The organism is Pseudodesulfovibrio thermohalotolerans, assembly GCF_021353295.2.
Lineage (GTDB): Bacteria > Desulfobacterota > Desulfovibrionia > Desulfovibrionales > Desulfovibrionaceae > Pseudodesulfovibrio > Pseudodesulfovibrio thermohalotolerans.
Genome location: NZ_CP120635.1, coordinates 3,377,501 through 3,435,171 on the forward strand (window position 1 = coordinate 3,377,501; position 57,671 = coordinate 3,435,171).

General features: G+C 62.0%; 47 protein-coding genes, 1 tRNA gene and 1 other RNA gene (2 of these 49 running past the window's edge). 42 read left to right on the forward strand and 7 right to left on the reverse strand.

The features are described 5' to 3' along the window. Both LF599_RS15850 and LF599_RS15855 read right to left on the reverse strand, forming a co-directional pair. A protein-coding gene (locus tag LF599_RS15850) for an SLC13 family permease (RefSeq protein WP_279521463.1) crosses the window boundary here: on the reverse strand, positions 1-416 show its 5' end (the start). It extends 832 nt beyond the left edge of the window; only the first 416 of its 1,248 coding nucleotides appear in the window; its start codon is at positions 414-416; its stop codon lies beyond the left edge, outside the window. Positions 417-471: 55 nt separating this feature from the next. After that, positions 472-1,701: an EAL domain-containing protein gene (locus LF599_RS15855; protein ID WP_279521464.1), complete on the reverse strand. Its 1,230-nt coding sequence runs from the start codon at positions 1,699-1,701 to the stop codon at positions 472-474. A 187-nt stretch (positions 1,702-1,888) separates the two neighbouring features. On the opposite strand from LF599_RS15855, the gene dnaE reads away from it, so the two are divergent. From dnaE to LF599_RS15920, 13 genes are all read left to right on the forward strand, one after another. Then, positions 1,889-5,443, forward strand: a complete 3,555-nt coding sequence (dnaE, locus tag LF599_RS15860; RefSeq protein ID WP_279521465.1) for a DNA polymerase III subunit alpha — start codon at positions 1,889-1,891, stop codon at positions 5,441-5,443. A 394-nt stretch (positions 5,444-5,837) separates the two neighbouring features. Further along, complete coding sequence (locus tag LF599_RS15865; RefSeq protein WP_279521466.1) at positions 5,838-6,863, forward strand: PEP-CTERM sorting domain-containing protein; 1,026 nt, start codon at positions 5,838-5,840, stop codon at positions 6,861-6,863. A gap of 95 nt (positions 6,864-6,958) precedes the next feature. Next, entirely contained in the window at positions 6,959-7,321 is a 363-nt protein-coding gene (locus LF599_RS15870) for a nucleotide pyrophosphohydrolase (RefSeq protein WP_279521467.1), read from the forward strand. Then, the gene (gene queD, locus LF599_RS15875) at positions 7,321-7,701 is read left to right on the forward strand and encodes a 6-carboxytetrahydropterin synthase QueD (RefSeq protein WP_269940172.1); all 381 of its coding nucleotides are present in this window, start codon (positions 7,321-7,323) and stop codon (positions 7,699-7,701) included. Before LF599_RS15870 ends, queD begins: the two co-directional genes overlap by 1 nt. After that, positions 7,701-7,979 carry a hypothetical protein gene (locus LF599_RS15880; RefSeq protein WP_279521468.1) on the forward strand — a complete coding sequence of 93 codons (279 nt, stop codon included), beginning with the start codon at positions 7,701-7,703 and terminating at the stop codon, positions 7,977-7,979. The genes queD and LF599_RS15880 overlap by 1 nt, the downstream gene beginning before the upstream one ends. A 2-nt stretch (positions 7,980-7,981) precedes the next feature. Continuing rightward, on the forward strand, positions 7,982-8,446 hold the full coding sequence (gene dtd / locus LF599_RS15885) for a D-aminoacyl-tRNA deacylase (RefSeq protein WP_279521469.1): 465 nt from the start codon (positions 7,982-7,984) through the stop codon (positions 8,444-8,446). Between the two features lie 43 nt (positions 8,447-8,489). Continuing rightward, a complete protein-coding gene (locus LF599_RS15890; RefSeq protein WP_279521470.1) occupies positions 8,490-9,911 on the forward strand; it encodes a sensor domain-containing diguanylate cyclase in 1,422 nt (473 codons plus the stop codon). A 34-nt stretch (positions 9,912-9,945) separates the two neighbouring features. After that, a complete protein-coding gene (locus tag LF599_RS15895) occupies positions 9,946-11,160 on the forward strand; it encodes a CgeB family protein (RefSeq protein ID WP_279521471.1) in 1,215 nt (404 codons plus the stop codon). Between the two features lie 3 nt (positions 11,161-11,163). Then, positions 11,164-12,570, forward strand: coding sequence for a glycosyltransferase family 9 protein (locus LF599_RS15900; protein ID WP_279521472.1), 1,407 nt, complete (start codon positions 11,164-11,166; stop codon positions 12,568-12,570). A gap of 125 nt (positions 12,571-12,695) precedes the next feature. Then, positions 12,696-14,459 carry a flagellar hook-length control protein FliK gene (locus LF599_RS15905; RefSeq protein ID WP_279521473.1) on the forward strand — a complete coding sequence of 588 codons (1,764 nt, stop codon included), beginning with the start codon at positions 12,696-12,698 and terminating at the stop codon, positions 14,457-14,459. 12 nt (positions 14,460-14,471) lie between these two features. Continuing rightward, entirely contained in the window at positions 14,472-15,221 is a 750-nt protein-coding gene (locus LF599_RS15910; protein WP_279521475.1) for a flagellar hook assembly protein FlgD, read from the forward strand. Positions 15,222-15,294: 73 nt separating this feature from the next. After that, positions 15,295-16,971, forward strand: coding sequence for a flagellar hook protein FlgE (locus LF599_RS15915; protein ID WP_279521476.1), 1,677 nt, complete (start codon positions 15,295-15,297; stop codon positions 16,969-16,971). Between the two features lie 2,276 nt (positions 16,972-19,247). Then, positions 19,248-20,174 carry a flagellin gene (locus LF599_RS15920; protein ID WP_279521477.1) on the forward strand — a complete coding sequence of 309 codons (927 nt, stop codon included), beginning with the start codon at positions 19,248-19,250 and terminating at the stop codon, positions 20,172-20,174. A gap of 102 nt (positions 20,175-20,276) precedes the next feature. Here the strand turns inward: LF599_RS15920 and rnc are convergent, their stop codons facing one another. Continuing rightward, positions 20,277-20,960, reverse strand: a complete 684-nt coding sequence (gene rnc / locus LF599_RS15925) for a ribonuclease III (RefSeq protein WP_269940183.1) — start codon at positions 20,958-20,960, stop codon at positions 20,277-20,279. 15 nt (positions 20,961-20,975) lie between these two features. On the opposite strand from rnc, the gene LF599_RS15930 reads away from it, so the two are divergent. The 12 genes from LF599_RS15930 (at position 20,976) to LF599_RS15985 (ending at position 33,987) form a co-directional block, all read left to right on the forward strand. Further along, the gene (locus LF599_RS15930; RefSeq protein ID WP_279523114.1) at positions 20,976-23,084 is read left to right on the forward strand and encodes an acetate--CoA ligase family protein; all 2,109 of its coding nucleotides are present in this window, start codon (positions 20,976-20,978) and stop codon (positions 23,082-23,084) included. Between the two features lie 88 nt (positions 23,085-23,172). Further along, positions 23,173-24,237, forward strand: a complete 1,065-nt coding sequence (locus tag LF599_RS15935; RefSeq protein WP_279521478.1) for a phosphotransacetylase family protein — start codon at positions 23,173-23,175, stop codon at positions 24,235-24,237. A 398-nt stretch (positions 24,238-24,635) separates the two neighbouring features. Beyond that, the gene (locus LF599_RS15940; protein ID WP_279521479.1) at positions 24,636-26,027 is read left to right on the forward strand and encodes an MATE family efflux transporter; all 1,392 of its coding nucleotides are present in this window, start codon (positions 24,636-24,638) and stop codon (positions 26,025-26,027) included. A gap of 87 nt (positions 26,028-26,114) precedes the next feature. Beyond that, positions 26,115-26,190, forward strand: a tRNA-Ile gene (locus tag LF599_RS15945). A 170-nt stretch (positions 26,191-26,360) separates the two neighbouring features. Further along, a complete protein-coding gene (locus tag LF599_RS15950; RefSeq protein WP_279521480.1) occupies positions 26,361-27,356 on the forward strand; it encodes a Nif3-like dinuclear metal center hexameric protein in 996 nt (331 codons plus the stop codon). A 45-nt stretch (positions 27,357-27,401) separates the two neighbouring features. After that, complete coding sequence (locus tag LF599_RS15955; protein WP_279521481.1) at positions 27,402-28,142, forward strand: zinc ribbon domain-containing protein; 741 nt, start codon at positions 27,402-27,404, stop codon at positions 28,140-28,142. A 12-nt stretch (positions 28,143-28,154) separates the two neighbouring features. After that, positions 28,155-28,514, forward strand: an RNA gene (rnpB, locus tag LF599_RS15960) — RNase P RNA component class A. 73 nt (positions 28,515-28,587) lie between these two features. After that, the gene (gene ispD / locus LF599_RS15965; RefSeq protein WP_279521482.1) at positions 28,588-29,772 is read left to right on the forward strand and encodes a 2-C-methyl-D-erythritol 4-phosphate cytidylyltransferase; all 1,185 of its coding nucleotides are present in this window, start codon (positions 28,588-28,590) and stop codon (positions 29,770-29,772) included. Between the two features lie 2 nt (positions 29,773-29,774). After that, on the forward strand, positions 29,775-30,656 hold the full coding sequence (locus LF599_RS15970) for a hypothetical protein (protein ID WP_269940188.1): 882 nt from the start codon (positions 29,775-29,777) through the stop codon (positions 30,654-30,656). A gap of 43 nt (positions 30,657-30,699) precedes the next feature. Next, complete coding sequence (gene cysS / locus LF599_RS15975; RefSeq protein ID WP_279521483.1) at positions 30,700-32,157, forward strand: cysteine--tRNA ligase; 1,458 nt, start codon at positions 30,700-30,702, stop codon at positions 32,155-32,157. 145 nt (positions 32,158-32,302) lie between these two features. Next, positions 32,303-33,031 (forward strand): DUF1007 family protein, encoded by a 729-nt coding sequence (locus LF599_RS15980; RefSeq protein WP_279521484.1) that lies wholly within the window; start codon positions 32,303-32,305, stop codon positions 33,029-33,031. Then, positions 33,028-33,987 carry a nickel/cobalt transporter gene (locus LF599_RS15985; RefSeq protein WP_279521485.1) on the forward strand — a complete coding sequence of 320 codons (960 nt, stop codon included), beginning with the start codon at positions 33,028-33,030 and terminating at the stop codon, positions 33,985-33,987. The genes LF599_RS15980 and LF599_RS15985 overlap by 4 nt, the downstream gene beginning before the upstream one ends. A gap of 315 nt (positions 33,988-34,302) precedes the next feature. Here LF599_RS15985 and LF599_RS15990 read toward each other — a convergent pair whose 3' ends face one another. After that, the gene (locus LF599_RS15990; RefSeq protein WP_279521486.1) at positions 34,303-34,980 is read right to left on the reverse strand and encodes a 16S rRNA (guanine(527)-N(7))-methyltransferase RsmG; all 678 of its coding nucleotides are present in this window, start codon (positions 34,978-34,980) and stop codon (positions 34,303-34,305) included. Between the two features lie 284 nt (positions 34,981-35,264). Next, positions 35,265-37,676 carry a type I DNA topoisomerase gene (gene topA / locus LF599_RS15995; protein WP_269940194.1) on the reverse strand — a complete coding sequence of 804 codons (2,412 nt, stop codon included), beginning with the start codon at positions 37,674-37,676 and terminating at the stop codon, positions 35,265-35,267. Between the two features lie 370 nt (positions 37,677-38,046). On the opposite strand from topA, the gene LF599_RS16000 reads away from it, so the two are divergent. From LF599_RS16000 to LF599_RS16080, 17 genes are all read left to right on the forward strand, one after another. Further along, positions 38,047-39,177, forward strand: a complete 1,131-nt coding sequence (locus tag LF599_RS16000; RefSeq protein WP_269940195.1) for a twin-arginine translocation signal domain-containing protein — start codon at positions 38,047-38,049, stop codon at positions 39,175-39,177. 476 nt (positions 39,178-39,653) lie between these two features. Then, a complete protein-coding gene (locus LF599_RS16005; protein WP_279521487.1) occupies positions 39,654-40,361 on the forward strand; it encodes a YggS family pyridoxal phosphate-dependent enzyme in 708 nt (235 codons plus the stop codon). An 18-nt stretch (positions 40,362-40,379) separates the two neighbouring features. Next, positions 40,380-41,141 (forward strand): motility protein A, encoded by a 762-nt coding sequence (locus LF599_RS16010; protein WP_269940196.1) that lies wholly within the window; start codon positions 40,380-40,382, stop codon positions 41,139-41,141. A gap of 24 nt (positions 41,142-41,165) precedes the next feature. Then, positions 41,166-41,987, forward strand: a complete 822-nt coding sequence (locus tag LF599_RS16015) for an OmpA/MotB family protein (RefSeq protein WP_279521488.1) — start codon at positions 41,166-41,168, stop codon at positions 41,985-41,987. Between the two features lie 2 nt (positions 41,988-41,989). Continuing rightward, positions 41,990-42,715, forward strand: coding sequence for an OmpA/MotB family protein (locus LF599_RS16020; protein WP_269940199.1), 726 nt, complete (start codon positions 41,990-41,992; stop codon positions 42,713-42,715). A 78-nt stretch (positions 42,716-42,793) separates the two neighbouring features. After that, entirely contained in the window at positions 42,794-43,294 is a 501-nt protein-coding gene (locus LF599_RS16025) for a flagellar basal body-associated FliL family protein (protein WP_279521489.1), read from the forward strand. 84 nt (positions 43,295-43,378) lie between these two features. Beyond that, on the forward strand, positions 43,379-43,903 hold the full coding sequence (fliN, locus tag LF599_RS16030) for a flagellar motor switch protein FliN (RefSeq protein WP_269940200.1): 525 nt from the start codon (positions 43,379-43,381) through the stop codon (positions 43,901-43,903). Next, positions 43,896-44,276 carry a flagellar biosynthetic protein FliO gene (fliO, locus tag LF599_RS16035; protein WP_279521490.1) on the forward strand — a complete coding sequence of 127 codons (381 nt, stop codon included), beginning with the start codon at positions 43,896-43,898 and terminating at the stop codon, positions 44,274-44,276. Before fliN ends, fliO begins: the two co-directional genes overlap by 8 nt. Next, positions 44,269-45,030 carry a flagellar type III secretion system pore protein FliP gene (fliP, locus tag LF599_RS16040; protein ID WP_269940202.1) on the forward strand — a complete coding sequence of 254 codons (762 nt, stop codon included), beginning with the start codon at positions 44,269-44,271 and terminating at the stop codon, positions 45,028-45,030. Before fliO ends, fliP begins: the two co-directional genes overlap by 8 nt. An 82-nt stretch (positions 45,031-45,112) precedes the next feature. After that, positions 45,113-45,382 carry a flagellar biosynthesis protein FliQ gene (gene fliQ / locus LF599_RS16045; RefSeq protein WP_269940203.1) on the forward strand — a complete coding sequence of 90 codons (270 nt, stop codon included), beginning with the start codon at positions 45,113-45,115 and terminating at the stop codon, positions 45,380-45,382. A 546-nt stretch (positions 45,383-45,928) separates the two neighbouring features. Beyond that, positions 45,929-47,548, forward strand: a complete 1,620-nt coding sequence (locus LF599_RS16050) for a TolB family protein (RefSeq protein WP_279521491.1) — start codon at positions 45,929-45,931, stop codon at positions 47,546-47,548. Between the two features lie 31 nt (positions 47,549-47,579). Next, a complete protein-coding gene (locus tag LF599_RS16055) occupies positions 47,580-48,647 on the forward strand; it encodes a hypothetical protein (protein ID WP_279521492.1) in 1,068 nt (355 codons plus the stop codon). Between the two features lie 17 nt (positions 48,648-48,664). Continuing rightward, positions 48,665-49,933: a peptidoglycan-binding domain-containing protein gene (locus tag LF599_RS16060; protein WP_279521493.1), complete on the forward strand. Its 1,269-nt coding sequence runs from the start codon at positions 48,665-48,667 to the stop codon at positions 49,931-49,933. Positions 49,934-50,156: 223 nt separating this feature from the next. Then, on the forward strand, positions 50,157-52,574 hold the full coding sequence (locus tag LF599_RS16065; protein WP_279521494.1) for a Lon protease family protein: 2,418 nt from the start codon (positions 50,157-50,159) through the stop codon (positions 52,572-52,574). Positions 52,575-52,693: 119 nt separating this feature from the next. Further along, on the forward strand, positions 52,694-53,350 hold the full coding sequence (locus LF599_RS16070) for a metallophosphoesterase family protein (RefSeq protein WP_279521495.1): 657 nt from the start codon (positions 52,694-52,696) through the stop codon (positions 53,348-53,350). Next, positions 53,351-53,821 (forward strand): 23S rRNA (pseudouridine(1915)-N(3))-methyltransferase RlmH, encoded by a 471-nt coding sequence (locus LF599_RS16075; protein WP_279521496.1) that lies wholly within the window; start codon positions 53,351-53,353, stop codon positions 53,819-53,821. 11 nt (positions 53,822-53,832) lie between these two features. Continuing rightward, a complete protein-coding gene (locus LF599_RS16080; RefSeq protein ID WP_269940209.1) occupies positions 53,833-54,075 on the forward strand; it encodes a hypothetical protein in 243 nt (80 codons plus the stop codon). A 542-nt stretch (positions 54,076-54,617) separates the two neighbouring features. Here the strand turns inward: LF599_RS16080 and LF599_RS16085 are convergent. Next, positions 54,618-56,867: a vitamin B12-dependent ribonucleotide reductase gene (locus LF599_RS16085; RefSeq protein WP_269940210.1), complete on the reverse strand. Its 2,250-nt coding sequence runs from the start codon at positions 56,865-56,867 to the stop codon at positions 54,618-54,620. Between the two features lie 290 nt (positions 56,868-57,157). Next, positions 57,158-57,671, reverse strand: partial view of a class I SAM-dependent methyltransferase gene (locus LF599_RS16090; RefSeq protein ID WP_279521497.1) — the 3' portion only. The gene runs 326 nt beyond the window's last position; 514 of the gene's 840 nt are visible here — the last part of the coding sequence; its start codon lies off the right edge, out of view — the gene reads right to left on this strand; the stop codon is at positions 57,158-57,160.

A 57,671-nucleotide genomic window follows, 5' to 3' on the forward strand; every position in this document is an offset into this window, starting at 1 on the left:
CGCCCCGCCACCTCGAACAGGTCCAGGGCCGCGAAGAGCACGGCGTTGGCCGGCGAGCCTATCATGGACCCCATGCCCCCGATGGCCGCGCCGTAGATGGCAGAACACATGAGCACCGTGGTCATGCCCGTCACGCCACGGTCAGCGAAACCGCGGTCCAGCCTCTTCAGCATCGGGATCAGTGTCAGAACCGTGATCGTGTTGGGAATAAAGGAGGAAAGCGCCGCAGAAGCCGCAATGATATAGAGCAGGACCCGCGAGGCTTTTCCCTTGCTGCGCCTGAGCGCCCAGGCAACGAATCCGTCCGTGATGCGCGTCGCGGCCATGAGCTGGTACACGAGGTACCCGCACGCGAAGAGCAGAATCAGGGGCAGTCTCCCCCACAAATAAGCGGTCACGTCGGTCAGCGATTCCACGGCATCTCCAGGTCGGAAGTCTGTTCCGGCAATGGACCGCGTCCGCGCCGGGATGTCAACAGCCTGCCTGGCAGGCCATCTCCATGCAGGCCGTGTAGCGCAAACCGCTAAGGCTGAAAAACGGACGGCTCACCATGCAGGCCCGCTCCCCGGTATAAGCCGAGACAAAAGGCTGCGTGACGAACTTGTCGTAGCCCATATCGAGATAGAGCACGTAATCCTCGGCCGAGAGGTCCGCTCCCTTGGGCGTGCCCCGGACCGCGCCAGCTCCCTTGCCGCGATGCGCCCGGTGGGTAACCTGCACTCCCCTGTCGTCCACAACGAACAGGGAAATAACTCCTTTTCGGCCCTGCACCAGAGACCGGCACACGTCGTCGAACCTGTCCTCGGTCATATTCGCGAGCTTGTTGCAGATGGAGGTCGCGGTTCGAAAGATGTCACTGAACAGTTCCTTCTTTGCCCGGACCTGCTGGTGCTTCTTGGCCTTGTACTTTTTGTGAACCGTCGCCATCTTGTCGAAGAACTGCCGGGCCGGATCGTCGCCCGGAGCCCCGTCCTCCTTGGCATAGTAATAGCCCTGCTGCAATTGGACTCCGGCCGACAGAAGGCGAAGGGATTCCTCCTCGCTCTCGACGCACTGGGCCGCGACCACGCTGCCCACCCGGCAGGCCTGATCCATGAACGCCTCCAAGGTCCTGCGGGAATTGCCTTCGTCCCCATCCCCGGCGAAGAATGAGCGGTTGATCTTGACGTAGGCGGGTTTGACCCGGGACAAAATATGGCTGAAGGGATGGTCCACGGCGCAGTTGTCGAGGCAGACCATGAGCCCCACCTCGCGCAGGGACCGCGTATACGCCTCGATTTCGCCGAGATATGGAGCGTTCAAGGGGCATTCCAGGATCACGTTGGACAGGGGAATTCCCGCGGCCTTGATCTGATCCACGACAAACATGCTCTGCCGGCCGACCTCCGGAATGATGAGCGGATTGACGTTCAGGAACAGGAGCAGTTGCCCGTAATGCGCATGGATCGGCTTGAACTGCTCCAAGGCCCGCGCCCTGCACAGCCGATCCACCTCCACGATGACGTCCGGGCTCAGGTCCTCGCTGAAGAGCGCTTCCGAACCGATCCCGTTGTGTTGGCCGCCTCGGGAATAGACTTCAAAGCCAACGATGGATTTGGTGGAGATGGAAACGACGGGCTGGAAAAGAGGGGTCACATCCCGGGAGTTGATTATCTCCCGTATTTTTCGCTCGTCGACCTTGGTTTCGGCTTGTCCTGACATTTCGCTCCCGCCTGCCGGACCAACTCCGGGAAAAGGATTATTTTTCTCAATTGGGTTAACCGGATCACGCACATATGGTCAATAGTCAAAGCGTATCATCCGCTTCCGCACCGGCCCGGGAATCTCCTCTGGCAGTCCCAACGGCTTTACGCTATTATCATTCTTCCACCACAAGGAGTATCATCAAGTGGCCGAATTTGTTCATCTTCACGTCCATACCGAATACAGCCTCCTGGACGGCGCCATCCGAATCAAAGACCTGCTTACCCGGACCAAGGATTTGGGTATGCCGGCCGTGGCCATCACCGATCACGGGTCCATGTACGGAGCCGTGGTCTTCTTCATGGCCGCAAAGGAGTTGGGCATCAAGCCGATCATCGGTTGCGAGGTCTACGTGGCCCCGGGCGATCTGGACGATGAGGATGCGCACACTCGCAAGGATCACGGCGGCGGCTACCACCTGGTCCTGCTGGCCAAGAACCAGCGCGGGTACAAGAACCTCATCAAACTGGTCTCCACCGGCTACCTGGACGGCTTTTACTATAAACCCCGTGTCTGCAAGCACTTGCTGAAGAAACACTCCGAAGGGCTTATAGCCCTGTCCGCCTGTCTGGCGGGCGAGGTGCCCCGCAAGCTCATGAACGAGGGGCTCGCGGCGGGCGTGGAAACGGCACGGGTCTACGAATCCATCTTCCCCGGGAATTTCTATCTGGAGCTTCAGGACAACGGCATATCCAAGCAGACCCGGCTCAACGAGCTGCTCATAAAGTGCGCCGAGGAAACCGGCCTCCCCCTGGTGGCCACCAACGACTGCCACTACCTGACCGCCGAGGACTACGAAGCGCACGACACCCTGCTCTGCATCCAGACCCAGACCACGGTGGACGCGGAGAAGCGGTTCCGCATGGAAACCCGCGAACTCTACTTCAAGACCCCGGAAGAGATGGAGCGCGCGTTCGCCCACGTGCCCGAGGCCATCCAGAACACCCAGCGCATCGCGGAAATGTGCAACCTCGAAATCGAGCTGGGCAACTACTATTTCCCGGAATACGAGCTGCCTGAAGGCGTGTCCATGAACGAGGAGTTCGACCGCCTCTGCCGCGAGGGATTGCAACGCCGCCTGAACACCATCACTTATGAGGTGGACGAGGAAAAATACTGGAAACGGCTGGACTACGAACTCGGCGTCATCAAGGAGATGGGCTTCCCGGCGTACTTCCTCATCGTTCAGGACTTCATCAACTGGGCCAAGGACCACCGCATCCCGGTCGGGCCCGGCCGTGGTTCCGCCGCAGGCTCCATCGTGGCCTGGTCGCTCAAGATCACCAACCTCGACCCGCTCCCCTACGATCTGCTGTTCGAACGCTTCCTCAACGTGGAGCGCGTATCCATGCCGGATATCGACGTGGACTTCTGCGAGCGGCGCCGCCTTGAGGTGGTCAAGTACTGCGCCCAGAAGTACGGCACGGACCGGGTGGCTCAGATCACTACCTTCGGAACCATGAAGACCAAGGCGGTCATCAAGGACGTGGGCCGCGCCATGGGCATGACCTTTGGCGAGACCGACCGCATCGCCAAGCTCATCCCCGACGACCCGGCGGTCATGGCCAAGCTGCTCGGCGTTGACAAGGCCAAGATCACCGTGCCGAACGCGGTCAAGGCCGTGGCCGAGCTGGACGACATGGTCGCCACCGATCCCAAGGTGGCCAAGCTCATAGACATTTCCACCAGGCTGGAGGGACTGTGCCGCCACGCCTCCACGCACGCGGCGGGCGTGGTCATCTCCAACAAGCCCATGACCGAGTACCTTCCTCTCTACAAGGGGAAGAAGGGCGAAATCGTGACCCAGTTCGACATGAAGAAGGTCGAGAAAGTCGGCCTCATCAAGTTCGACTTCCTGGGTCTGCGAACCATGACGGTCATCGAGGACTGCCTGGACATCATCCGCGAACAGGGCAAGACCGCGCCGAACCTGGACACCCTGCACCTGGACGACCCGGACACCTTCGCCATCTTCGCCAAAGGCGACACGGACGGCATTTTCCAGGTGGAATCCTCGGGTATGCGCAAATACCTGCGGATGCTCCGGCCGGACCGCTTTGAAGACCTCGTCGCCATGCTCGCCCTGTACCGGCCGGGCCCCCTGGGCATGATCGGCTCCCACGGGGTCTCCATGGTCGACGAATTCATCATGCGCAAGCACGGCGAGATCGAGGTCACCTACCCCCACCCGTCGCTTGAGGAGACCCTCAAACCCACCTACGGGGTCATGGTCTACCAGGAGCAGGTCATGGCCACGGCCATGGTCATCGCCAACTATTCTCTGGGTGAAGGCGACCTGCTGCGCCGCGCCATGGGTAAGAAGATCACCGAGGAGATGGCAAAGCAGCGTTCCCGCTTCCTCGAAGGCTCGCGGGAAAACGGCATCGACGACGCCGTGGCCAACGACATCTTCGACACCATGGAGAAATTCGCGGCATACGGCTTCAACAAGTCCCACTCCGCGGCCTATGCGCTCATCTCCTACCACACCGCCTATCTCAAGGCCCATTTCCCGGTGGAGTTCATGGCCGCGCTCATGTCCACGGAAATGAACAACACCGAAAAGATCATCATGTACGTCAACGCCTGCCGCGACATGGAGATCACGGTCCGCCAGCCGGACATCAACTCGGGCCATGCGCGATTTTCGGTCAAGGACGGGGAAATTCTGTTCGCCATGGCGGCCATCAAGAACGTGGGCGAAGAAGCCATCAACGAGATCGCGGCCGAGCGCACGGCGAACGGTCCGTTCTCCAACATCTTCGATTTCTGCGAGCGCGTGAACCTGCGCCGCGTGACCAAGCGAGTCCTCGAATCGCTCATCAAGGCGGGCGCGCTGGACTGCTTCTCCTGCTCCCGCGCCGCCCTGCTGGAGGACCTCGACAAGGCCGTCGCCCTGGGCCAGAAAAAGGCCAAGGAAAAAGAATCGGGGATGCTCAACATGTTCGACATGCTCGGCGGCGGGGAAAAGAAGGACGGCTCCGTCACGCCCACCTGCTCCCTGTGCGAGGAGTTCGACGACCGCGAGAAGCTTCAGCTCGAAAAGGAGGTCCTCGGCTTCTTCCTGTCCGGGCACCCGCTGCTGGCCTACCGGCACGACATGCAACGGCTGCGCACCGTGACGTTGGAGGAATGCAAGACCATCCCCAACGGCACTGAAGTCCGCGTGGCCGTAATCATCCCGGACTACAAGCAGTTCATCACCCGCAAGGGCGACCCCATGGCCTTCTGCTCCGCCGAGGATCTGACCACGTACGGCGAGATCACCATGCTGCCCAATGTCTACGCCGAGGCGCGCGAATTGCTCGACGCGGACCGCCCCCTGCTGGTTCTGGGAAAGATCGATGTACGCGAAGAACCCGGCGGCCCCGAGGACGCTCCCAAGTCCGCCAAGATACTGGCCGACAAGGTCCAGCTCCTGGCCGACGCGGCCCAGGGATCGGACCAGCCCGTGTCCCTTTGGATCGGCGAAAAGAACGCCGTGGACGCCCACCTCAACGCGCTCAAGGTGATCCTGAAACGCTATCCCGGCACCACCAGCGTCAACCTCGGCATCATCACCCGCGAATCCGTAATCAACCTTCGGCTGGGCAACGGCTGGAAGGTCTTCCCCGGCCGGGACTTCTGGAAGGAAGTGGAGGCGTGGCAAAACGGCGACGCCAAAGCGTACCGCGCCGAGGCCGAAGCCGAGCTTCTGTAGTCCCCCATCCCCGCTCGGGCGTGTCGGTAATCCTTACACGCGCGCCCGACAAGCAACCTCCCGATTTTCGAAGATATAGCTTTCCGCGCCCAAAGCCGCCCCTTGAGGCGGCTTGAGCGCCGGGACGCCGCGCAACGTCCCGGCGCACTACTCTCTTAAGAATCCACACCGCTTTTTGCCGCATTTGCCTATTCAAGCCATAAAAACAATCTATCCAAACATCAAATGTGTAAATTTTTTTTAAATGTCGGATTTTTTCACACCTTGGGAGGGGGCTATTTGCCTTATACTTTCCATTATCTCGGATAGTTAAAAATGGCCCACATTTTGCTGATCATTCTTAAAAGCGAACCTGCACGTTCCGCTTTAGACTCTTTAGCAAAAGGAAATAATCATGAAGAGATTCGTCATTACCCTTCTTTTCATCGTCGGCATAATCGCCTTCACCCAAGCCGATAGGGCCGAAGCGCTGAACCTGCCCACGGCGGACTCCGGATATGCCGTCACATACGGCAACTTCTATTCATATTCGCTTCCCATCCTCAAGGAATTCCTGGGTGACGAATACGATGTCCAGTCCTCGGTCGGCCAGATCAAGGATACCGTGGTCATCGCCACCGGCGCGGCCGGCACCCCGGTCAACGAAAACTTCCCGGGCATGGACAACGCCTACGAGACCCCGGGCGGCGCGAGCGGCGGCCCCACCTTCGGCACCGGCACCGTGACCGACCCGCCTCCGGCCCTGGAAAACGACCGGGAAGGCACTTGGGACGCGACCATCGCCAGCCTGGTCTCCTATCTGGACGGGCAGGCCCCCATCTTCTTCTTCAACAACAACCAGTCCGACAACGTCGTTGACGGCGTGCCCCAGCAGAACCTCTGGGTTTGGGCCCAGATCGAGATTTGGAGCTCTTCCGACGAGTCGGCCGAGTCCATGTTCTTCGAGCTGACCAGCACCAACGGCGACGGCTCCGGCGTGTACGGCGGCGACCCCTACGCCTATGACGCGCACGGCGCAGGCTACGTTCCGGCCCTGCCTGACAACCTGCCCACCGCGGGTACGGACTATGTCCTTTCCGGCGGCGACATATGCCTCGACGCCGGCCAGTCCCCCGTGTCCTGCGGCTCGGAAGACGTGGTGTACGGTCCGTTCGCCCACAACCTGGGTTCCGACCGGGCGGCCTACGCGGTCATCGCTCCCGGACTGAACGACTTCCTGTTCGCCTGGAACGACGGGAACAGCCCCTACGACATGATCTCCATCGACATCAACATGACCTCGCTCAACAGCGGCTACGAACAGGCGTACATCATGCCCGGCACCGTCTCTCAGACTCCCCCGGTGCCCGAGCCGGCAACCTGGCTGTTCATGGGCCTCGGCCTCACCGGCCTGGCTCTCTTCCGGCGCTTCCGCCGCTAGACCGAACGCCACGATTCCCGAACCATAGCGGCCCCGCATATGCGGGGCCGCTTTTTGTTTGTTGACAAACCCCGCCGCGCTGGCAACCATGCGCCATGAACGATTCACTTGACGAGCTCAACGAACGGCACCGGCGGTTCGTGGAAGAGCGCAATTGGCAGAAACACCAGACGCCCAAGAACCTAGTCATGGCCCTGACCGGAGAGGTCGGGGAACTGAACGAGCTGTTCCAGTGGCTCACCCCCGAGGAAAGCCGCACCGTGGCGGGCGATCGAAAGCGAGCCGTTGCCGAAGAGATGTCGGACGTGCTCATATATCTGGTCAGGCTGGCCGACGAACTGGGCATCGACCTGGTTGCGGCGGCCCACGAAAAATGCGACACCAACGAACGGAAATATCCGGCCGAGGCGTTCCGCGACGGACGCATGAGGCCGCACGAATACAAGGAGTCCAGATAATGCCCGGCAAATGGAAATTGACCATCACCCAGGAGTTTTCGGCCTCGCACCAACTGCGCAACTACTGCGGCAAGTGCGAGAACATGCACGGCCACAACTTCGGCGTGGAAGTGGTGGTCGAGGGCGACACCCTGGACCCCAAGGTCCAGTACCTCGTGGACTTCAAGGAGTTGAAGCAGCGCACCAAGGCCGTGCTGGAAAAGCTCGACCACAAGCACCTCAACGAGGTGGAGTGCTTCACCGAGATCAACCCCTCCTCCGAGAATCTGGCCATGTTCATCTACCGGAACCTCAAGGGCACCCTGCCTGAAAACGTTTCCCTGGTGGAGGTCTCCGTCTCGGAGAAAAACTCGTCCAAGGCCACCTACTGGGAAGAATAATGTCGACGGAGCGAGACGAGAAACGCGGCGAAATCAACGGAATGTCCTACGGGAAGATCATGACTTCCCTGCTCATCCCCAAGGACAGCCGGTCCAACCCCAAACGAATCCTGGGCGGCATCGCCTTTCTGGCCTTTGTCTGCTTCTTCGTGTTCGGCACCATGTATCGCGGCTGCGAACGTGTGGACCAGTCCGGCTGCCCGCTGCCCGCAGTGGAGCGGACCGCTCCGGGCCAAGGCATGGAGCAAACCGCTCCGGCCCCGGGAAAAGAAGGCTAGCCGTGCGCATCGTCATCCAGCGTGTTTCGGACGCCAAGGTCACGGTGCAGGACGCTACGGTCGGAGAGATAGGCACCGGCCTGCTCGCGCTCGTCGGATTCGGCGGCGCGGACAAGGCGGACTTTCCCGACACCCCGACCTGGCGCAAGATGCTCGACAAACTGTTCAACATGCGCGTCTTCCCGGACGAGAGCGGCAAATTCGACCTTTCCCTAAGCGACATCAAGGGCGATCTGATGCTCGTCTCCCAGTTCACGCTCTACGCGGACTGCCGCAAGGGACGCCGCCCGTCCTTCACCGACGCCTGCCATCCCTACGTCGCGGAATCCCTGTTCGACAGGTTCACCGAAGACGCGCGCAAGCTCGCGCCGGGGGGCTTCGCCACGGGCCGATTCGGCGCTGAAATGCTCCTGGACTTCACCAACTGGGGACCCGTAACCATCATTCTCGATTCCGACGAGCTCTAACCGCGCCGCCTCCCCCCGCGTCCACGCTCCACCCCGGCATCCCATGTCCGCAAAAACCAAGCTTATCGCCGCCCTGACCCTGATCCTGCTGGCCACCTTCCTGACCACCAGCCTTATCAACTACGCCTTCACCAGGGCCACGATCCGGGAAGAGCTCCTCAACTCCGCCCTCCCCCTGACCGGCAAGAACATCTATTCGGAAGTCCATTCGGACATGCTCCGGCCCATCCTGGCCGCGACGTCCATGGCCAATGACGCCTTCCTCAAGAGCTGGATAGAAGACGGCGAGGGCGACCTCGAAGCCGTCACCCGCTACCTCTCGGACCTGCGGGACAAGTACGGCTTCCTGACCACGTTCCTCGTCTCCGCCTCGACCGACAACTACTATTACCAGGACGGCATCCTCAAGAAGATCGGTGCCCGGGACCCGCACGACGTGTGGTTCTACGCCTTTCTCCGCCAGAACGTGGAGTTCGACCTGGACGTGGACACCAACGAGTCCGAGGGCGGGAAGCTGACCATCTTCGTCAACTTCCGGGTGCTGGACAACAGCGGCAAACTCCTCGGTGTGGCCGGGGTGGGCGTGAATGTCGACCGGGTCACCGGGCTGCTGGAGAAGGCCCGCCGCGACTACGGCCGCGAGGTCTACCTGGTGGACCAGGACGGACTGGTCCAGGTCCACCGCGACACATCGCGCATCGAGCGCGATTACATCACCGAGACCCCGGGCATCCAGGACGTGGCCCAATCCATTCTCAAGCCGGGAGACAACTCGCGCAGTTTCCAATACGACTTGAACGGCGAACATTTTCTCCTGTCCACCCGGTACATCCCGGAGCTGAAATGGTTCCTCATCGTGGAACAGTGCGAATCCTCGGCCCTGGCGTCGGCGCGCGACAACCTCATCCGCACCGTGAGCATCGGCCTGCTGTCGTCCATCCTCATCATCGTTCTCTGCACCCTCACCATCAATCACTACCAGGGCAGGCTGGAACGGCTGGCCAAGACCGACCCCCTGACCGGGGCGGCCAACCGCCGCGCCCTGGAGGAAGCCTTCGACAGGTTCGCCTACAAGGCGGACCGCTACGGCGCGCCCTTCTCGGCGGTCATCCTGGACCTGGACAAATTCAAGGCCATCAACGACCAGCATGGACATCTGGCCGGGGACAACGTGCTCAAGGACGTGGCCGCCACCACCCGGCGGATCATTCGGCCCTCCGACACCCTGGCCCGCTGGGGCGGCGACGAATTTCTCATTCTTCTGGACGGCGGAATCAAGGAAGCCAGAGTCCTGTCCGAGCGCGTGAGCTGCGCCCTGACCGACGAACAGCGCGAGATTCCGGTCTCCTTCTGCTACGGCATGGCCCGGTTCAAGGAAGGCGATACCCTGGAATCCATGACCCACAGGGCGGATCGAGCCATGTACAAATCCAAGGACGCCGCCTGCCGGGGCCGGGACCTGTAGACAAAAGCCCACCCGGCCGATAGAGATGGGAGCTATGCAAGAATCCCCGACAACCCGGCCGAAATTCCGCAACGCCGCACCGCGCATCCTCCTGCTCACCAGCCGGTATTTTCTTATCGGCGAACTGGAGGCCGCCTGCCGCAGGCTCGGCGTGGAGCACCTCCTCCTGGACTTCGGCACACGGGAAATGGACCTCGACGAATTCGTGGCCGCCATGACCGACGCCTTCGAGACGTTCCGGCCCGACTTCGTGCTCACGGTCAACCACCTGGGCGTGGACCGGGAGGGCGTGCTCGCCTCGCTATTGCGCCGTCACGGTCTGCCCCTGGCCTCCTGGTTCGTGGACAACCCGCACCTCATCCTCGGGGCGTACAAATGCCTGCACGAAGCCCGCACAGCCCTGTTCACCTGGGACCTGGACACCGTGGACTCGCTCCGAACCATGGGCTTCGAACACGTCTTTCACCTGCCGCTGGGCGCCGACCCCACCCGGCTGACGCCCCATCGGGCCGCCCCTGTCGAGGCGTGGCGCGCCCCCATCTCCTTCGTGGGCAACTCCATGCTGACCAAGACCCTGCTGCGGGCCAGGGCGGCGAATCCGTCCGAAGCCCTGTTCCGGGCGGGCATGGAAGTGGCGAAGGCGTTCGCGGGCTCCTCGGCGCAACTGGCCGGACCGTTCATGGCCGAACATTTCCCCGAAGTCCGCGCCGCGTACACCGCCCTCGACGATCCCGCCAGGGAACTCGCGTTCGAAACCTTCGTCACCTGGCAGGCAACACTGCTCTACCGGCTGGACTGCGTGTCGCGCACCCTGCCCTTTCACCCGCTCATCGTCGGCGACACGGGCTGGCAGGAGCTGCTCCGGACGCAAACCGGCTGGCACTACCACCCCGAGCTTTCCTATTACGAGGACCTGCCCGACTTCTATCCCCTGAGCGAAATCAATTTCAACTGCACCAGCCAGCAGATGAAGGGCGCGGTCAACCAACGGGTCTTCGACGTGCCCTGCTGCAACGGCTTCCTGCTCACCGACCACCGCCGCCAGATGGAGGCCCTGTTCGAGCCGGAAACCGAAATTGTCTGCTACCCGACTCCGGACGACATCCCCGGCCTGGTGGAACGCTACCTGGCCGACCCGGCCGCCCGCAAAGCCGTGGCCTCGGCGGCCCGCAAACGGGTCCTGGCCGAGCACACCTACGACCATCGCATGACCTCCCTCATGGAGACCATGCGCCAGACCTTCGGGTAGGCCATGGCGAAAAAGCCCATCCTCATATTACAGATGCAGCGCATGGGAGACCTGATCCTCTCCTATCCGCTCATGCTCTGGCTGGCCCGCCGCCATCCCGGCCACCCCATCTACGTGGCTGCCGAGGAATCCTTCTACGAACCGCTCATGAAGCTCTCCCCGCCCGCGACCTATTTCCCGTGGTCCGGGGCGGCCCACCTGGAACGCAAGGAATTCGAACTGGTCCTGAATCTGTCCATCAGGGAAAAGGCCGCCGTCCTCGCTGGCCGCCTGAAGACCGAGGCCAGACTCGGGTCGGTCCGCGACAAGGACGGCTCCCGGCGCATACACGGCGACTGGCAGCTCTACCGCGCCTCACTGGTCCGCAACAATCTTTACAACCGCTTCCATTGGGGCGAGCTGAACGGTCTGGACGCCGTGCCCTTCGCGGACATCGCCGCCACCAGCTTTTCCGCGCCCCGAACTCTGCCGGGCAGCAACAAGGTCGGCCTCTTTCTCGGAGCGAGCGACGCGGCCAAACGCCCGAACGCCGCGTTCTGGGCCGCGCTGGTGGATGAACTCCACGGACGCGGGCTGCGCCCGGTGCTCTTCGGCGGTCCGGCCGAAAAAGCCCTCGGAGCGGAAACGGCCAGGCTGGCCAAAGGCCCGGCCCTGAACCTCTGCGGCACCCTCGGACTCGACGAGTTCGGGGCCGTGGGCCAGACGCTGGCCCTGTTCATCACCCCCGACACCGGCCCCATGCACCTGGCCGCCTGGACCGGGCTCAAGTGCCTGAACCTGTCCATGGGCAACGTCAACCCATGGGAAACCGGCCCGTTCGTCCCCGGCCACTACGTGCTCCGCGCCGACTTGCCCTGCGCCAAGGGCTGCTGGCAATGCACCGAGGACTCCCTCAAATGCCATGCGCCGCTCACTCCGGGCAGGGTCGCCGCCCTGGCCAGACGGCTGGCCGGACCAGCGGACGCCGCCCGCCTGGACCGCATGGAGCTGCCCGGGCTGGCCCTGTTCGAAACCGGCCGCTCGGACCTCGGCCTCTATTGCCTCAAACGCCTGGACAAGACCCGGCCCGACGCCGAACGGCTCGCCTCCCGATTCTGGCAGACGTGCTTCGGCGCGCTCTTCGGGCTCTGGAGCAACGAAAAGGCCGCCGAAGCATGGTCCCGCCTCGCCCAGGGCGCGCCCGAAGAGGCCGCCGCATTGCTCGGGCACATCCCTGAAATGGGTCGCCGGTTCAAACTCGGCCTGCGCTCGGGAGCCCCCCTCGACCAGTCCTTCTGGACCGCCAGCCCGGCCATGGCCAAGCCGTTCACCGGCTTCGCCGACATGTACCTGAAAAACAACGACTACTCCCGGCCCGCCTGGGGCCGCGTCCTGACCCTGCTCGAACGACTCGTGGCCGTCTGCGCCTAGCTTCTCCCCTCCCGAACGGCCGAAACAGGTCTTTTCTTCCCCCTGCCGAACTCCACAACCTTCCGATATTACAGCTTTTCCATTTGGCACGGCTTTTGATTGAATTCGTGCCGAAGGAGAAAAACATGCAAAATATTCCCGGCATCGCCAAAGAAGCGGCTTCCACCGCATCCGTCCAGTTGGTCAAGATGGCAACCTCGGGCAAAAATACCGCCCAGACCGCCACTGCCGACGCAAAGGACGAGAAGCGCGCCCTCTTCGCCGAGCTGTTCACCGAGCACACCGAGAGAGTCGAGAGCGAACTCTCCCTGGCCCCGGTGACGCACAGGGAAAAGATGCTCGACTCCACGCCCGGCGCGGAGAAAGAGGAAGAAGGGAATACGGCCATCGACGCAGCCGGGGTAGGAACCTCGGAGACCACTCCCGATATAAACGAAACGGCGGACGAGGCAGGACTGGACAGCCGCATGACCATGGACGATCTGGACGCGGTCCGCGACGATCTCAAGGAATACGGCATGTCCGAGGAGGAGATCGCCGCCATCGAGGAGCAGGTCGAATCCGAAGAGGGCATGACCTGGGGGCAATTCGTTTCCACGGTAGCCGAGAAGCTGGCCGAGTCCCGCAAAGGCGAGATGACCGACGAACAGAAGGTGTCCCTTGCCGGATTCTTCAACAAGCTCGGGTTCACCGAAAAGGACTCCTCGAAACTCGTCGACCAGTTGGAAAAGGGACAATTCGACAAGGTCCTGAAGCAGGTGGAGGCGCGGCTCGACGCCATGCCGCAGGACCAGCAGCTCCTGTTCACCAAGGACGAGGTCGAGGCCTTCGTATCGGCCATGGGACTCTCCAGGGAATTCGTTACCCGGTTCCAGGAACTCTTTGCCTCCAACACCCTGCCCAAGGACGTGAAGCAGGCCTTCACCCGCATCCGCCAGGAACTGGCCGGGCTGGACTTGAAGGATCAGAAGCTGGTCAAGGCGGTGGGCAAGGCGTTCGCCGCGGTCATGGGCGACAAGCACAAGGAAAGTTCAGCGGCGGCCCAGGTGAACGAGGCGGTGGACCTCAAGCCCCGCGTGGCCGAAGACAAGGCCGACACCACCGTCCGCGAAGAGCTGGCCCAGGCATTCCGTAACCGCAAGGACGCCCCGTCCGACAACACGGTCCGCAGGCAAGACCACGCTGCCGCCGATGGCAGGGCCGATGTCAAGCCCGATGCCGTCGTGCCCGGAGAAGCCGGTGAACAGGACATGGACCCCGAGGCCGAACACGACCGCAAATGGAACAATTTCTTCGACAGGGTCCGGGAGGACGGCTCCGCCAAGACCGACGCCGCCCGGAACGCCGAGGCCGTGGGCACAGAAGCCAAGGCCGTCACGATTCAGCAGTCCGCAACCGGAACCAATGCCCGGGCCTGGGAAAAAGTTTCCGCCCCCAAAGTCCTCAAACAAGTGGACCAGGCGATCATCAAGACCCTGAAAAACGGCGCCAGACAACTTACCCTGCAACTCACTCCCGAGAACCTCGGCAAGCTGTCCATCGTGCTCTCGGTCCAGGGCAAGGAGGTCAGTGCCACCATCCGCGCCGAGAACTCCGACTCCCACAAGGTCATCACCGACAACCTTAATATTATTAAGAATTCTTTAGAAGCTCAAGGGCTGAAAGTGGAGAAGCTGGATGTCCAGACCGGGCTCGCAGACAACCAGAGCTTCAACGGATGGTTCGGCGAAAGCCAACACAACCTGTCCCGTGAGCGGGAAGTCATGATCGCCATGCGCAGCCACATGCGCACCATGCGGGAACAAAATACGGGCGGTGTGGCCCAGGACGTGCAATCCGTCGGAGAACGGGTAATTCCTTCCGATCAGGGCTTGCACCTTATCGCGTAAACGAGGGCTATCATGGGTTACGTAGACACTACCGGAGTATATCTCGGGCAACAGGAAGAACGGCTTACCGCTTCCAACTCGCCCGACCATAAAACGAGCCTGGACCAGGACGCATTCCTGACCATTCTGGTGGCGCAGCTCACGCATCAGGACCCGCTCAACCCCATGGAGGACACCGAGATGACCTCCCAGTTGGCGGAGTTCTCCAGCCTGGAGCAGTTAACCAACATCAACGACGGCATCGACTCCCTGAACAAGAGCATGTCCCAGAACGACATCCTCACCGCCGTCAGCTTCATCGGCAAGGAAGTCAAGGCCGAGGGCTACAAGGTCAGCCTGACCGAAGGCAATTCCTCGACCATCTACTACGGCTTCGGCGAGGCCGTCACCAGCATCATGATGAACATCTACGATTCCGAAGGAGCCATCGTCCGGACCGTGGAGCTCGGCAGCAAGGAAGCCGGGACCTATCAGTACACCTGGGACGGAAAGAACGAGGACGGCGATCTCCTGCCCGACGGCCAGTACGGCGTGGGCATTCTCGGCCAGGACACCGACGGCGACTACGTCATGGTCCAGACCGAGATTTCCGGCCGGGTGGACGGCGTGGTCACGGAGGACGGCACCCAGTACCTGCGTCTGGAGGACGGCCGATTCGTCAGTATGCTGAACGTCAAGGAAGTCGTCGATCCCGACGCGTCCTCGGTTGTCGACTCCACCGACACCTCGGATGAAGGCAACGGCACGGACACCGACGCGTAGGCGACGGCACGCAATATTTCACTCCGGACCGACGGCGGTCCGGGGCTCTTGGAGAAGAGATTAGGAGGTTAATATGGGTTTAGGAGCATCACTGTTCTCGGGTATTTCCGGCCTGACGGTACACTCGGAACGCATGACGGTCATCGGCAACAACCTGGCCAACGTGAACACCACGGGCTTCAAGGGCGCCATGATGCAGTTCGAGGACCTCGCCAGCGCCGACTTCGCCACGGTCAACGGCGTGGGCCAGGTCGGACGCGGCGTGCGCGTGTCGACCATCTACTCAGATTGGGGCCAGGGTGCCCTGGAATCGTCCACCGAAGCCACCGACATGGCCATTTCCGGCGAAGGACTTTTCGTGGTCTCCCCCATGGGCGAGGACATGAAATACTACACCAGGGCGGGCAACTTCCGCTTCGACAGCGACGGCTTCCTGGTGGACCCCCACGGCTACGTACTCCAGGGATGGGAGATCGAGCGCAACACCACCACGGTGACCACGACCTCGTCGAGCACCACGGAAAGCTCCAACTCCGCCCGGATCATCGGCACGCCCACCAACATCCGCATGGAGAACTTCCAGTCCGAGCCCAACGCGACCACCAACGTGTCCATCGTCACCAACCTGGACCCCTCGGCCGCGGACAGCTCCACCAACCCCGACGATCCCTATTTCGCCATGTTCAACAACTGGGACGGTTCGGCCGAGACGCCGCTGGCGTCCACCCTGTACGCCTACTCGACCACGCTCAAGGTCTATGACGACATCGGCACGGCCCACAACCTGACCGTGTATTTCGACCCCGTCACCACGAGCAACGCGGGCGGCAACACCGTCTGGGAATACATGGTCACCTGCGAGCCCAATGCGGACCGCCGCGTCCTCTCGGGCGCCAACGGCATGATGACCTCCATCGGCGAGGGCCAGACCTCCGCCGCGGGCGTGCTCATGGTCGGCACCCTGACCTTCACCACCGGCCAGCTTTCGGGCATGAGCGCGTACACGCTCAAGTCCAACGGCGGCACGAACATCAAGGACCTGAACAACTGGAGCCTGGCGAACTTCTCCACCAGCGGTTTCCCGGTCTGTACGGCCAACTTCCTGGGCAAATCCAACGCCAGCACGGCCGAAGCCGTCGACGCCACCCCCCTCCAGATCGACTTCGGCATCTCCAACAAGAATCTGTCGAGCAATGGCGACGGAGCCGTGACCATCGGTTGGGGCGGCGGCCTGGGCAACCTGCCCACCACTGCGGCCATGGTCGGCGACGAGATCGGAAACACAGGTTACCTGGCCAACTTCAAGGACCCGGCGGTCAGCGCCCTGGCCACCCAGAGCTTCGACACCGGCGGCTCCTCCACCCTGTACCAGAGCCAGAACGGCTACTCCGCGGGCATCCTGCAAAACATCTCGGTCTCCCGTGAAGGTATCATCTCGGGACACTACTCCAACGGACAGGTTCTGGAACTCTACGCCGTCACCCTTGCCACCTTCACCAACAAGCACGGGCTGCGGCGCGAGGGCGGAAACCTGTTCTCCGAAACGCTGGACTCCGGCCCGGCCCTCACCGGCCAGGCAGGCAGCACCGGCAAGGGAACCATCGACGGCAACTCCCTGGAAATGTCCAACGTGGACATGGCCACGCAGTTTGTCAGCATGATTACCACCCAGCGCGGCTTCCAGGCCAACACCAAGGTCATCACCACCGTGGATTCGATGCTCGGCGAAGTCATCTCCATGAAGCGGTAGGCGAACAATGGTCTCAAGTAACCCATACTGATAGACGTCCTTCTCCAAGGCCCCCTGCTACCCACAGGGGGCAAGGGCACACCCGGCGGCCCCGCAGTGCGATGCACAGCGGGGCCGTTTTTTTAACGCGGCATGGGTGCGCGGTATCCGCACTTTTTTTGGGGAAGGAGGGAGTAGCGCGGTTGGGGATGCCGCGCTTCGCGTTCTACGGTGCACGGCATCGTTACGTTTTGTTTCGCCTTTACGGCGACTTCCTTTTTTGCTGGCGCAGAAAAAAGGAAGCAAAAACTGCGCTTTTTGGCCCTGCGTGCTCCCGAAAGCAGTGGCCAAGAGCCTGTAGCGGCTTTCGCTGGCCGACAGGATGTCTGCCTCCGGCAGACGCAGTCGGCCTACGCTTCGCCGCTTCAAACAGGCTCTAGGCCCCGGCTTTCGAATGGTCTTCCGCGCCAGCGAGGTTCTGTCTTCCAACGCGGAAAGGCTCTATTTCGGGCTCTTCGGCCTCCAATGAACGCCCAAAGGCGACCGCACACCTTCAAAGGCACTACGAACTCCAGCCCTGGATCAGCGGCGTAGAAGCCGACCGCGAAGGGACGGCGGCTCCTGTTACGACCAAGAAAGTGCTACCGATAGTGGGGAACTGTACACCAGAGAAGGCCCTATACTTTTGATCGGGTGGAGCCGACCCGAGCGGATCGGATTCTTGCCGACGATCCTGCGGGCGGCCAAGCTGGCGCAAGGCCCTTTTCTTTCGTCTATTTCTTTTGGGCCAGCAAAAGAAATGGACCCCGCCGGGAGGGCATGGAAGCTGAGGAGGCAAAGCCTCCACACTGGCTCTCACAGCCCTAACAAGCTGGCACATCCTCCAGCAAAAAGCCCCCCTCTCCCGCAACCAAGCTCCTGCGGAGAATCGCCAATCCCAGCCCTGGATCAGCGGCCTAGAAGCCGACCGCGAAGAGGCGGCGGCTCCTGTGACGATCGAGAAAGTGCTATCGATAGTAGGGAGCGGGCCACCAGAGAAGGACTTATACTTTTGATCGGGTGGAGCCGACCCGAGCGGATCGGATTCTTGCCGAAGATCCTGCGGGCGGCCGGGCTGGCGCAAGGCCCTTTTCTTTCGTCTATTTCTTTTGGGCCAGCAAAAGAAATGGACCCCGCCGGGAGGGCATGGAAGCTGAGGAGGCAAAGCCTCCACACTGGCTCTCGCGCCAAAGGCGCGCCTGCCTTATCAAGCTGGCGCACCATCCCGCAAATAAGACCTCTCCCACGACCAAGCTCCTGTGAAGAATAACTCAACTCCAGCCCTGGATCAGCGGCGTAGAAACCGACCGCGAAGGGACGGCGGCTCCTGTGACGATCAAGAAAGTGCTACCGAGAATGGGGAACTGTCCACCGGAGAAGGCCCTATACTTTTGATCGGGTGGAGCCGACCCGAGCGGATCGGATTCTTGCCGAAGATCCTGCGGGCGGCCAAGCTCGTGCAAGGCCCTTTTCTTTCGTCTATTTCTTTTGGGCCAGCAAAAGAAATGGACCCCGCCGGGAGGGCATGGAAGCTGAGGAGGCAAAGCCTCCACACTGGCTCTCGCGCCAAAGGCGCGCCTGCCTTATCAAGCTGGCGCACCATCCCGCAAATAAGCCCTCTCCCGCGACCAAGCTCCTGTGAAGAATAACTCAACTCCAGCCCTGGATCAGCGGCGTAGAAGCCGACCGCGAAGGGACGGCGGCTCCTGTTACGACCAAGAAAGTGCTACCGAGAGTGGGGAGCTGTCCACCAGAGAAGGACCTATACTTTTGATCGGGTGGAGCCGACCCGAGCGGATCGGATTCTTGCCGAAGATCCTGCGGGCGGCCAAGCTCGTGCAAGGCCCTTTTCTTTCGTCTATTTCTTTTGGGCCAGCAAAAGAAATGGACCCCGCCGGGAGGGCATGGAAGCTGAGGAGGCAAAGCCTCCACACTGGCTCTCGCGCCAAAGGCGCGCACGACTTACCGAGCTTGCGCACCGCCTCGTGAAAAAGCCCCTGCCAAAACCTCACCCCAAACAACATAACCCGCCTGCAAGGCAAACAAAACCACCCCGCAAGCCGACGGCGACAGGCGGCAAATATTGACGAACCCTTGACGGACAAGGCTTGCCGCCCCGTCCGACAAGGGGAAAAAATGGCCCTTCTAGACTTTATTTAGATAGTCAGAACCTTAATATTACTTAACAAAGTTAAGTTGGCACACATGATGCTTAATGTTCGCCAAATGGATTTGAGAATCGAACAAGGAGGGTTCTGATGTCTTTAGTCATTAACCACAACCTCATGGCGATGAACGCCCAGAGAAACCTGTCCGAGCATTATGGACGGCTCGGCGTTTCCACCCGGCGTTTGTCTTCCGGTCTGCGAGTCGGCACCGCCGCTGACGACGCGGCCGGGTTGGCCATCCGCGAGCTCATGCGTTCGGAGATCAGTTCCCTTCATCAGGGCATCCGCAACGCATCCGACGCGATCTCGCTGATCCAGACCGCCGACGGCGCGCTCCAGGTCATCGATGAAAAGCTCATTCGCATGAAAGAGCTGGCCATGCAGGCGTCCACAGGTACCTACAACTCCGACCAGCGGTTGATTATCGACTCCGAGTACCAGGCCATGTCCTCGGAAATCACCCGTATCGCCAACGCGACGGACTTCAACGGAATTTATCTGCTCAACGGCAACCTGTCCGGTGATCCGGGCGTGGACCACGACGGCACCGGCCTCCAGTCCACCGGCCCGCTGAAGATTCACTTCGGCACCGGCAACGACTCGGCGGAAGATTACTACTACGTGGCCATCCAGGGTTCCACTTCATCCGCCTTCGGCCTCGGCCATACCGCCGCGCTGCGAAACGGCGACACCTGGGAAGCCCAGAACGCCGGCAAGGCCATCTCTACCCAGGCCCTGGCGCAGGCCGCCATGGAGGCCATCAACCAGGCGATCATCTCCAAGGACAAGATTCGCGCGAACCTCGGTTCCATGCAGAACCGCCTGGAAAACACCATCACCAACCTGGAAATCCAGGCCGAGAACCTGCAGGCGGCCGAATCCCGCATTTCCGACGTCGACGTGGCGCAGGAAATGACGGAGTTCGTGCGCAACCAGATTCTCACCCAGTCCGCCGTCGCCATGCTCGCACAGGCCAACTCCCTGCCGAGAATGGCCATGCAGCTCATCGGCGGCTAGTCGCAACTGGACGGACGCGACTGAAGACGATCGGAAACCGGCCCCGCGGTTCATCCCGCGGGGCATGGTTTCCGGTCGTTTGCCGTATCTTTTGGCGGGAGACTATTCTTCTTCCAGGAATTCGAGGGCGATGCGGGCGGATTCCTGCTCGGCCCGCTTGACGCTGGTACCCGCGCCTCGGAATTTCTCTCCGCGCGGCAGGGCCACCTCAACCTCGAACAGCTTCTCGTGTTCGGGGCCGCTGGTCCCGGCCAGCATGTACACCGGACGGTCGCGGAACAAATCCTGCGCCACTTCCTGCAACCGGCTCTTGTAGTCCTTGGTCTCGGGCAACATGGCCCGGGCGGGCCACATGCTTTCGAAAATCTCCTGGATGGTCCGCCGGGCGGCCTCGAAACCGCTGTCCAGAAAAACCGCCCCGAGCACTGCCTCGAAGGCGTCGGCCAACAGGGCGTCGCGATCCCGGCCGCCTTGCAGCTCCTCGCCACGTCCAAGCCGGATGTACTCGTCGAGCTTGAGATTCCGAGCGATGGCCGCCAGGGACTGCTCCTTGACCAACTGCGAGCGGATGCGCGTGAGCTGTCCCTCGTGAGCCGACGGATACCGTTTGAAACCCTCTTCGGAAATACACAGCTCCAACACTGCGTCGCCCAAGAACTCAAGCCGCTCATTATCCTCGAAACCGTTCTGTTCATTGGCGAACGAGGAGTGGGTCAGCGCGGTCTCCAGGAACTTGACTTGGGCAAACCTATGGTGGATACAATCCTGAAGCTCAGCGATATCCATTCAACCCCCTTTTTTATGCAACCCGAAGCCCAATTGCGCGAACTATTCAATCCGGAAACCATCGCCGTCATCGGCGCGTCCCGAAGCCCGCACAAGCTCGGGCATCTCATCCTGTCGAATTTAATCTCGGCAGGGTACAAGGGGACAATCTTTCCCGTCAATCCCGCAGGCGGAGAAATTCTCGGCCTGACCGTCCACCCCTCGGCGGCGGACCTGCCGCGTCCACCGGATCTCGGCATCATCGTCCTGCCGCGCGAACAGGTCCTGCAAGCCATGCGCGAGCTGGCCGACGCCCAGGTGGACGCCATCTGCGTCATCACCGCGGGATTCCGCGAGACCGGCCGCGACGGCTTTGAGCTCGAAATGAAAATGGCGGACCTGGCCCGCAGGCGCAACATCACCCTGCTCGGCCCCAACACCCTCGGCCTGTTCAACACATCCATTTCCCTGAACGCCAGCATCGCGCAGGCCATGCCCGCCAAGGGGTCCATCTCCTTCTTCTCCCAGAGCGGCGCCCTGTGCTCGGCCATCCTGGACTGGGCCGAAGGCGAGTCCATCGGGTTCTCCAAGTTCATCTCGCTCGGCAACAAGGCGGGCGTGTCCGAGGCGGACGTGCTCGAAGCCCTGGGCGACGATCCGGACACAAAGGTCATCATCGGCTACCTGGAATCCGTGGACGACGGCCGCAAATTTCTCACCCGGGCGCGGGCCGTGACCGAAAAGAAGCCGGTCATCATGATTAAGGCGGGCACCACCCCGGCGGGCGCGCGGGCCACCTCAAGCCATACGGGTTCCCTGGCGGGAAGCGTGGAAGCAGGATTGGCGGCCTTCAAGCAGGCGGGCATCATCCGGGTGGACAGCCTGGAGACTCTGTTCGATTTGGCGCGCGCCTTTTCCGAGCAGCCCCTGCCCCAGGGGCCGAACCTCGCCGTGGTGACCAACTCCGGCGGTCCCGGCATCCTCGCCGCCGATGCCTGCGAAGGCGCGGGGCTCAACCTGGCCCGGCCCTCCCTGGCCACCCTGGACCGGCTAACCAAAGTCCTGCCGCCGTTCGCGTCCATCTACAACCCCATCGATATCATCGGGGACGCCAAGGCCGAACGGTACCGGGCCACGCTGGAGGCCATCGCCGAGGACGAAACCACCCACGCCATCCTCGTCCTGCTCACGCCAACGGCCTCGGCCGAGATCACCGAGACGGCCCAGGTCATCATTGATATTTCCAAGACCTGCGACAAACCGATCTTCGCTTCCTTCATGGGCGACCAGCGCGTCGGCCCCGGCCGGGACATGCTCCTCGCGGCAGGCATCCCCTGCTACGCAAACCCGGAACCGGCCGTCACGGCCATCTCGGCAATGCTTGCCCATTACCGATGGAAAAACCGCCCCTATCCGGTGGAGGTTTGTTTCCGCCGCGACAAAGGGCGCGCCGAACGGACCATCCAGAAAGCTCTCCGGGCGGGCGTGACCGAGCTGCCCTTCAACGACGCCATGGACATCGCGGCGGCCTACGAACTGCCGGTGCCCGAGACGCGGCTGGTGCGCACCTCGGACCAGGCCGTACGCGCGGCCAAGAAAATGGGCTACCCCGTGGCGCTCAAAATCGAATCGCCCCACCTGGCCAGCAGAGGCGAGGTCGACGGCGTCGCCCTGGACCTGCACACGCCGCATGACGTGCGCGAGGCATGGCTCGACATCACCACCCGTACCCAACGCAAACGCCCGGACATCTATATCGCGGGCTGCCTGATCCAGACCATGGGACCGGTCAAGGCCCGCGAGGTCGTGGTCCGCTTCACCCAGGACCCGCAGTTCGGCCCGCTCATCTCCTTCTGTCTGGCCGGGCCTTCCGCCGAAGTCCTGAACGACATCAGCTATCGGCTGGCTCCATTGGCCCTGCACGACGTCCAGGACATCGTCCGCGAAATCAAATCGTTTCCCCTGCTACGGGGTGTGCGCGGATCGGAGCCGGTAAACCTGGCGGCCATCGAGGACGTTCTGCTTTCCATGTCGCAGATGGCCACGGACTTCCCGGAAATACGCGAGGCCGAGCTCAACCCCATCCTGGTGGACTCGGAAGGCGCGTTCGTCGCCGACCTGCGCGTGACCGTCGGACCCATTTGACGCTTGGACATTTTTTGCGGTCTCATATACTAACAGGGTACGGGGCATGGTCGCTTTCGCCCCGTTCACATTCAGGAGGAATATAGGCATGGCTGGACTCTACATTGGCTCTACCACCGGGTATTCAGGCAAGAACATGATCGTCATGGGCCTGGGCCTGCGCCTGCAAAAAGACGGGTACAACGTGGGCTACATGAAACCCGTGGGGGCCATGCCCATGGAAATCGACGGCAAGCTCGGCGACGAGGACGCCGCCTTTGTCCAGGATGTGCTCGGCCTGTCCGAGGACCCTGCAATGGTCACGCCCGTGGTCGTCACCCAGGATTTCAAGGTCAAGGCGTTCACAGGCAAGATGGAAAGGCTCCTGGGCAACATCGTCGAAGGCTACGAAGCGGTCTCCAAGGACAAGGACATCACCCTGGTTGCGGGGTCCGGGTCCATGTACTCCGGCAAATACTGCGACACCGACGCCATCTCCGTCATCCGCAAGCTCGGCATCAAGACCGTCATCATCGACAGGTTCCAGAAAGAGCTCAAATACGACTATCTCATGGCCATGAAGGAAACCCTCGGCGACCTCATGGCAGGCGTCATCCTCAATGACGTGCCGCCCAATTTCATGGACGAGATCAACCAGCTCCTCGGCCCCGCCCTGGAAGCCAAGGGCGTCAAGATTCTCGGCGTCATCCCCCGCGATCCGCTCATGGGCGCCATCAAGGTGGGCGACCTCGCCGACCGCCTCGGCGGCAAGATCATTTCCGCCCACAACAAGTCCGAACGCGTGGTCGAGTCCTTCCTCATCGGCACCATGCAGGTCGAAAACTTCATGACCCACTTCCGCAAAAAGAAAAACTCCGCCATCATCGTCGGCGGCGACAGGTCGGACGTGCAGCTCGTCGCACTCGAAGGCGACTGCCCCTGCCTCATCCTGACCGGCAACCTCTACCCCAACGACATCATCCTCACCCGGTCCGAAGTCCTTGAAACGCCCATCATCATGGTCCGCGAAGATACCTTCACCGTGGCCAAGAAAATGGACGACATCCTCTCCCGGCACAAGCTGCGCGACGCCATCAAGATCAAGCAGGGCGCGGAACTGGTGTCCAACAACATCGACTTCGAATACCTCAAAAAGGAACTCGGCCTGAAATAGCCGACCCTGACCATGTTCAATAGAGGGGGACGCTGACGCGTCCCCCTTTTTATGCCTCCGGCGGCCGGGGAAGGGGAGGAAAACCCTTTGAAAAGGGTTCTTTCCTCCCCTTCCCCCGGGCCCCCATCCCCTCATTTTCCCAAACTTTTTGGTGCCGCTTCGCGGGCGGTGCGAGCGCGGTAGGAAGAAACAAAATTCCAAGAACCATCCTTCGCCTGAGGCGACAAAAAAAGTTTGGGAGGGTCCAGGGAACCCTTTTCTCAAAGGGTTCCCTGGTCTCCCCGAAGGGGCCGCCGGAGGCATCCTCCCCACTCGACGCAACGCATCCCGGTCCGATGTGTGGGGGGGCAGGCGGAAAAAGGCTGTATCCCCGGCGGGTAAACGGGTACACTCCACCCATGAGTAACACCGCGCAGGACAAGACAGACCTGACCACGCGGCCCATTCCCGAGGTTATCCGCCAGGTGGCGGTGCCATCGAGCGTGGGCTTTTTCTTCCACACCATGTTCAACGTGGTGGACACATGGTGGGCCGGGCGCATCGACACCCAGGCACAGGCCGCTCTGGCCCTGTCCCTGCCCGTATTCTTCATCATCACGGCCCTGGCCAGCGGCATCGGCACGGGCTCAACCGCGCTCATGGGTTCGGCATTAGGTGGCAAAGACCGCAAACAGGCCGCCTTGACCGCGGTGCAGATGCTCAGTTTCGGCATCTTCGTGTCCGCGTTCCTGGCCTGGTTCGGGCTGACCTTTTCCCCGGCCATCTTCGGCTGGCTCGGAGCCGAGGGGCACTACCTCGACGTCTGCCTCGCCTACATGACGCCGATCTTCGCCTGCAACGCGGTCACGGTGGCCATCTACCTGTTCAACGCGGTGCTCCAGTCCCAGGGCGACACGGCCAGCCTGCGCAACGTGCTGTGCTTCACGGCCGCCATGAACGTGATCCTGGACCCGTGGTTCATTCACGGCGGTTTCGGCCTGCCCGCCATGGGGTTGGCGGGCGTGGCCTGGTCCACTGTCATCCTTCAGGGCGCGGGCGCGGTTTACCTGGCGTTCAAGGCCCGCCGCACAGGGCTCATCAAGACCGATGGAGGCCGGAATCTGATTCCGAGGCCGAGGATATACGCAGAGATCGCCCACCAGGGCTTCCCGGCGGCGTTGAACTCCATGACCATCGCGCTCGGATTCTTCGTCATCTTCCGTTTTGTGTCCGGCTTCGGCCCGGAGGCGTCGGCGGCGTACGGCATCGCCACCCGCATCGACCAGATCGTGCTCATGCCGACCATCGGCCTGAGCGTGGCCGCGCTGACCATCACGGCCCAGAACTGCGGGGCGGGCAAAATCGACCGCATACGGGAGAACTTCCGCAAGAACCTGCTCTACGGCGCGTACCTTCTCATCCCCCTGTCCGTGCCCATCCTGATTTTCGCCGAACCGCTCATGCGCATCTTCACCAGCGATCCGGCGGTCATAGCCGTGGGCGCTGGCTACCTGCGCATCGACGCGTTCACCCTGTACGGCTACGTGGCCATCTTCGTGCCCACTTCGGTCCTGCAAGGCATGAAACGTCCCATGTTCGCCATCTGGCTCGGCCTTGCCCGCCAGGTTGTGGCCCCATTTCTGCTGTTCACCCTGTTCACTCAAATCCTCGGCTACCCCATAACCGCACTATGGCTGGCCATCTTCTCCATTGTCTGGACCTCAGCCGCGGTAGCCCTGTGGTTCGCCAGGAAAACCATCGGCGAGATGGAGTCGCAGAAGAAGCGCTTGGAGGGGTGCAAGCTCCCCTGAACCCCCCACACAAAACCGCCGCCCGAAGCAGCCGTCGAGGAGTTGACACCCTGAACAAATTTCGACTATGGTACTTGACTCCACGGCGGGCCAGTAGCTCAGTTGGCAGAGCCACCGGCTCATAACCGGTCGGTCCCAGGTTCGAATCCTGGCTGGCCCACCAACGACCCACTTCCGGGAGACGTGCTTGTCGAAGACCCGAAAGCAGAAAAACGCATATATCCTGAAATCCCCCGATAAGGCCTTTGGCCGGGAGATCGAAGAGGACAAGAGATGCTCCCGAGGGGGAAACCCTACGGGAGCATCCTCTTTATGGTATAAGGTCGTAACTATATGAAAATTCAAGACATTTTATCTATTTTTCGGGACCTGGCTCCGGAAGAAAACCAAAGTTCCTGGGACAATTCCGGTGTGCAGGTGGCCGGGTCCGTCGACCGGACGGACAAGGTTGGCGTGGCCCTTGAGCCCACTCCGGCGGCGCTTTGCCGCTGCCTGGAATGGGGCGCGGACGCGGTAATCACGCACCATCCCCTGTACATGAAGCCCAAGGCTCCGGACACGGAAGGGATGTACCTCGACGCGTTGCGAGCGGTCATCCGTTCCGGAAGCTGGCTTTACGCGGCCCACACGTCTCTGGACACCCGCCCGGGAGGCCCGGCCTTCTGGCTGGGAAAAGAGCTGGGGCTGACCGGAGGGAGGCTGCTCGAAGTGGAGCACGGCCGCGCGCCGGTTGAGGCTTCCTTCTACTGCGAGGAACCCATCACCCGGGAGGCCGCGGACATCTGGGCCAACCACGACGGGGTCCACTCGGTTTCCCAAAGCCGCACCGGCGAAGTCCGAGTGGTCTGCGACGAGCCGCACTGGCGCGGGTTGGCGGACAAGATCGAATTTTCCCTGGGCAAACGCCCCCTGTTCTACCTGCGCTCCCTGACCGCGCCGGTAAGGGAGGTCGGCTTCGGCGAGGCGGGCGAACTGCCCGAGCCCATGGCCTTCGACGCCTTCATGGGCAAGCTGTCCGGTCTTATCCGGCGCGACGCCCTGCTGGTCGCCGGGCCCAAGCCCGAGACCGTCCGGACCGTGGCCTACTGCGGCGGTTCGGGGTCGAGCCTCATCGAGCGGGCCTCGCACGCCGGGGCCGACGTGTTCGTCACCGGGGACATGAAGTACCATCCGGCCGTTGAAACCCCGATCTGCGTGGTGGACGTGGGGCATTTCTCCCTGGAAGAGGAGATGATGCGCCGTTTCGCCCAGGAGCTGGATGAAGCCCTGCCGGAAGCCGAGGTCCGATTCTTCCCGGGCGAGGACCCGTTCACGGTGTACACGAGCTGACGGAAACACTTTTTCGTGATTTTAAATAGACAGAGAGGTTAATCCATGTATCAGAAACAGATTGAGCAGTTGATCGTCCTTCAGGAAGTGGACGACGATATTCTCGAACTGACCAACGAGATCGAGCTTGCCCCCCAGGAGCTGGCCGACCTTGAGGGCCAGCTTGACGAATTCGAGGTTCGCCGCGGCCGGATCAACGAAAAAATGGGCATTCTCCAAGAGCAGAGGAAGAAGCTCTCCGACGAGATCGAAGAAGATGCCGGCAAGATCAAGAAGTCCAAGAATAAGCTGATGCTGGTGGGCAACACCAAGGAATACCACGCCATGATGCGCGAAATGGATTCCCTGGAGAAGCTCAACCGTATGCGCGACGACGAGCAGCAAGCCGTGCGTGAAGAGCTTCTGCGCCAGGACGAGGCCACCCAGACTCTCAACGACGAGATGAGCGGCGTGCAGGAACAGTACGAAGCGCTCAAGACCACCCTGGAAGAACGTCTTGACAAGGCCAACAAAAAGCTTGAATCCCTGAACCGCAAGCGCAAGAAGGCGTGCAAGGCCGTGCCGCCGCCGATCCTGGGCCGCTACGAGTTCATCCGCGAGCGCATGGAGCACCCGGTCATCGTGCCGGTCTCCGAAGGCGTATGTTCGGGCTGCCACATCATGATCCCGCCGCAGATCTACAACGACCTGCAGAAGGGACAGCAGATTCTGAGCTGCCCCAACTGCCAGCGGCTGATCTACTGGCAGGCGTTCGTGCAGCCGGACGGCTCGGCCGAAGAGAAATAACGACACAAATCCGGAGTCGGGCAGGTCATCGCCGCGGTCAATGACCGGGGAGGAAAGTCCGGGCTCCGCAGGGCAGGACGCTGGGTAACTCCCAGGGGGAGCGATCCCCGTCAAGTGCAACAGAAAGCAGACCGCCTCCGGGGTTTCCCGGAGGTAAGGGTGAAACGGTGGGGTAAGAGCCCACCGGCTGTCGCGGTGACGCGGCAGGCCAGGTGAACTCCGTCCGGAGCAAGACCGAATAGGACAGCGTTTGAGGCCGGCCCGGCCGAAGCTGTCGGGTTGGTTGCTTGAACCGTCCGGTAACGGGCGGTCTAGAGGAATGATGACCACCCCGAAAGGGGGACAAAACCCGGCTTATGACCGGCTCCGATTTGTGTTACCGCGCGGGGGAGGCAATCCTCCCCCGTGCGCCAATTTTTTCACTGGCAACATCAGGGACCGCACCATGAACGACATCTGGGGCATCATCCTGGCCGCCGGGGCCGGGACCCGCCTGGCCGAGGCCACGGGCGGCGAGCGCAAGCAATACCTTGAGTACAAGGGCGCGCCGCTGTTCTGGCACTGCGCGCGGACGTTCTCCAGAGCGGCCGGAATCCGCGGGCTTGTCTTCGTCTTCCCGCCCGAAGACCTCCCCTCCAAGGAAAAGCAGCTCCGCCAATTTTTCAGGACCGAAGAACTGGGCGTGCAGTGGATCGCGGTCCCGGGCGGCGACCGGCGGCAGGATTCCGTCCGCAACGGAATCGCGGCCCTGCCGCGCGAATGCGGCCGGGTGCTTGTCCACGACTCGGCCCGCCCCTTTGCCTCGGCGCGCCTCGTCGCGGGGCTCATCGAGGCCCTTGAATCCGGCGCGCGCGGCGTCATCCCGGCCATCCCGGTGACCGACACGGTCAAAAAAGTGGCCGGAAACACCGTGGCCGAGACCCTTGACCGCGCCGAACTGGCCGCCGTACAGACGCCCCAGGCGTTCGAGGCCGCACTTCTGAAAGAGGCCCACGACCGCGCTCTGGCCGAGGACTGGGAAGTCACGGATGACGCCTCCATGGTCGAACGGCTGGCCGAAGTGGCCGTCATTCCCGGCGAGGCCGCCAACGTCAAGATCACCGTGCCCGAAGACCTCAAGCGGCTTGAGGCGTCCCGCGTCACGGTCCCCTGCACGGGCTGGGGATACGACGTGCACCGCTACGGCGGGACGGGCGACCGGCCCATGGTCCTGGGCGGCGTGCCCATTCCCGGCGGACCGGCCATCGTGGCCCACTCCGACGGCGACGTGCTGCTGCACGCCCTGGCCGACGCCATCCTCGGCACCTTCGGCGGCGGCGACATCGGCACCCATTTCCCGGACAACGATCCGAATTTCGACAACGCGGACAGCGGCATTCTCCTGCGCGAGGTCCTGACCATGGCCGAGCGGGCCGGGAACCGCATCGTCCACGCTGACCTGACCGTCATCGCCCAGGTCCCGCGCCTGGCCCCGCACGCTCCCCAAATCGCCAAGAACCTCGCCAGGCTCCTCGGGCTGGAGCCCCATCAGGTCAACTTCAAGGCCACCACCGAGGAAAAGCTCGGCTTCACCGGCGAGAAAAAAGGCATCAAGGCCGTGGCGACCGTCACCGCCCTGAGGGAGATGTAACCGTGTCCGGCCTGACGAAGTTCCTCGCCTCCTTCGCCATCTTCGCGACCATCTGCTTTTTCGGGCTGAAATGGTACGTCAACTCCGAGGTGGACAAGGAGCTGACGCGCACCGTGGCCGAGACGCCCGGCCTGGCCCTGTCCTATTCCGACCTGTCCGTGGACATCACGAACCACGCGGTGATCCTGGAGGGAGTGGACGCCCTGTTCCCCTCTGGACAGCATCTCCAGGCCGACTCCGTGCGCATCTCCGCCTTTGACCGGGACAACCCCATTCCCCATTACGCGACCATCTCGGCCAAGGGGCTGACCATTCCCGCGACCCCGCAAAATTTCGGCGAATGGGCCGGGTACATCAAGAGCCTCGGCATTGAGGCCCTGTCCGGAACCGGGGCTCTCGACTACGCCTTCGCCCCCGAGACAGGCATCCTGAAACTCAAGGAACTGTCCCTGGACGACCCCAAGCTCGGCTCGCTGAGCCTGACCGGAGCCCTGGACAACATCAACCTCGCGGGTTTCCGGCCGGAACAAAGCTTCGCGCTGGGCATCCGCACGGCAGTGCTCCATTTCCGGAACCGTGAATTCATGCGGCTGATCGGCTCGGACTGGTCCAGAAAAACAGGCATGTCCGAGGCCGTCACCCTGAGCCACATCAACGCGGAACTCGACGGGCTGGCCGCCTACGCCGAGACCCAAGGCAACGAACCGGCCCGCGAATTCATGCTCGGCCTGAAACGGTTCCTGAACGACCCCGGCACCCTGACCATGTCCGCCAATCCGGCGGAATCCGTGCCCGTGCTCTATTTCTTCATGGGGCGCGACATGTTCGAGAATCTCGACCTGCTGAACGTCCACGTGGAAACCGGCCCTGCCGACGGAATCTGATCGAAGTCGAAATATTCCAATGAAATAAAAATGGAGTAATCCAATGAGAATCTACAACACCCTCAAGCGGCGGAAGGAAGAATTCACCCCGGCCAACAACAACGACGTCAACATGTACGTCTGCGGCATCACGGCCTACGATTTCTGTCACATCGGACACGCCCGCTCCAGCGTGGTCTTCGACGTGCTCTACCGCTACCTCAAGCACGAGGGATACAACGTCAACTTCATCCGCAACTTCACGGATATCGACGACAAGATCATCAATCGCGCCAACGAGGTGGGCAAGCGGGCCGATGAGATCGCCGAGCGGTTCATCAACGAGTTCTACGTGGACATGGACAGGCTGAACATCCTCCGGCCCACGGTGGAGCCCAAGTGCACCGAGCACATCCCCGAAATGATCGCGCTGACCCAGCGGCTCATCGACAAGGGCCACGCCTACGCCACCGAGTCCGGCGACGTGTATTTCAAGGTCCGCTCCTTTGACGGCTACGGCAAGCTGTCCGGCCGGAACATCGACGAGCTTGAATCCGGCGCGCGCATAGCTCCCGGCGAGCAGAAAGAGGACCCGCTCGACTTCGCCCTGTGGAAAGGCGCCAAGCCCGGCGAACCGTCCTGGGAATCACCCTGGGGCAAGGGCCGTCCCGGCTGGCACCTCGAATGCTCGGCCATGTCCGAAAAATATTCCTCCCTGCCGCTGGATATCCACGGCGGCGGACAGGACCTCTCCTTCCCCCACCACGAGAACGAGGTCGCCCAGTCCGAGGCCGCCACGGGCAAACCGTTCGCCAACTACTGGGTGCACAACGGCTTCGTCCAGATCAACTCCGAGAAGATGTCCAAATCCCTGGGCAACTTCTTCACCATCCGGGACATCCTGGCCAAGTTCCTGCCCGAGACCCTGCGCTACTTCTTGCTGACCATGCACTACCGCAGCCCGCTGGACTTCTCCTTCGACGCCCTTGAAGAAGCGGAAAAGGGCCTCAAGCGCATCTACTCCGCCCTGCGCCAGATCGACGCCGAGCTGGCCAAGGAAAAGTGGAAGAAATCGCCGTTCCCCGAGGAACTGACCAGCGAACTCGACACCCTCGAAAAGAGCTTCGCCGAGGCCATGGCCGACGACCTCAACACCGCCGGAGCGCTGGGCCACGTCTTCTCCGCCATCCGCCTGGCCGGGCGCGTGGCCGAGGACAAGAACCTCCGCAAGTCCGAAGGCGGCCGCGACCTCTTCGCCCGCATCAAGCGGGACATGGCCGAGTGGGCCGAGGTTCTCGGCATCTTCGAGCGCGATCCTGCCGAGTTCCTCCTTGAGCTGCGCGACTGCCGCGCCGCCCGCGCCGGCATCGATCCGGCCAAGGTCCAGGAACTCCTCGACGCCCGCGCCCAGGCCCGCAAGGACAAGGACTTCGACAAGTCCGACGCCATCCGCGACGAGCTCGCCGCCATGCAGGTGGAAGTTCACGACACCCCCCAGGGCGCGACCTGGGACGTCCTCTAACCAATCAGCAAGGGCCGGGAACAGGGCGAACAACCTCCCTTTCCCGGCCCTTATCCGCCTCTCCCAAGGCTCGCGGCCCCTCCGGCAAACCGAGCTTCGCCCCCCTGTTTCTTGACCGGATGAACGCTTTCCCCTACATGGAGACATGTTCGCTTCATCACCCTTTCGACGGATAATCCCGGCCGTGCTCGCGGCCGTACTCCTGCTCCCGGCACTGGCCTTTGCCCACCCCCACGCCTTTGTGGCGGCCGACGTCACCTTTGTTTTCGACGAGGAAGGACTGGCGGGCATTCACCAGCGGTGGGACATGGACGAAATGCTGACCGCCAGTATCCTCGACCTCATACAAAAATATGACGGTGGCCCGCTCACGCCCGCCGAAGCCAAGGCCGTTGAGAGCGAGAGCTTCAAGCTCATCAAGGAATACGACTACTTCACGCACATCCGCATCGACGGCAAGCCGTTCCGGGCGCAATGGGCCACCGACTTCAGGGTGGAGCTCAACGACCGCAAGATGGTCTGGCACTTCACCATTCCGTGCCACGTCAAGGCGGCCGACCGCAATCGGGAGATCGTGGTCGGCGTGTTCGACGAATCCTTCTACACCTTCGTCACCTACGCCTCCGAAAACGGGCCGACCATAGACCCCACGGCCGACCCCCTGTATCTCAACGCCGACGCCCCGGCCTCGCCGGACGACTTCCAGCGGTTCTCCAGCCACGTCAAGCTCGGCAGCTTTTCGGGAAAAATCCGGACGGACGGCCCCACAGACCTATTCGAGCTGAACACGGATGTCCGCACCATGCCGTCCATGGCCTACTATTATGAACAAATCGTTCCCGAAGCGCTCATCGTGAATTTCCGGAGGCCGTGATCCGTTCCCCCGCATTCCCCGTCCTGCTTCTCGGGCTGGTCCTCGCCTGCCTGATGCTCGCCTGTTCGGTCCCCGTTGGCATGGCCAAGGCCGGGCTTGCCGCGCCAAACCCCTTCACATCCTCGGCCGGCGCCCAAAAACACGACACGTCCGAAAGCGGCCTGCTTTCGCCCCTTGCCCCTGTCATGGCAAAAATAGCGACCTGGCAGAACACCCTGCGCCAGGGCATGAGCCAATCCGCCGAGTCCATCCGCGAAAATCCCCTGGGCAAGGCGTTCTGGGTCTTCATGGCGCTGGCCTTCGCCTATGGCGTGGCGCACGCACTGGGCCCCGGACACGGCAAGGTCCTGGCCGCCTCATACTTCCTCTATCGGGACGCGCCGCCCCGGCAGGCGTTGATCTACGCCTATCTGTCCATGCCCCTGCATGTGCTCTCGGCCACGGTCCTGGTCCTGGGCGGGAAATACCTGTTCAAGATGTCGGCCTCGCGGGCCGTGGACGACATGGGCCAAATCCTGCAAAACGTCAGCTACGGATTGCTTGCGATCATGGGACTGTGCATGTTGGCCGGTGTCCTTTGGAACTGCCGCAAACCCGATCGGGAACCCGCCCCCCGACCCACAAGCTCGAATTCCCCGAAAAGCCTCGTCGGCCTGGCCCTGGCCACGGGCCTCGTCCCATGCCCCGGCGCCGCGCTGGTGCTCATTTTCAGCATAGCCCTCGGCATCACCCCCGCCGGAGTCGCCGCCATGGTCGCCATCGCCCTCGGCATGGGCCTCTCCCTGGCCACAGTCTCCCTGCTGACCATAAAATTCCGAGACACCGCGCTCGCCCTCATGCAAAACAGCTCGCCGCTGCTGCGGACCGGACAATGCATCCTCTCCCTGGCCGGAGCGCTCATTGTCTTCGCCACCGGCAGCCTGCTCCTTCTCGGCTCCCTGCTCGATCTCGCCTGACAGCCTCTTCCGTGATTGCGCGCCTCCGGCGGGGGGGGGGGGGGGGGGGGGGCGGGCGGGGGACGGGGAGGAAAAACCCTTTGAAAAGGGTTCTTTCCTCCCCTTCCCCCCCGGACCCCCAACCCCTCCTTTTCCTAAACTCTTTATAGCCGCTTCGCGGTTCGCGCACGCCATAGGAAAAGGGTTCTTTACGAAGAATTAGGAATGGAAGGAAAGACACGCCGTCCGCACTTGCCGAAAGCGCGCTAAAAAGCTTTGAAGGGGAGTCCAGAGGGGAAACTTTCTCGAAAGTTTCCCCTCTGGCCGCCGGAGGCATCACACCACCCGGAAGGACCAGAAAAACCGCTCGCCGCCCGCCGCGGGGTAGCTCGCCGCATCGCCGAGCTGCCAGCCTTCGGGAATGGCCGTTTCGGCCGGGGGCGGGTCATTGGAGAGAATCACGGCCACACCAGCGCGTTCGCCGTCGCGGCGAAGCATGGGCCGGATGAAATCGAGGAGTTTTTCCCAGGGCATGAAGGCGCGGCTGAGAATGAGGTCGGCGGTCGCCTGGTGGCCGGATTTGGAAAGCCGGTCCAGCGCGTCTTCGGCCCGGCCAGCGAAAACATTGGTGCCGGGCAGCTTGAGCCGTCCCAGAACGCTTTTCATGAAAGTGGCCCGTTTTTCGCGCACCTCAACCAGCCAGTACTCGCCCTCCTGCCAGAGGACGCGCAAGGGGATGCCGGGCAATCCGGCTCCGGCCCCGAAATCCAGACAAAGCGGGCGTTCGGGAAGCCGCAATCCGGCCGTGAAATCGGCCAGGAACAGGGAGTCCACCACCAGTCTGTCGAAGACGGTCTGCCAGTCGGACGGTCCCACGAGATTCATCTTGCGGTTCCATTTGATGAGTTGATCCAGGTAGGCGGCAAGCTGCTCGGCCTGGGCCGTGGTCACGGAGCGGCCCAACTTGCGGGCGGCGGCCAGCACGGCCTCGGGAGTGGGACGGGTATCGGGCATGGGCAGGAGATACTTTTTTTCCCGAAAACAATCCAGCCCCTCAAACAGGAAGGCCGCTCGGGGGAGAGCGGCCTTCTCGGAGGATGTAGGGTGTGACGTTCGGACGGCAATGGCGACCGCCCTTTGGTAGAGAATGTGTCATGCGCGGCGGGGGAGGTCATGCCCCGCTCACGCCTTCCTTCTACCTGAGGGCAAGCTCGAAAACATTGACCTGGATCAACAATCCGAACTTTTTTTGGCAAAACGACAGGGCAGGCAAGGATAGCTCCCGCCGGATGCCGCGCCTATTCGTCGATGGGACGGGTGTAGTCGCACCCTTTTTTCGGGCAGGCGATGTGCTCGCCCTTGTCCTTGGAACTCTTGCGCACCAGGATGGGATGATCGCATTTGGGGCACGGCTCGTTGATGGGCCAGTTCCAAACCGCGTAATCGCACTTGGGGTACTCCGAGCAGGAGTAGAATATCTTGCCCCGACGCGAGGACTTTTCCACCAGCTCGCCCGAGCAGCCTTCACGCGGGCACGGGACGCCCGTGGAAAACGGCGCAGCGTAGGTGCAGTCCGGATAGTTGGAGCAGGCGATGAACCTGGAGCCGGTGCGCGCCTTCTTGAGCAGCAGCTCGCCGCCGCAATCGGGGCAGACGCCGACCACCTCGGGCTTTTCGGACTCCACCACCTTGATGTTGCCATCTTCGTCTCGGGTGAAATTGACGATGGACTTGCAGTCCGGATAGCCGGTGCAGCCCAGAAACTCGCCGCGCCGGGACTGCTTGATGGCCATGGGGCGGCCGCACTTCTCGCAGGTCACTCCAGTGTCCTCGGGCTTTTCGCGCTCCACCACCTGAATGTTGCCTTCTTCGTCGCGGGTGAAGTTCTTGATGGTCCGGCAGGCCGGGAAGCCGGTGCAACCCAGGAATTCGCCTGTCTTGCCGAACTTGATGGCCATGGGCTTGCCGCAATTCTCGCAGACGACGTCCGTGACCTGCTGGGAGCGTCCCATCTCGGTGCGGGCCTTCTCAAGAGTGGGATAGAAATCGTTGCCGAAATTCCGGAGCAGCTCCTCCCAGTTCTTCTTGCCGTCGGCCACGTCGTCGAGCAGGGACTCCATCTGGGCGGTGAAGCTCACGTCCATGAGAGCCTGGAAATGCTCGGAGAGCTGGTCGGACACGGTAAAGCCCAATTCGGTGGGCACGAACCGTTTCTCCTCCAGCTTGGCATACTCGCGCTCAAGCAGGGTGGAAATAATGGCCGCATAGGTGGACGGCCGCCCGATGCCCAGCTCCTCCAGGGTCTTGACCAAGGATGCTTCCGAATAGCGGGCCGGGGGCTGAGTGAACTTCTGTTCCTTTTTCAGCTCGTTGAGCTTGAGGGTCTCGCCCTCGTGCAGCTTGGGCAGCTCCACGTCCTCATCGGTCTTGGCCTTGTCCATGGCGGCCAGGAAACCGGCGAAGAGCAGCCGCTCGCCCTTGGCGCGCCACACGGTCTGCGGGGCCGAAACGAGCACGGTGGTATCCCAGAAGGTGGCCGCTGCCATCTGCGAGGCCACGAACCGCTGCCAGACGAGCCGATAGAGCTTGTACTGCTCGGATGGCAGATAGCTCTTCACGCTCTCGGGCGTAATGGTCACGTCAACGGGCCGGATGGCTTCGTGCGCGTCCTGCGCGCCGCCCTTGGTCTTGAAATTTCGGGTCTTCGGCGGATAGTAGTCCGCGCCGAACTGCTCGATAATCAGTTCCTTCGTGGCCTCCTGCGCCTCTTGGGCGATACGCACGGAGTCGGTACGCATGTAGGTGATGAGCGCGGTGGTGCCGCGCGCGCCGAGTTCGACGCCTTCGTAGAGCCGCTGGGCGATGGACATGGTCCGCTTGGCGGAGTAGCCCATGCGCCGGTTGGCGTCCTGTTGCAGAGTGGAGGTGATGTACGGCGGCAGGGGCTGGCGCTTGCGCTGCTTCTCCTGCACGGAGTCCACAAGGAACTCGCCCTTTTCCAACTGCTCCTGCAAAGTCTCCGCCTGGTCCGCGTTGGACACGTGATTGACGCCCGGCTTGACCGCCTTGCCTTCGAGCTTGTGCAGATCCATCCAGAACGGCGGCGGATTCTCGCCTTCGAGAAAAACCTTGAAGGGCCAGTACTCGTCGGCCTTGAAGGCGCGCCGCTCCTTCTCGCGCTCCACCAGAATCTTAAGGGCCACGGACTGCACGCGCCCGGCCGAGATGCCGCGCTTCACATTCTTCCACAGGATGGGGGAAATCTTGTAGCCCACCAGCCGATCCAGGATGCGCCGGGCCTGCTGGGAGTCGAAGAGATTCTCGTTGAGCTCCTGGGCGTGTTCAAGGGCGTCCTTGACAGCCCGGGACGTGATTTCGTTGAACTGAATCCGGCGGATGTTGTCATTGACCGGCTTGAGCAGTTCGGCCACATGCCAGGCGATTGCCTCTCCCTCGCGGTCCGGGTCAGGCGCGAGATAGACGGTGTCCGCCTTCTTGGCCGAGGCTCGCAGCCGTTTCACCACGTCCTCCTTGCCCTGGATGATCTCATAATGCGGGGCGAAGTTGTTTTCCTCGTCCACGCCCAGATCGCGTGTGGGCAGGTCTCGCACGTGGCCCACAGAGGCATCCACAATGTAATCCTTGCCCAGGAATTTGGAGATAGTCTTCACCTTGGCGGGGGACTCGACGATAATCAGGTCTTTCGGCATGTTGCGGCTCTCATATCAGACTGTGGAAAAATGCGCGATTGCGCTCCCGCATCCGCGCCCTCTTCGACAGGCTGCAAGATTGTGTGTCCGGTTCGTGTTGCCGGATTCGGGGCTCGGCCTTTCCGAGAACCATTCCCGGTAGACTGAGGGGGGTCTATGCCCGGTTTTTCGCCAATTCGTCAAGCCTCTATATATAGATAATGGGTGAAACGCACTTTTTCCTTTATTGAGCAGCCTGCCATTCCGCCTCGCCTTGTCGCTGCTTTTTCATACACAGGCAACATTCCGTCACTCGTTCGTAAGGCTTCCGACGAATGCGGCGCGTATGTTCTTCGAAACATATAACGCACTTGCATTCAAGGAGAAAAGAATGTCTTCCGAACACCTCAATCGTCGTGATTTCCTGAAAATCGGCGCCCTGGCCGGTGCAGCCGCCGCCGTCTCAGCCGTGCCCGTCCGCGCCATGGCCGCCCCGGCTGTCCGCACCCTTGAAGAGTGCATGTCCATGACCCCCGAAGCCATGGCCGACGCCTCCGGTCCGGTCTCCGCCTCCTGGCGGTCCATCCTGAAGGCCGCCGCCGCGATCCGCAACCCGGCCATCCGCGCAAGCGTCGAGCAGATCCTGAACAACCCCACGCCCTCCGTCATCAAGGGCATGAGCGGCTCCAACAAAAAGGCCATCTACAAGGAACTTTCCGCCAAGGGACTCATCGAGGGCGTATCCGAAGCCGATTTTCTGCCCCCGGCGGCCAGCGCCGACGCTTCTCCCCAGCCCTTCCGCTCCGCTCCCGGCAGCGGCTACCAGAGCCATCACGCCTACCCGGGCGGACTGTGTACCCACACCGGCCTGAACACCCGCGTGTCCATCGCCCTGTATGACGGCTACCGCGAAGTCTACGACTACATGCTCGACCGCGACGTGGTCATCGCCGCGCAGCTTCTTCACGACCTGCACAAGCCGTGGGTCTTCCAGTGGGACGCCAACGGCGAGTCCCGCACCGAGCGCAAGCTGGCCGGAACCGGCGAGCACCACACCCTGGGCGTGGCCGAGTCCATCGCCCGCAGGCTCCCCGCCGACGTCATCGTCGCCCAGGCCTGCGCCCACAACCATCCGCGCACCGAAAAGGACGAGGCCCAGGTCGTTGGCTGGCTGACCGCCGCTTCGGTCATCGCTGGCGTCGACCCCGTCGCCTACGGTCTGCTCGCCAAGGGCGGCAAGACCCTGCCCATGCCCCGCCGCCAGGAGGGATTCGTCACCCACCTCGGCGACCACGACTGGGTTCTCACCGTGCCCGCGTGCCAGTGGATTCTCCCGACCATGGAGAAAGTGGCCATGCGCGACTACGGCATTTCCAAAAGCGACCTCAAGGCCAAACCGTTCAACCAGTTCCGCAACTACGTCTTCTCCCAGGCGACCATCATGTCCCTGTACGAGACTTACGCCGCCAAGGGCGAAGCGGAACTCGTCCGCACCATCCATTCCATAGTCACCCCCGCCTAAGGCGGTCACACCCCGCCCGGACGCATCCCGCAGCGTCCGGGCGGCCTCCTTGGCCCGATGCAAGGTGAACGCCCCGACCAAAATTTTTTCCCCCCTCCGGCCGGCCCCATCCCTTTTTCCCTGATTTCGCACGGCCGCCCCGCCTACGCGGCAGTCCGCGCCGTCTCTGCAATCCCGGACCGAAACCGTAAACTCGGCGGTTTTTATAAAAATCAGACCGCGCAGGGCGAAGAATGTTCGCCCCATGGACCGCCGTGCGCACTAGAGAAAATCTAGACTTAACTTTCCGGCAACATTGCCCTTTTCAAGGTGGTTACAGTTCCGGTAAAATTTCGGGTGGTTAGGCGGCGTAAAGTCATGGTATAAGCCTGTACACGCTGGACGAATACGAAAAATCATCATTAATTCATTAAACTAATTGAGAATCGGGCCGATAAGAGCCAGTAAGGACAAGGCCCCGATTTTACAGGCGAGACATGAGCGACAGAAAACAGGAATTGGCCGAACGAACGGCCGAGGTTCGGGAAGCGCTGGCCAATGCCGCGAGGCAGGCCGGTCGCGCGCCTGAAGACGTGACCCTGGTTGCGGTTTCCAAACTGCACCCGGCCTCGGACATACGCGCGCTGGCCGAGACGGGCCAGGCCGAGTTCGGCGAAAACTACGTGCAGGAAGCCCTGTCCAAACAGGAAGATCTGGCCGGACTGGACGTGAACTGGCATTTCATCGGCGGCCTTCAGACCAACAAGGCCAAATACGTGGCCGGAAAGTTCGCCCTGGTGCACAGCGTGGATTCCTCCAAGCTGGCCCGGGCATTGCACAACAAGGCCGTGAGCCTGGACACGGTGCAGGATATCCTGATCCAGGTGAACATAGCTGGCGAGACGCAGAAATCGGGAGTCGAAACCGAACGTCTTCCCGAGCTGGCCGAGGAGGTCCTCGGCATGGAAGGACTTCGCCTCGCCGGGTTGATGACCATGCCGCCGTTCTTCGACGATCCGGAACGCGCCAGGCCGGTGTTCGCCCGGCTGCGGGAACTGCGCGACCGACTCGAAACAAGGCTGGGCGTCAAGCTGCCCCATCTTTCCATGGGCATGACAGGGGATTTCGTCCCGGCCGTTGAGGAAGGGGCGACGTTGGTGCGCATCGGCACGAGAATTTTCGGAGCGCGGCCGCCGCGCGGCTAGGAACTAAGCGGAGACAGCATGGATCTGGGTACCATAATAGGCATCGTCCTCTCCTTCGGACTGGTCTTGTCGGCCATTATGACCGGCTCCAGCCTGATTATATTCGTGTCCGTGCCCTCCCTGCTCATCGTGGTGGGCGGCACCATCGGAGCGGGCCTGGTCAACTACCCAATGAACTACATCATCGGGGTCATAGGGGTCATCAAGAACACCTTCTTCTCCAGCCTGGACTCCCCGGCCGAGGTCATCGACCGTTTCAAGGACTACGCCAACCGCGCCCGCCGCGAGGGCATCCTGTCCCTGGAGCCGCTCATCAAGGAAATCGACGACGACTACATGCGCAAGGGGCTGCAACTGACCGTTGACGGCCTGGAACCCCAGACCATCCAGGAGATCCTCGAAACCGAGATATCCTACCTGAGCGAGCGGCACGCCACCGGCGCGGACGTGGTCGGCGCGCTCGGCACCCTGGCGCCGGCCATGGGCATGATCGGCACGGTCATCGGCCTGGTCCAGATGCTCCAGACCATGAGCGACCCGTCCTCCATCGGCCCGGCCATGGCCGTGGCCCTGCTGACCACCCTCTACGGCGCCATCATCGCCAACCTGATCCTCAACCCCATGGCGGGCAAGCTCAAGGCGCGCAGCAAGGAGGAAATTCTCCTCCGCGAGATGATAATGGAAGGTATCCTGTCCATTTCCAAGGGCGAGAACCCTCGCATCATCGAGGAAAAGCTGAACAGCTACCTGCCGCCCAAGGACCGCATCGTTTCCGATTAACCATCACGCCCGAGGGGGCGCGCCATGGCCAAGAAAAAGAAAAGACAGAGCTGCGAGGAAATTCCTCTGTGGATGCTGACGTTCGCGGACTGCATGACGCTGATGCTGACGTTCTTCATCCTGCTCGTGTCCATGGCCACCATCGACCAGCGGCGCAAGCTGGTGGCGCTCGGCTCCATCATCGGCACCTTCGGGTTCAACAAGCAGAGCTACGACACCTTCTCCAAGGAAGACACCAAAAAGACCGTGGAGCCAGGCCCCATCGACACAGGGGATCTGGAGCCGCTTCAGTCCCTGAAATGGGAAGACGTGGACGCGGACATCAATTTTTCCTCGAACAGGTTCGTCCAGATCCTGTCCATCAACGCCAGCCTCCTTTTCGGGCCTGACGGCTCCGTCCTGAGTCCGGGAGGACGGGCCACCCTGGACCGCTTCATGCCCCTGTTGAGGCAGGTCGAATATCCCCTGCTCCTGGCCGGGCACACTTCGGACATGCGCGACGAGCTCGGGCTGGACTACCAGCCCGGCGATGACGAGCAAAACCCGGACCTCTCCTGGAAACTCTCGCTCAACCGGACCCTGGCCATCTACAGCTATCTGCTGGCCAACGGCATGAGTCCGGACATGCTCCGGGTCGAGGCGTTCGGCAAATACCGCCCCCACTACCCGCCGAACTCAGCGGAAAACCGCGCCCGCAACCGGCGTGTGGACATCGTTCTGGACAAGCGCTCCAGCCGTCTGGGCGACCGCATAGTCGAGACCGCGCCCGCGCCTCCGCGCCGGGACGACACCATGAGCGTCGACGGCTTTGAATTCGACGTCTCCACCCCTGCGGAGCTGCGTTAGCCATGGCCAGAAAGAAAAAGGAAGAGCCCTGTCCGCCCCTGGCCCTGTGGCTGGTGACGTTTTCGGACCTCATGACCCTGTTGCTGACGTTCTTCGTCCTGCTCCTGTCCATGGCCTCCATGGACAACGCCATCCTCACCAAGGTCACGCTGACCACGGCGGACCTCGGCCTGCTCGACAGGCGCGGCTCGGGCCGGGTCAGCGTGAAGGAGCGGTTGATCGTGGACCTCATGGAGAAGCCGTGGGAAGTGCTCGACAAGCAGCAGCGGATCAAGGACCTGCTCTTTCCGGACGACACCCTGCCGGACGAGATCAGCAAGTCCCGGCTCGACGACAACCTCGACGTCCTGGCCAAGCAGGACGGCGTGGCCCTGGTCTTCTCCGACCAGATTCTTTTCGCGCCCGGCAAGGCCGAGCTGTCCGACCTCGGCAGGTTCCTCATAGACCGGCTGGTGCCGATGATGACCCAGACCGACGCACCTATCAACGTGGCCGGGCACACCGATGCCTCGGACGCCGCGCAGACGCCGCTGGAACTGTCCGGCGACCGCGCCCTGGCGGTGCTCGCCTACCTCGTGGACAAGGGCGTGCCCAACTCGCGATTTTCCCTGTCCGCTTACGGCGACGCCTTCCCGGTGGTCGACGATACGGGCAGGCGGATAGCCTCGCCCAAAAACCGACGGGTGGAGATACTGCTCAAGACCGCCCGCCCCATCGGCGGCTACTGACGGGCCTAAAGTTGGCCTGGAAAATTACGACGATTGACGATAAGCATTTTGACAACATCCAGCAGGAAGGAAACTGCCATGGCCGAAGACGAAATCCAGGAAGACGGAAAAAAGAAAAAGAGCGGTCTGCTCAAGTGGATCATCATCGTCGTTCTGCTGGCGGGACTGGGCGTGGGCGGCTACTTCGTCTACACCATGTACATCGCCGCGCCCGACGAAAATGCGACCGCCCAGGATGACGCCTCGGGCGATCCCGCCCAACCGGCCGAGCAACTGGAGGGCCAGATCGTGGCCCTGCCCACGTTCCTGGTCAACCTGGCCGACCCCCTCGGACGCCGATACCTCAAACTCGGCGTGGAGGTCGAGGTGCGCGATAGCGACGCCCAGGCCGCTCTGACCAAGTACGAAGCCAAGATCAAGGACACCCTGCTCCTGCTTCTTTCGAGCAAGACCTACGACGGCCTGTCCACCATGCAGGCCAAGGTGGAACTCAAGCAGGAGATCGCCGACCGCCTCAATCAGATCATCGGCAACGGCGGCGTATTGCGGGTCTACATCACGGAAATGGTCATTCAGTAGCACGCTTCTTGCTAGTTTCGTATCGGGACGTCCCGATTTTTGACGGCCCGGACGAAGAACAATGAATTCAACGAGGTGAGCGACATGGCTGACGATCAGGACAAACTCGCGCAGGAATGGGCCGACGCCCTTCTTGAAAATGGCGACGTGACCGATCCTTCCGAGGCGGAGAGCGCCGACATGGGAAATGACGACGAGGCCCTGGCCGACGAATGGGCGGCAGCCCTGGCGGAATCCGAACAGGAGGAAGTCAGGCACGAAAAGGAGCAGGCGTTCCTGTCCACCCGGACCCACGATTACGACCTGCCCGACATGGGCCCGGACGCCAAGGCCGGAAGCACCTCCGGCAAGCGCGACCTGGACTTCATCCTGGACATTCCGCTGGAAGTCTCGGCCGAACTCGGCCGCACCAAGCTTCTCATCAACGAGCTTCTACAACTGGGACAGGGCTCGGTGGTCGAGCTGAACAAGCTGGCCGGCGAACCCCTCGAAATCTACGTCAACGGCAAGCTGGTGGCGCGCGGCGAGGCCGTGGTCATCAACGAAAAATTCGGCATCCGGCTGACGGACATCATCAGTCCCATCGAGCGGGTGAAGCAGCTTGGCTAGCCCGGCTCCTGTCAACGTCGCCGCCCCCATGGAACTTCCGGCTGTGGATTCGGGAACCACCCTCCTGACCACCGCCGGCTACCTGTTCCTGCTGCTCGGCGTCATTTTTCTGGCTTACTGGCTGCTCAAACGGTTCGGCGTGCCCAGCGCGCTGACCTCGGGCGGTCCCGGCGGCCCGAGGCTGGTCAACCGTCTCATGCTCGGAAACCGCCAATCGCTGACCGTGGTGCGCTACCGCGACAAGGACCTGCTGCTGGGCGTGACCGAACACGAGATCACCCTGCTCTCCGAGTCGGAAGCAGCGCCCGAGCCGGAACGCCCGGAACGCAAGAACTTCGCTTCGATCCTCAAGAGGAACGCGGGCCATGAGTAGCCGCGCGCGTCTGCTGACCCTGCTGGCGGTCCTGGCCGCCGTGCTCCTTCCGGCACTGGCCTGGGCGCAGGCCCCGGTCATCCCGAAACTGTCCATGGAGCTTGCCGCCGGGCAGGCCGATCCGCAGGAAGTCTCGACCCTGCTCGAAATCCTCTTTCTGCTGACAGTCCTGTCCGTGGCCCCGGCCATCCTGCTGACCATGACCTCCTTCACCCGGATCATCATCGTCTTCCACTTCATCCGGCAGGCCATGGGCACCCAGCAGATGCCGCCCAACCAGATCCTGGCCGCCCTGGCCGTCTTCATGACCATGGTCATTATGTACCCAGTGGGCAAGGCCATCAACGAGACCGCGCTCCAGCCGTACATGAACGAGACCATCAATTTCACCGAGGCGTTGACCCGCGCCCAGGAGCCTATTCGCACGTTCATGTTCAAGCATACCCGCGAGAAGGACCTGTCCATCTTCTACTCCATCACCAAGGAGCCGCGCCCCGAGAGCAAGAACGACGTGCCCACCATCATGCTGGTGGCCGCCTACACCATCTCCGAGCTGAAGACGGGCTTCACCATAGGCTTCCTGATCTACATTCCGTTCCTCATTCTCGATATGGTCGTGGCCTCCATCCTGCTCGCCATGGGCATGATGATGCTGCCGCCGGTGATGATCTCGCTGCCGTTCAAGATTCTGCTGTTCATCCTCATCGACGGTTGGAACCTGCTGGTGGGGTCCCTGGTCAACACCTTCCAGTGACCGGACGCCCCGCGTTACCCGGGGAGTGGTCCGTCCGGACATCTGCCCGCAACCTCAACCGCCCCGACATGGAGGGCCTGAAATGACACCGGAGTTTGTCGTCGGTTTCGCCCGGCAGGCCATCGAAATGACCCTGGTTATCTCCCTGCCCATGCTCGGCATCGGCATGGCCGTGGGCATCCTCATCTCCATCATCCAGGCCGCCACCCAGATTCAGGAAATGACCCTGACCATGGTGCCGAAGATCATCGCCCTTTTCCTGGCCCTGCTCGTGGCCTTCCCATGGATCATGGACAAGATGACCTCATACACCACCAACCTCTTTCTCAACCTGCCGAACTACATCCGCTAGTGCGCCCCGGCGCCTTCCCCGCCGTGTCGCCGCCTCTCTCCGGCGAAGGACTTTCCTCGGCTGTCATTGACTATACGTTCAATCCAATGCTAGGAATGTTAAGCTGAGAATAGTGAACTGGTCGTCGTCCGGCAGGAGGGGATACCCGGACGAAAGGCTTATCTCCGGAACGCTTGACGCGTCCTCAAGGGTTGTCGAAATGGCGGAAGACACCCTTGAAAGGGAAGCTGATTAACATTCCGGGTGACGACCCATGCTCCCCTCCGGCCTTCTCGATGAGAATTGCGCACGGCAGCACAATAAGCGGCAACTGTAGGGGATCAATCTGTGAAGCACCCGTCTTCATTAGTAGTTAGTGCACCGCTCACCGCATTCTTGCGGCGTTTGCCATATTTCCATTCATCCCGTTCCACCCGGAATTCCCGGCGGCCACGTCGGGCGCCCCCCGCGAACGGCACAGAGAGCGAAAAGGGCGACGAACAGCACCCTGCTCGCACGGCGGCGCGCCATCTGCTCCTCGCCGCCGTGCTGACAGCCTGGTGGTGTGTGCAGCTTCCGGCTTGCGCGCAGGCATCGGCAAACATCCATTTCCTGGACACCTTCGCCTCCATGCCCGAATCCGATGCTCGGTCATTCGCGGCCTCCATACATTACCCGGCGGAATCCCCGGAGACCGCGCCGCCGAACGCCTCACTCAAATGGGTGGAGCCCCTGCCCGACACCCTGTTCCCTCCCGACATCGCCGCCCCGCTGTTCTGGTGGGACGCCGCTGAAAAACCAGCGGCCTGGAAGATCTCCGTACTTGCCGAGGACGGCCCGATATTCAGCGTGCTGACCAGATCGGGACATTGGATTCCGACCGATGGGCAATGGGATTTAATGCGGACCCGCGCCGCGCTCGGCCATGACGCGGCGTTGCGCGTATGCGTCGCCGCCGTCGGCGGGTGGGATGGCCGGACCATCGAAGGGGAAGTATCCCTGCGAATAGCTTTCAGCCCGGACCCCATCGACGCCAAAATCTTCTTTTTGCGCAAACCCGTGCCCTTTGCCGAGGGACAGGCACACCCCGAACTGACCCAATGGCTGTTGGCCGACCCGGCACGGCCCGGCGAGCCGGACCTGGTCATGGACGGACTTCCCGTCTGCGGCAACTGCCACACCTTTGCCGCCGGGGGCAGCGTCCTCGGCATGGACGTGGACATCGACGGCGACAAGGGCAGCTACATGCTCATCCGCGACAAGGGCAGGGCCACGGTCGCGCGGAACAACCTGGTCTCGTGGAACGACCGGCCGACCCCGGCGGGCGCGCCGTACAGCTTCGGCCTGTTCACCGCCCTGTCCCCCTCGGGCCGGTACGCGGTTTCCACTGTGGGAGAGCACTCCCTCTTCGTCAGTCTCGACGACAAGGCTTTCTCCCAGCTCTTCTATCCCGTCACCGGCTTCATCGGCGTGTACGACGTGGACGCGGGCCGACATGCGGACCTCCCGGGAGCCTCCGACGAACGGTGCGTGCAGACCGCTCCGGCATTCAGCCCGGACGGCCGGACCGTGGCCTTTTCCCGCGCGCCGGTGTCCCCCGCTTTGCTCAAGGCCGTGACAAGCGGACAGGTGCGGGCCGAACCCCATTCCGCCAGCATATTCGCGCTGAACGAAAAATACCCGTTCCGCTTCGACATCTGGACCGTGCCCTTCAACGAGGGGCGCGGGGGCGAACCCGTGCCGCTGCGAGGAGCCTCGGACAACGGAAAGAGCAACTATTTCGCCCGCTATTCCCCGGACGGCGAATGGATCGTGTTCACGCAAAGCCCGACGGGCCTCGTGCTGCAACCGTTCAGCCGCCTGATGATCGTCCCGGCGGCGGGCGGAAAGGCCGCGCCGCTGGCCTGCAACGTCGAGGGAATGAACTCGTGGCACAGCTGGTCGCCCAACGGACGATGGCTGGTCTTTTCCGGCAAGTCCCGCTCCCCGGTGACCGAACTGTTTTTGACCCATATCGACAAGGACGGCCGGTCCAGCCCGGCGATCAGATTGTTCCGTTACAGCTCGGAATCCATGGCGGCCATGGTGCCCGAGTTCGTGCCGGAATCCTTTGCAAACCTGCGGAGCATCCGATTTGGATTCCACTTGGATGGGAGTCGGCAGTCCAAATCGGGCAACATCCGATAACGTATCGTATTCATCTACAAACGAGGAAGCTATGAGGAACGGAATCACACTACGGTTACTGGGTTGCATCGTATTCATGATGGTCCTCGCCGTGTCCGGCGGCCATGCCCACGCCTACGGAGGCGGTGGTGGCGGCGGTGGCGGTGGAGGAGGTGGCGGTGGCGGCGGAGACGTTGGCGACTCAGGTCAGGACAGCGGCTTTGGCCCCCTCTCCCAGGCGGACCTGGTCCGCGCCTTCGGGACGCCGCAACAAAAGGAAGAGCTGGAACGCTCCATCAAGGAGGCGCGTGACCGCCTCAAGCAGGCCGAAAAGATGGCTGAGATCAGACGGAAGCAGCTTAATCTGGCCAAAAAGAAACTCAGAGAGCTTGAGCAGGAAATCCACAATGGCGATACCTCCATTGAAAAGGAGAACGAATATTTCGACATGTGGAAAAAGCTCACCCGGAAGCAGAACGAGTTTCTGAAGCAGAACACCGAGGCCATTGTCGCCGGAGCGGAGCTTGGGCGCGCCGAAGAGGGCGACGACAGCCTCACCCAGGCCCAGCGGGACAGGCTCAGGGACTCCTTCAACAAAGACGCGGACGCCATCCGCAGGGAAGCGACCGAGAGAATGATAGACGCCCTGTTGCAACATTCGCGAGTCGCCATGAACGAGGCGGACGCCCACGACCGCAACATGCAGCGCGCCGAGATGGTCAAATGGGTGGCCGTAGCCGGTGGCGTCGCGGTCAGTGGCGTGGGAGCCGCCACCCTCACCACGGCCCAGGCCGCGAAGCTGCTCCTGGTCTCGTCGGCGCTTGATGCGACCGGAGCCGGGATCGGCGCGGCCGCCGACTCGCGGAGCAAGGGACACAGCGTGACCGAAACCGTTGTCAGAACCATGTCCGCGGCCACCCTGCAGGCGATTGCGGGGAAGGTGCTGGGAAAGGTGCCCTCCACCAAGGCGGCCACGGCGGACGCGCTGGTGGATTTCGCCAAGGCATACGGTGTTGACGCCTTGCAGAACGCGATGGCCGATCTCGATACCTCCAATTCCGCACCCACGTCCGCTCCCAACTACTCCCCCGGCATACCCACGCAACAATATCACCGGTAGGAACAAGGAGAAACATCATGAACAGACTGTTTTCACTCATCATTGTTTCGGCCTTGTTCGCCCTGTTGTCCGCCTGCGTCACCACCGGCACCAACATGGCCTCGACCTCGCCGGACCCCGCCTTCACAGCCGAAGACATCGCGAACACCGAGGTCATCGGCTCGCTGAACCTGCCCGGGCACGCCAAGGTCGTGCTTGCCGCCCTGCTGCTGGAAATGCGCGGGGAGTCGACCGCCGGACTGAAATCGGCGGTCAAATTCAGCAAGGACGGCGAACACGACCTGCGCAACTCGTTCACGAACTACAAGGGGTATGACGTCGCGCTCATCGAGATCGACCAGGTCGGTGTCGGGAAGCAGCCGAAAAACGGCCTGAACATGGCCATGGGCGGCGTCTTCACCTTCATGAATGACATCGGCCAGACGTTCTCGGAAAGGTTCTTCGCCGACTACACCATCGCCCGGAACGGAACGATGGTCATTCAAAACAGCGCAGCGACGCCCGAATTCTCGGAATTCCCGTCCGTCACGGGCTTTTTCGTCAAGCATGAAGCCCTTGTGGCGGCCGCGCCCAAGCTGAACTCCTTCCGCGACTTCTTCCTCTTCGCCATGGCCAACAGCATTCCCATGAATGCTACCGAGGAGGAGACCCGAAACCTGGCCCAGTACGATACACTCTCGTTTTTCGACAAGCTGTCCAGGTCCGAGCTGCTGCCGAAGACCATGGAAGGGAACTTCGCCTTCCTCTGCTTTGCCATGGACAGGATGTCGCCCGTGGACTCCTTTATCGTCAAAGTGAGCAAATCCAAACTCCCGAGGGGCGTCCCCTCGGTCGAGCCTCACGATATAGACTTCCCCGACGGCTACCGGATGGCCATCGTCGAGGGTTCGGCCAAGCTGTACGACAAGATGCGCCCCTTCTACATCCACGCGCTGTACAAGAAGGGAGGCGCGGCTTCCGGCACCGAACAACACATCGGCACGTTCTCCAACCAGAAGCTGCCCGCCGATATCCAGCGCCTGTCCGTTCCGCCGGGCGGGGAATGGGTTGCGGAAAAGCTCTCCGCAAAGACGCTGACCGCCCCTCCGCGTTTGCTGAACCCGGCCGACCGTGAAGACGCCAAGCTGATACAGCAGGCCCTGGCCAAACGGGGCTTCTACAAGGGAAAGATTGACGGCCTGTTCGGCAAGGGTTCGCAGGGCGCCCTGCGCGCATTCCGCAAAAACACCATGGGTTCGGACTCCGCGCAATGGGACATGGATGTGCAGAACCGGCTCTTCAACTAGCCACTTCCCCTACGTGAAACCTTGGGCGGCCCACACGGGCCGCCCTTTTTGCTGTCCGCGCCACTCCCTCCCTCGCTCCACGACACCCATCTGAAAACGCAGGCTGGAAAAGGTGATGAGAACCGGGGAACCCGCTCACGCCGATGGTGACAAGCGGCCGGAAACGGCTTAGATTCACAGGTACGGTGAAAACGCCGCGCATAAACAAACTGAACGAGAGCCAATGACCAACAAGACTCTTCCCAAGGGGCTTCCCGGATCCAAACTGCGGGCCGCCCTGGACCCGGCCACGATTCCCTATGAAACCAGCGCCGACGTCCCGGCCCGGAACGTCTATTCCAAGCTTCAGCCCAGAGCGATCCACGCCCTGGCCCTGGCCCTGGAGATCAAGGGAAACGAACATAACCTGTACGTTGCGGGCGAGCCCAACATGGGCCGCACCTACTTCGTGCAATCCTTCCTCAAGCCCGCGGCCGCCAAAGCCGCGCCGCCTGCGGACTGGGTCTACCTCTACAACTTCGAGGACAACGACAAGCCCATCGCGGTGTCTCTGCCCGCCGGACGGGGCCGCAAGTTCAAGCTGGCCCAGAACAAGGCCATCACGCATATCCGCCAGGAGATTCCCGCTCGATTCGAAAAGGACACCTTCCAGAAAAAGCACGAGCGGCTGGTCAAGAAATTCAACACCCGCCGCGAGGAACTGTTCAACCAGATGGACGACACGGCCGAGAAGGAGAATTTCTCCCTGAGCCTGGACGACGAGGGCGTGCTGACCCTGTCGCCCATCGTGGACGGCGAGGTGGTCTCGGACAAGGACTTCGACAAGCTCAAGCCCGCCCAGCGCAAGAAGCTCAAGGCCAAGGGCGAGGAGCTGCTGGCCGGGGTAAGCTCCATCCTGCGCCAGATCAACCAGAACGAGATGGACATGCGGGACTCCGAAAACACCCTGCGCCGCGAGACGGCCAAGGCGGTGATGGAGGACTGCTTCACGCCCGTGGCGGACAAATTCAAGGACATCGAGGGACTGTCCGACTATTTCGAGAACCTGGTGGACGAGGTGGTCGACAACGTGGACCAATTCACGCCGCGCGATACCTCCCTGGCCGGACTGCTGCCCGAGTCCATGCCCACGGGCGAAGATTTCTTCACCCGTTTCGAGGTCAACCTGTTCGTGGACAACGGCAAGACCAAGGGCGCGCCCGTGGTGGTCGAAGATCACCCCACCGCCTTCAACCTGCTCGGCTCCATCGAACGCGAGGCCGAGATGGGCGCGCTGTACACGGACTTCACCCTTATCAAGGCGGGCTCGCTGCACCAGGCCAACGGCGGATTCCTGATCCTGAACGTGGAAGACCTGCTGTCCAACCCTAGCTCGTGGGAAGGACTGTTGCGGGCGCTGCGCTCCGGCCAATCGCGCATCGAGGACCCGGTGGACCCGGAACAGGTCCGCGCCCGGACCATCCAGCCGGAGCCCATCGACCTGGACCTCAAGGTCGTGCTCATCGGCACTGACGAACACTACGAGGTTCTGCTCTACAACGACGACAGGTTCGCCAAGTACTTCAAGCTCAAGGCGCATCTGCAACACGCGGCCATGCGCACCGCGGACAACATCCGCAGCTACATCTCGGTCATCGGCCAGACCGCCCGCGAGGCGGGAGTGCTGCCCCTGACCCGCGAAGCCATGGCCGGGCTCGTGGACTTCGCCTCCCGTCTGGTGGAGGACCAGAAGCGGCTGTCCCTGTTCATCCCGCTCATCCGCGAACGGATGATCGAGGCGTCGGCCCTGGCCCGTATGGCGGGCAAGGAGACCGTTGACCAGGCGGCCATGCGCGAAGCCGTGCGCGCCAAGGACTACCGCGCCAACCTCTATGAAGAGGAATTCATGGCCGACTACGACCGCCAGGTCATCAAGGTGGAAACCGACGGGTTCGGCACCGGGCGGGCGAACGGCCTGTCCGTGACCCTGTTCGGGGACTACGAGTTCGGCCTGCCGCACCAGATTTCCTGCACCGTGGGCGTCGGCCACGGCGGCATCCTCGACCTGGAGCGCGAGGCGCAACTGGGCGGCCCCATCCACACCAAGGGCATGATGATCATCAAGTCCTATCTGGTGCGCCTGTTCGCCCAGGACAAGCCCATCGTGCTCACCGGGTCCCTCTGCTTCGAGCAGTCCTACGCGGGCATCGAAGGCGACTCGGCCTCGGGCGCGGAGCTGGCCTCCCTGCTCTCGGCCCTGTCCGACACGCCCATCAACCTGTCCTACGCCTTCACCGGCGCGGTGTCGCAAAGTGGCGCGGTCATGGCGGTGGGCGGGGTCAACCGCAAGATCGAAGGGTTCTTCGAAGTCTGCCGCCGCCGCAAGCTGACCGGCCGCCAGGGCGTGATCCTGCCTGCGGACAACGTGGTCAACCTGATGCTCAAGGACGAGATCGTCCAGGCCGTGGACGAGGGAAAATTCCACATCTTCCCGGTCAAATCCATCGAGGAGGCCATGTTCATCCTCACCGGCCTGCGCTGCGGCAAGCGCGGCGCCAACGGCCAGTTCCCGCTCGGCACCCTCTACCGCAAGGTGGACCAACGGCTGGGAGAGTTGGCCAAACTCGCCATGGAGACCACCTCCCGCCCGGACGGGAAATAGACTTCCGCAAGGCGGGCGTCCGACAAGGACGCCCGCCTTTTTTTTCGTCTGAACGCCATGCGTTGACGCAACCCCGGCCCGCCGTTAGGGTCGGACAACCCTGCCAAGGAGAGTCAGACATGTACTGGATAGCTTTCGGCGATATACACGAATCAACCGGCCTGCTGGAATCCGTTCCCGGCCTGGCCAAAGCCGACGGAGTAATCGTCTCCGGCGACCTGACCAACCGGGGCGGCCGCGCGGCGGGCGGGCGCGTACTCGACGCCGTGGCCCGGATCAATCCGCGCATCCTGGCCCAACCCGGCAACATGGACACCGACGAAGTGACCGCCTGCATCCGCGAGCGGGACATGGACATCCACCTGCGGGTGCGCGAGCTCGCGCCCGGCCTGGGCCTCATGGGCGTCGGCCTGTCCACCCCCACCCCCTTCGGCACCCCGGGCGAGGTCCCGGAAGCCACCCTGTCCGGCTGGCTCGACGAGACCTATGCCGAAGCGGCCGGTTTCGACCGGCTGGTCTGCGTCATCCATGAACCGCCGCAGGACACCACGGTGGACCGGCTGTCCAACGGCCTCCACGTGGGCAGCCCCGGCGTGCGCGCCTTTCTGGAACGCGTCCAGCCCGACCTGGCCGTCACCGGCCACATCCACGAAGCCTCGGGCACGGACTTCATCGGCGACACCCCGGTCATCAATCCCGGAATGCTCGCTGACGGCGGGTTCGTCCGCATCGACTTCGACGGCGAAAAACTGACCGCACGGCTGGAGCGCATCTAGATGAGCAAAATCGGTTTCATATGGGTAGGCAAGCTCAAGGAAAGCTTTTCGCGGGACGGGTGCGCCCTGTATTGGAAAAAACTCTCGCGTTTCTTCCAGCTTGAGGAATCCGTCATCAAAGACGCGCCCGGCAAACTCCCGCCTACCGAAAAGAACAAGGTCGAAGGCGAACGCATACTGGCCAAGGTCAAGCCCGGCGACGTGCTCATCCTTCTAGACGAATTCGGCGAGCGGCTGACCAGCCGGAGCCTCGCTGCCAAGCTCAAGCAATGGACCGACGCGCCCAACCAGCGCCCCGTCTTCGTCATAGGCGGCCCCTTCGGCCTGTCCGACGAGGTCAAGGCCGCCGCCCGACACTCCATCCGCCTGAGCGACATGACCCTGCCCCACGAACTGGCCCGGCTTCTCCTCCTCGAACAACTCTACCGCGCCGGGACCATCCACAAGAACATGCCCTATCATCACGATTAAGGAGAGACCCCATGCTCGACATCGATTACCTGGAACGCGTGGCCAACTATTTCGATTCCGGCGACTGCAAATTCGAATTCGAGAACGGCGAGGAGGAACGACGCCTGCTCATCCTCGACTTCCTCGAAAGGCTCATGGAACTCGGCGAAAAGGCCGACGAACTCGCCACCAAGCTCATCTTCAAGGATGCCTACGCCACCCTGCTCACCGAAGAAGGCGTCGCCGCGGCCGAGGCTGCGGACGAAGAAGAATAGCCTCCGGCGGCTGGGGAAAGAGGAAGAGGGGCCCCCTTGAAAAGGGAACTACCCCTTAATTCCCTGAAGAGGGAAATCAGACCTTGAAAGCCGCTTCGCGGCAATAGTCAGGTGACTTCGCCTCCGGCGGGCAAGGGCTCGCACCCTTGCATCCCCGGTAAGCGCCTTCGGCGCAGTTTTTTTCGCTCCGCGGCGTTCTTAATAAACATATAGGTCCCTTTGAAAGGAGTTCCTCCTCTTCTCACAAAAATCCCGCCTCCAACTTCCCTCCCTAATTTTGTGGGAGCCTTTGACGGAGTCGTAAAAAGTCCAGTGGCGGGATTTGAAAGACAACACAAAGAAGCCCCTCCGCCCGCAGGGCGGCAATCGGGTTGCAAGGGGGCGTGCCCCTTGCCCGCCGGAGGCGAAGTCACCCGACAATTCCGCCGAAGGCGGCTTCCATACCTGTTTTCCCCACATCACAAGCTCGTCTCACACGAAAAAACGCGCCCCGCATTGAGCGGAGCGCGTTTCATCATTCCTATCGCCCGAAGAATTCGGCGTTAGCCGCCGCACTTGGTGTAGGCGCAGGACTTGCACATGTGGCATCCTTCCTCGAAGACCAGCGGCTCTCCGCACTCGGGGCAGCGCGAGCCGTTGAGGGAGGCCACTTGGCCGTCCACATGATCGCCGCTCAGGTAGCGGGACTCGAACACGTAGGCGATGGCGTCCGGGATGGATTTGACCAGGTGTTTCTTCATGAACTTCGGGTTTTCGCCGCCGATGCCCTTGAGCTGCTGGACGATCTCGCGGACTTCGACGCCGGAGCGCAGGGCCAGGGAGACGAGACGGCCGATGGCCTCGGCCTTGGCGGTGATGGAACCGCCGGACTTGCCGATGGTGGCGAAGACCTCAAAGGGCTTGTTGTTCACCTCGTTCACGGTCAGGAAAAGCATCCCGAGCCCCGTGGGGATTTTCTGGGTGAAGCCGTAGATGACATCCGGGCGATCCTTGACAATGGAGCCTGCCCGAGCGGTCTTGTCCTTTTTCTTGTCGCCGTCGCCGGTGCACAGGACCTGGGAGGTCTTGGAGCCGTCGCGATACACGGTGACGCCCTTGCAGCCGTACTCGTAGGCCTTCCAGTAGATGTCCCAGATATCTTCCTTGGTGGCGGAAGCGGGCAGGTTCACGGTCTTGGAGACCGCGTTGTCCGTGAATTTCTGGAAGGCGGCCTGCATCTTGAGATGCCAGATGGGCTCGATGTCCATGGAGGTGACGAAGACGTGGCGCAGGCCCTCGGGCAGATGGTCCATCTTCGCGATGGAGCCGACCTTGGCGATCTCCTCCATGAGCTTGCCGGAATAGGCGTCGGCATTCTTGAGCGCGGCCTCGAAATAGGGATTGGTCTCCACCAGCTTGTCGTTGTCCATGACGTTACGCACGAAGGACAGGGCGAAGAGCGGCTCCACGCCCGAAGAGCAGCCCGCGAGAATGGACAGGGTCCCGGTGGGAGCGATGGTCGTGGTAGTGGCGTTGCGGTAGGGGCCGAGATTGGCCTTGCCAAAGGTGGAATCGGCGTAGGTCGGGAATGCCCCGCGTTCGGCGGCCAACTGCTTGGACGCGCTGCGCGCCTCGGCCTGGACGAACTTCATGACACGCTCGGCCATGTCCACGGCGGTCTGGGAATTGTACGGAATCTTCAGTTGGTAGAGGAGGTCGGCCCAACCCATGACGCCCAGGCCGATCTTGCGGTTCTTGCCGACCATCTCGGTGATCTGCGGCAGGGGATAGACCGAGGCGTCGATGACGTTGTCCAGGAATCGGACGGCCAGATGGATGATGCGTTTGAGCTCGTCCCAGTCGATTTCGGAATCCTTGCCGTTCTTGCCCTTCGCGAAACACTTGCCCAGGTTGATGGAGCCGAGGTTGCACGCCTCGAAGGGAAGCAGGGGCTGCTCGCCGCACGGGTTGGTGGATTCGATGTCGCCCAGAGCGGGAGTCGGGTTGTCGCGATTGATGCGGTCCAGAAAGACGATGCCGGGATCGCCGGACTCCCATGCCTTCTGAACCAGGATGTTGAAAACCTCGCGGGCGTTGAGGGAACCCACCTTCTCGCCGGAGTTGGGCGCGATCAGGTCATAATCCGCCTTTTCCTGCACGGCCTGCATGAACGCTTCGGTCAACCCCACGGAGAGGTTGAAGTTGTTCAGCTCGCCGTCGCGCTCCTTGGCCTTGATGAAATCCATGATGTCCGGATGGTCGATGCGCAGGATGCCCATGTTGGCCCCGCGCCGGGTGCCGCCCTGCTTGATCTGCTCGGTGGCGCAGTTGAAAATCTTGAGGAAGGAAAGCGGGCCGGAAGCCACGCCGCCGGTGGAGCCGACCACCGAATCCTTGGCCCGAAGGCGGGAGAAGGCGAAGCCGGTGCCGCCGCCGGACTTGTGGATCATGGCGGCGAACTTCACCGCGTCGAAGATGCCCTCGATATCGTCCTCAACGGGCAGGACGAAGCAGGCGGCCAACTGCCCCAGGCCGGTCCCCGCGTTCATCAGGGTCGGCGAGTTGGGCAGGAAGCGGTAGGAGGTCATCAGATCGTAAAAATCCCGGGCCAGCTTGTCGGGCTTGATGGTGGAACCCTCGTACTTGGATTCCTCTCCGGCGATGGCCGAGGCTACACGCCAGAACAATTCCCTGACCGTCTCGTAGACCACTCCGTCCATGTCCTTGCGCTGGTACCTGCGCTGTAAAACTATCTTTGCGTTTTCATTGATGATCGGTTCCGGAAGACGGGCTGGCATTTTGGGTGCGGACATAGAGAGACCTTCGTAACATATTAGAATATTAAAAAATTTTTGAAGTGCCCAGCAACAAAATACGCTGGCGCTAGAGATTTTCTAGACTACAGAAACCGTCTCGAAAACGCTAGCCCAAAATCAATTTTGCGCACAAATTCACCGGAAAGCCGCACAGTCCGGGGCTTCCCGGACGAAGGCCACCTGAGAATCAGTACTATTTCAAAATTGTCGATTTTGCGACGAATCTTTCGTAGTCGAGAGGACGAAACCGGCACAGCTCAGGGAATGCGCAGGTATTGCCTCCACAATCACTGACGGAGTTTCGCCAGAACGTGGAATTCGTAGCCCATGGCCTCGGGGTAGCGACGATACAAATCGATCTCCGTGCGGTTCAGGTCGATGATGGTCCGGCCTTCGGGATCGGTCCCGTAAATCGGCTCGATCTCATCGAGCCGCCGCTCCACGTCGGCGTAAAACGTTTCCCAACAGCTCACGTCGATGGTGAAGTTGCCGATAGGCTCGTAGCCCGCCGCCCTGGCTGCCGCGTTGTTGGCCTCGGCGGTGCGCATGGCCGGGTAGCCCCTGGTCCAGAACTCGCGCAGCTCCACGGGAGCGTCTTGGGGATCGATCAACCAGACAGCGTCGGAAATGCACAGGAAGCCGCCGGGTTTGATGAACCGCTTCCACTGCGCGAACGCCCGGTCCACCCCGAGAATATAGGCCGCGCCCTCGCACCAGACGAGATCGAAGGATTCCGGCTCGGCCTGAATGTCGCCCATGTCCATGATCGCGGCAATGATCCGGTCGGCCGTCCCGGCCTTC

Coding starts and splice junctions, on each gene's coding strand:
- LF599_RS15920 (WP_279521477.1), top strand. CDS start 19,248: ATGTCTTTAGTCATTAACCACAACCTCATGGCGATGAACGCCCAGAGA.
- LF599_RS15865 (WP_279521466.1), top strand. CDS start 5,838: ATGAAGAGATTCGTCATTACCCTTCTTTTCATCGTCGGCATAATCGCC.
- LF599_RS15880 (WP_279521468.1), top strand. CDS start 7,701: ATGTCGACGGAGCGAGACGAGAAACGCGGCGAAATCAACGGAATGTCC.
- fliQ (WP_269940203.1), top strand. CDS start 45,113: ATGACACCGGAGTTTGTCGTCGGTTTCGCCCGGCAGGCCATCGAAATG.
- fliN (WP_269940200.1), top strand. CDS start 43,379: ATGGCTGACGATCAGGACAAACTCGCGCAGGAATGGGCCGACGCCCTT.
- LF599_RS15990 (WP_279521486.1), bottom strand. CDS start 34,980: ATGCCCGATACCCGTCCCACTCCCGAGGCCGTGCTGGCCGCCGCCCGC.
- LF599_RS16060 (WP_279521493.1), top strand. CDS start 48,665: ATGAACAGACTGTTTTCACTCATCATTGTTTCGGCCTTGTTCGCCCTG.
- LF599_RS16080 (WP_269940209.1), top strand. CDS start 53,833: ATGCTCGACATCGATTACCTGGAACGCGTGGCCAACTATTTCGATTCC.
- LF599_RS16085 (WP_269940210.1), bottom strand. CDS start 56,867: ATGTCCGCACCCAAAATGCCAGCCCGTCTTCCGGAACCGATCATCAAT.
- LF599_RS16020 (WP_269940199.1), top strand. CDS start 41,990: ATGGCCAGAAAGAAAAAGGAAGAGCCCTGTCCGCCCCTGGCCCTGTGG.
- LF599_RS16025 (WP_279521489.1), top strand. CDS start 42,794: ATGGCCGAAGACGAAATCCAGGAAGACGGAAAAAAGAAAAAGAGCGGT.
- LF599_RS15940 (WP_279521479.1), top strand. CDS start 24,636: ATGAGTAACACCGCGCAGGACAAGACAGACCTGACCACGCGGCCCATT.
- topA (WP_269940194.1), bottom strand. CDS start 37,676: ATGCCGAAAGACCTGATTATCGTCGAGTCCCCCGCCAAGGTGAAGACT.
- LF599_RS15980 (WP_279521484.1), top strand. CDS start 32,303: ATGTTCGCTTCATCACCCTTTCGACGGATAATCCCGGCCGTGCTCGCG.
- LF599_RS16015 (WP_279521488.1), top strand. CDS start 41,166: ATGGCCAAGAAAAAGAAAAGACAGAGCTGCGAGGAAATTCCTCTGTGG.
- fliP (WP_269940202.1), top strand. CDS start 44,269: ATGAGTAGCCGCGCGCGTCTGCTGACCCTGCTGGCGGTCCTGGCCGCC.
- LF599_RS15870 (WP_279521467.1), top strand. CDS start 6,959: ATGAACGATTCACTTGACGAGCTCAACGAACGGCACCGGCGGTTCGTG.
- LF599_RS16010 (WP_269940196.1), top strand. CDS start 40,380: ATGGATCTGGGTACCATAATAGGCATCGTCCTCTCCTTCGGACTGGTC.
- LF599_RS15935 (WP_279521478.1), top strand. CDS start 23,173: ATGGCTGGACTCTACATTGGCTCTACCACCGGGTATTCAGGCAAGAAC.
- LF599_RS15930 (WP_279523114.1), top strand. CDS start 20,976: ATGCAACCCGAAGCCCAATTGCGCGAACTATTCAATCCGGAAACCATC.
- LF599_RS16005 (WP_279521487.1), top strand. CDS start 39,654: ATGAGCGACAGAAAACAGGAATTGGCCGAACGAACGGCCGAGGTTCGG.
- LF599_RS15855 (WP_279521464.1), bottom strand. CDS start 1,701: ATGTCAGGACAAGCCGAAACCAAGGTCGACGAGCGAAAAATACGGGAG.
- LF599_RS16055 (WP_279521492.1), top strand. CDS start 47,580: ATGAGGAACGGAATCACACTACGGTTACTGGGTTGCATCGTATTCATG.
- LF599_RS15895 (WP_279521471.1), top strand. CDS start 9,946: ATGCAAGAATCCCCGACAACCCGGCCGAAATTCCGCAACGCCGCACCG.
- LF599_RS15950 (WP_279521480.1), top strand. CDS start 26,361: ATGAAAATTCAAGACATTTTATCTATTTTTCGGGACCTGGCTCCGGAA.
- ispD (WP_279521482.1), top strand. CDS start 28,588: ATGAACGACATCTGGGGCATCATCCTGGCCGCCGGGGCCGGGACCCGC.
- rnc (WP_269940183.1), bottom strand. CDS start 20,960: ATGGATATCGCTGAGCTTCAGGATTGTATCCACCATAGGTTTGCCCAA.
- LF599_RS15905 (WP_279521473.1), top strand. CDS start 12,696: ATGCAAAATATTCCCGGCATCGCCAAAGAAGCGGCTTCCACCGCATCC.
- LF599_RS16070 (WP_279521495.1), top strand. CDS start 52,694: ATGTACTGGATAGCTTTCGGCGATATACACGAATCAACCGGCCTGCTG.
- LF599_RS16065 (WP_279521494.1), top strand. CDS start 50,157: ATGACCAACAAGACTCTTCCCAAGGGGCTTCCCGGATCCAAACTGCGG.
- LF599_RS16075 (WP_279521496.1), top strand. CDS start 53,351: ATGAGCAAAATCGGTTTCATATGGGTAGGCAAGCTCAAGGAAAGCTTT.
- LF599_RS15955 (WP_279521481.1), top strand. CDS start 27,402: ATGTATCAGAAACAGATTGAGCAGTTGATCGTCCTTCAGGAAGTGGAC.
- queD (WP_269940172.1), top strand. CDS start 7,321: ATGCCCGGCAAATGGAAATTGACCATCACCCAGGAGTTTTCGGCCTCG.
- cysS (WP_279521483.1), top strand. CDS start 30,700: ATGAGAATCTACAACACCCTCAAGCGGCGGAAGGAAGAATTCACCCCG.
- LF599_RS15915 (WP_279521476.1), top strand. CDS start 15,295: ATGGGTTTAGGAGCATCACTGTTCTCGGGTATTTCCGGCCTGACGGTA.
- LF599_RS16000 (WP_269940195.1), top strand. CDS start 38,047: ATGTCTTCCGAACACCTCAATCGTCGTGATTTCCTGAAAATCGGCGCC.
- LF599_RS15910 (WP_279521475.1), top strand. CDS start 14,472: ATGGGTTACGTAGACACTACCGGAGTATATCTCGGGCAACAGGAAGAA.
- LF599_RS15900 (WP_279521472.1), top strand. CDS start 11,164: ATGGCGAAAAAGCCCATCCTCATATTACAGATGCAGCGCATGGGAGAC.
- LF599_RS15890 (WP_279521470.1), top strand. CDS start 8,490: ATGTCCGCAAAAACCAAGCTTATCGCCGCCCTGACCCTGATCCTGCTG.